The organism is Nitrosomonas ureae, assembly GCF_900108305.1.
Classification (GTDB): Bacteria; Pseudomonadota; Gammaproteobacteria; order Burkholderiales; family Nitrosomonadaceae; genus Nitrosomonas; species Nitrosomonas ureae_B.
In genome coordinates this window covers 1-57,671 of record NZ_FNUX01000005.1, presented here as the reverse complement: position 1 = coordinate 57,671, position 57,671 = coordinate 1, and the positions used below count along the sequence as shown (strand labels likewise).

Genomic DNA, 57,671 nt, shown 5'->3' with positions numbered 1-57,671 from the left:
CAATTTAACCGCTAGTTAACCAACCCAGCCGCTCTCGTTGACAAATCACTCTGTATCAATTACTTGTGGATTGCATTTCTATAAATAGTGCCCCTCTCGTTTCCTTGATATCGATCTGAATAAATAAAAAACCGGAAAACACGGGGAAAACCAACCTTTTCTTCGAGAATGATTAAAGCCGTGATGTGCTAATTTCTCACTTCAGAATTTGCCATCAAACAATTGCGTATTTACATTCCAGGGAGTCATCGCAATGCTCGTATCGGTCGGTTATATCATTATTATTATTTCTGTATTTGGCGGTTTTGCGCTAGCGGGCGGTCACTTGGCTTCTTTATGGCAACCTGTGGAAATTCTCATGATCGGTGGTGGCGCTATTGGCGCATTTGTGGTTGGCAATTCAAATAAAGCGCTTAAGGCCACGATGAAGGCTTTGCCTACCGTTTTCAAGGGGTCTAAATATACCAAGGCGCTTTACATGGATCTGATGACATTACTCTATGAGGTACTTGGAAAAATTCGTAAAGAAGGATTGATGTCTATTGAAGGAGATGTGGATGATCCGTCGAATAGTCCCATTTTTACCAAATATCCGGATATCCTGGCCGATCATCATATCACCGAATTTATCACCGATTATTTACGGTTAATGGTGGGCGGCAATCTTAATTCTCTGGAAATTGAGAGTCTCATGGATAGCGAATTGGAAACGCACCATCAGGAAGGGGAAGTGCCCGTTCATGTGATAGCAAAACTGGGCGATGGACTGCCTGCCTTTGGTATTGTTGCAGCCGTTATGGGCGTGGTACATACGATGGAATCCGTTCATCTTCCACCTGCGGAATTAGGCGTTCTGATCGCCGCGGCCCTTGTGGGTACATTCCTGGGAATTTTACTGGCATACGGATTTGTCAGCCCGCTCGCCGGTAAACTCGAACACAATCTCCACGAATCCAGCAAAATGTTTGAATGCATCAAGATTACGTTGTTAGCCAATTTAAACGGCTATTCACCTGTGCTAGCGGTTGAATTCGGCCGGAAAGTGTTATTTACCACCGAAAGACCTTCTTTCCTGGAGCTGGAAGAGCATGTTAAGCAAAGTAAATCCAGGTAATTCATAGTCCTCCCAACATAGTGCCCACAATTTAATTTGCGAGAATATTTATGGCTGATGATCTTTCACAGCGCCCAATAGTCATTAAACGAATTAAAAAGGTGACTGGTGGCCACCATGGCGGCGCCTGGAAAATCGCCTATGCGGATTTCGTAACCGCCATGATGGCTTTCTTTTTGCTGATGTGGCTATTAGGATCATCGACCCAGAGCCAATTGGAAGGTATCTCGGAATATTTTAAAACACCGTTAAAAATCGCTTTCATGGGTGGCTCGAGCATTGGAGAAAGCAATAGCTTAGTTAAGGGGGGCGGCACAGATCTTACCCGTCAGCACGGTCAAGTTAAGAATGGAGAAATTATTACTAACGACAAAGCCAATAAGCAGGCAATAAAAGTTATTAAAGAACGGATTGAGTTGGAAAAACTCGAAGGGTTAAAAAAGAAAATTGAAAAAGCCATTCAGGCCAATCCCCAATTGCAAAGATTTGCAAACCAATTACTGCTGGATATCACTACTGATGGATTAAGAATCCAAATTGTTGATGAGAAAAACCGGCCTATGTTCGCTCTTGGAAGTGCCGAGTTACAACCCTATACCCGAACCATTCTGCGTGAAATTGGCAACATGCTGAACGAAGTAACCAACAAAATCAGTCTTTCCGGCCATACGGATGCAAAACCTTTTCCGGCCGGTGATAAAGGTTACAGTAACTGGGAACTTTCCGCCGACCGGGCCAATGCTTCCCGCCGGGAATTGATTGTAGGCGGCATGGATGCTAATAAGATGCTGCAAGTTGTCGGATTGTCTTCGGCTGTATTATTTGATAAACAAGATCCTCTTAATCCAATTAATCGCCGGATCAGCATCGTGGTAATGAATGAGAAAGCGGAAAAAGCGATTACTATGGATAATCCCACTGTTGATATCGATATGCAGGAAGAACCCACGAAGGATTTATTGCAGAATCCAGGAGCAAATGCTTTATAAACCTGTAGCTTATTTACTATGATGAAATTCCGGCATCCGGTTATTATCGCCTTGCTTACTCAGATAACCACCTTGATAGGGGTTGGTTTCTTTATCGGGATCCAGTCGGTAATCGTTTTAAATATTTTTGCATGGGCTATCGTGCAGGGATTGCTGGCCGGGTTTGTGAGTTATTGCCTCAGAATGCCGCTGTGGTGGATTCCGATCCATTTTATTTTTATGCCGTTAGCGATTGCGGTATTAGCACTGAACATTTCACCCACCTGGTTCCTGATACTTTTTCTCTGTTTATTGCTCACCTACGGCAAAACTTATAAAACCCAGGTACCTTTGTATCTTTCAAGCAGAAGCGTGGAGCCGGCACTGGCAGCATTATTACCCCGGCAGGATCAGTTTTCCTTTATTGATCTTGGAAGCGGGTGCGGAGGATTAATCAGTAATCTGGCAAACACTCACAAGAACGGTTCTTTTTACGGCATCGAATATGCGCCCTTACCTTTTCTGATCAGTCAATTAAGAAGCATGTTTTCTGTTTCGGCCAGTAAAATCATATGGGGTGATTTCTGGAAGCATGATTTCTCAAACTATGATGTTGTATATGCCTATTTATCCCCGGTTCCAATGGCTTCGCTGTGGCAGAAGGTCACTCAGGAAATGCGTCCCGGAAGTTTTCTAATCAGCAACACTTTTATTATTCCTGATATTCCACCTGACAAATGTATCAAGCTTGATGATTTCTCGAATTCCACGCTATATCTCTGGAAAATTTAACGCCCCGGTTTTAATCGCCTATGTGCGACGCCACGCCGTTCCTTGCGAACTATCTTCAAGAATGATGCCCTGTTCCTGCAATCGTTTCCGGATTGCATCCGCATCGGAATAACGCCCTTCTTTACGTGCGTTTATACGCTCCTGAATCAATTGCTCAATTTCATCGTGCGCTGAGGGATTTAATTCACTGTTAGCCGCCTTATTTTGCAGATATTCTTGCGGGTTCTGTTGCAAAAGCCCTAGCAAGCCACCGAGCGCCTTAAGTAATCCAGCGTGTTCTCTTGACCCTGTTTTGTTGATATCGCTGGCAAGATCAAACAATATAGCAATTGCGTCCGGCGTATTAAAATCATCATCCATTGCCTGTTTAAATTTTTGTGCATGAGGATAATTCCAGTCGACCATCGCAACACCAATGGAATCAACCTCTTTTAAGGCAATATAAAGACGATCGAGCGCCAGTTTTGTGTCTTTCAGATGTTGATCTGAATAATTGAGTGGACTGCGATAGTGTGCACGCAAAATAAAAAAACGTACCACTTCAGGTTGATATAACTTCAATATCTCACGGACAGTAAAAAAATTGCCCAGAGATTTTGACATTTTTTCGTTGTCAACGCGAACAAAGCCATTGTGCATCCAGTAGTTGACGAATGGATGATCATGCGCTCCCTCACTTTGAGCAATTTCATTTTCATGATGCGGAAACTGCAGATCCTGACCTCCCCCATGAATATCAAAATGCTCCCCAAGAAATTGCTCGCACATGGCTGAACACTCAATGTGCCAGCCTGGTCGTCCTTGACCCCAAGGGGATTCCCAGAACGGTTCGCCAGATTTTGCTGATTTCCACAACACAAAATCCAATGGGTCTTTTTTGCTTGAATCAATATCTACGCGCTCACCTGCCCGTAGATCGTTCAAGGATTTACCGGAAAGCTTGCCATAACCAGGAAAGTTATGAACAGAGTAATAAACATCCCCATTATGAGCTTGATAGGCGAGATTCTTTTCAATCAGCGTGCCAATTATCCGAATCATGCTTTCAATATGGTGTGTCGCGCACGGTTCATGAGTTGGCGATGAAACGCCTAATGCCGCAGAATCTTCATTCATGGCCTGAATAAAACGCTGCGTTAGCGCTCCGATTGACTCATTATTTTCCTGCGCACGTTTAATGATTTTATCGTCAATATCAGTAATATTTCGCACATAGTTGACAGCAAAATCATTCGCTTCGAACCAGCGAACCACCGTATCGAATACGACCAGAACTCTCGCATGACCCAAATGACAATAATCATAAACGGTCATTCCGCACACATATAGCTTAACTTTCCCAGGCGTAATCGGAATAAAATCTTGTTTTTCACGGGCGATTGAGTTATATATTTTAAGCATAAAGCCAATGGATAAATTGTGGGATTGCTTGTCTTTTTGATAGAATCCAGAACCTTCCCGGATGCAACCGGAATGGTCGACGAGTATAACATAATGTGGATTTGAATCTCCGCGCAACTAATTAATGAGGACACACTAACCATGCATTTTCGCCAAATTTTGTTTTTTCTGTTTTTATTCTCATCTCCTCTGTATGCTAATGCAGAAAATATCAAAGTTGAAATGAAAACGAATGTTGGAAATATCGTCCTTGAGCTTTATCCTGATAAAGCACCCAAAACCGTTGAGAATTTTCTACAATATGTAGACGATGGTTTTTTCAGAAATACGATATTCCATCGGGTAATCGCGGGCTTTATGATTCAAGGCGGAGGATTCGATACTGCATTAAATCAGAAGCCGACACGGGCGCCCATTCGAAATGAGGCTGCTAACGATTTAAAGAATGAGCCCGGCACAATCGCAATGGCGCGAACATCGGATCCCCATTCTGCATCAGCCCAGTTTTTTATTAATGTTGCCGATAACAAATTTCTTAATTTCAAGGCCCCTAATCAGAATGGCTACGGCTATGCAGTATTTGGAAAAGTCATTTCCGGCATGGAGATCGTCAACAAAATTGCATCAATGCCAACCGGATCAAAAGGCCCTTTTCCAAGCGATGTACCAAAGAACAATGTTATTATCGAAGAGCTTATTAAGCTACCCGTTAATATTCAATAACAAGAATCACAAATGAGCAAAGGATCAATAATGGTTAGATTAAAAACCAATTTAGGTGAAATAAAAATTGAATTGGATAATGAAAAAGCACCTGAAACTGTACAAAATTTTTTGGAATATGTAACCAGTGGATTCTATGACAACACACTGTTTCATCGTGTTATAGACGATTTCATGATCCAGGGCGGTGGATTCGAGCCTGGAATGAAACAGAAAACACCCCGGGCGCCTATTCAAAATGAAGCCGCTAACGGCCTCAAAAATGATACTTACACCATCGCAATGGCACGTACCGCTGATGTGCATTCAGCAACAGCACAATTTTTTATCAATGTGACCAATAACGGATTTCTGAATTATAAAGATCCATCATCGCACGGCTTTGGATACTGCGTATTTGGTAAAGTGATTGAAGGCCAGGATGTAGTAGATAAGATAAAGAAAGTTAAAACTGGAAATTCTGCCGGACATCAGAATGTTCCTATTGATGATGTCATTATCCAGAAAGCTGAAGTCATTTAGTGACGTATGAATTATGTTCAATGATTTTGACTCATTGCCTTGCTAAACTCATCAGCTATAGCGCCAGGCCCCGAGCTAAATCAGCCTGAAGATCTTGCACTGATTCTAATCCTACCGCAATACGCAACAATCCATCCGATATCCCCGCTGCGTCCCGTGCTTCCTGACTGATTCGCGCATGGGTCGTGGTAGCAGGGTGAGTCAGCGTGCTCTTCGTATCGCCCAAATTGGCAGTAATTGATATTAAGCGCGTCGAATCAATAATGCGCCAGGCGGCTTCCCTGCCCCCTTTAACCTCAAAGGAAACAATACCTCCACCTGATTTTTGTTGTTGCTTTGCCAACTCATATTGCGGGTGAGACATTAAGCCGGGATAAAAAATACGCAACACATTTGGGTGTGATTCAAGCCATTGAGCCAGTTTCAGGGCATTTCTCGAATGCTCTTCTACACGAATCTTGAGTGTTTCCAGACCTTTAAGTATAACCCACGCATTGAATGCACTAAGGGTTGGCCCGGCCGTGCGTAGAAACCCATAAATACCACCCTCCATTAATACATCGCGCTTGCCTAGCACGGCGCCTCCTAATACCCTTCCCTGCCCATCCAAATATTTGGTAGCAGAGTGAATGACAATATCTGCACCAAGCTCAAGCGGTTTTTGCAAGACAGGAGTACAAAAGCAGTTATCGACAACCAACCAGATATTCGATTTCTTCGCAATCTCTGCTAATGCAGAGATATCAGATACTTCTGTTAATGGATTAGAGGGCGTTTCGAGAAAGAATAGCTTGGTATTCGTTTGTATCGCAGCTTGCCATGAATGCACGTCGGTCGCCGACACAAAAGTCGTTTCAATATTGAATTTCTTCAGTATGTTATTGAATAAATTCACTGTTGTACCAAATAAACTCCTGGATGCTATGATGTGATCGCCGGCAGATAACAATCCCATTACACATGCGAGTATCGCGGACATGCCGGAAGATGTTGCGATACACGTCTCGGCGTTTTCCAATGCAGCAAGCCGTTCTTCAAATGCTGTCACAGTAGGATTCGTAAACCGGGAATAGATATTGCCAGGCTCATCCCCGGAAAAACGGGCGGCGGCTTGCGCGGCACTATCAAATACAAAACTCGAGGTTAAATACATGGCCTCTGAATGCTCATTAAACTGGCTACGATGGATGCCAGTATGCAGTGCAAGCGTTTCGGGCTGTAAATGATCAGACATATAACGGGAACCTCAGGCAATGATTAATTTTCAGAATTTATGGCGATTTGGCACTGATGATTTTTTGGAGCGGCTTGTTGGATAACTTTATTTGTTTTCCCAAAACCCTATTCAGAGAAAACCAAACTCAAATCCAATTGAGTATTATATCTGGTGTGGTGCGATAATTGACTGGAATTTCTTTGAAACTCGAGAGAATTCAAATAATCCGGCGTCACATCGCCAGTAATATAGATTCCATCAAAACATGAAGTCTCAAACTTATCTACAGCGGGTGAAACAACCGAAACCGCACGATTGAGTGCGTCCAGGTCTTGGAAAATCAGATAATCAGCGTCAATTTCAGCACAAATCTCATCCGTATCGCGATCAGTTGCGATTAATTCTTGGCGCGTCGGCATATCGATACCATACACGTTGGGATATCTCACCGGAGGTGCTGCTGAAGCAAAATAAATCTTGTTTGCACCAGCCTCGCGCGCCATCTGTACAATCTCACGGCTGGTAGTGCCACGTACAATGGAATCGTCGACCAGCAAAACATTTTTACCGCGGAATTCTATACTCATTGCATTTAATTTTTGCCGCACCGATTTACGTCGCTGCTGCTGTCCCGGCATAATGAAAGTCCGGCCAACATATCTATTTTTAACAAAGCCTTCACGAAAATTTACCCCCAGACAATTAGCCAACTGCAAAGCACAAGGACGGCCCGAGTCCGGTATGGGAATAACTACATCAATATTTAAATGAGACATTGACTTCTTAATTTTCTCAGCCAAATACTCTCCCATATTTAATCGTGTTTCATAAACAGAAATCCCATCAATGACAGAATCCGGCCTGGCCAAATAGACATATTCAAAAATACAAGGGCTTAATGAAGAAGTTTTAGCGCAACATTGCTTATTATAAAAATTGCCGTTCTCATCGATAAAAATCGCTTCCCCAGGCTCTATATCACGTATCAGCTTAAATCCCAGTGTATCCAAAGCAACACTTTCGGAAGCAACAAGATATTCATCACCCATTTCATTTTCTGCAGTTCCAAATACCAGGGGGCGTATTCCATAAGGATCACGAAAAGCGAGTAATCCATACCCGGCAATCATAGCCACAACCGCGTATGCACCTTTACAGCGTCTATGCACACCGGCTACTGCCGAAAAAATGGCTGCAGGGTCCAATTGACAATTGCGCGTACTTTCCTGCAATTCATGTGCAAGAACATTCAAAAGCACTTCTGAATCGGAATTGGTATTCACATGCCTGAGATCAGTTCTGAACAATTCCTGATTAAGCTGTTCGGCATTTGTCAGATTCCCATTATGGCTGAGTACAATACCAAACGGAGAATTCACATAAAAGGGCTGAGCCTCTGCCGGAGAGCGTGCAGACCCGACAGTAGGATAACGTACATGGCCGATACCCATATTCCCGGTTAGCGCTCTCATGTTTCTAGTGCGGAATACATCCCTTACCAGACCAAGCCCTTTATGCATGTGAAAGGTGTTGCCTTGCGCTGTTACTATACCGCTCGCGTCTTGCCCGCGATGCTGCAGCATTAACAAGCCATCATAAAGTAATTGATTAGCCGGTGATTTTGCAACAATGCCGAGAATTCCACACATAGAAATTACTCCGTAAATTTTGCCTTAATCAGCTTGAAGAATGGATATAAATTTGCTTGATGAGTAAGCATTTGTAGATAAGCATAGCAAATTTTACTGATCCAGGATCATTTTAAGAACTTTCCCTTCGTTCATAATTGATATGCTTTGATAAGTCATTGGGTAACCAGGGTAATATCTGTAATGCAATCGCCTCCAGCGGCTTACTTAAAACAGCCTGCTGCCAAAAAACCTGGCTAGGAATTGTCGTTAATCCAGCAATCAGAACCAATAGCATTACAATAATTAAGGCTCGTAAAAAACCAAATATTGAACCTAATATTCGATCAATAAACCCCAATCCTATACCCTTGATAAGCGCAGCCAGTAACATAGTTATCAATGCCGTAACTAGTAATACAGCAAGAAAAGTCAAAACAAACGTGATGGATAATCTTAATGTTTCTCCAGTTATTTCAACAGGCAAAAATTGCTCAAAAAAGGATGTATAGGCACCAGCAACGATAAACGCAACCACCCACCCCGCAATAGCCAATGATTCTCGTACAAACCCACGAAAAATACTTAAAATTACAGATACAAAAAAAATACCGAGAACAACATAGTCAAAAACGGTCATTGATCAGAATTAATACAATTTGCTGAATAATCTTATTTAATAGAAGAAATCCCGCATTTTAAGGGAGTATTGTTCGGATTAATACCTACCGGGGAATTATTACTCCGTCCAATCCAATATTTTTTAATTTCTTTAATTCGCTGTCAGCCGCGCCTCGTGTCATAAAAGGTCCAATGCGCACGCGCGTCACTTCCTTATTATCAACCTTGAGTGTTTCGGTATAGGCATTAAAACCACTTGACACTAAATTCGCATGTTGTTGCCTGGCTTTTGATTGATCTGAAAATGCGCCTAACTGTACAACAAATCCTTTTGTTGAATCTGATGAGGTTTGGGAAGCTTTGGCTGTTTCAGCCGCACTAGTCGCTGCAGCAGGTGTATTTACAGCGCTACGCACTGAGTTTGCATTGTTTGCGCGCAATATTTCAGTAGATCGCTTATCAAGTTTTGGCTTAACACCGGGAATGGGTATACCTCCGGATTCGTAAGAGCGCGCTTCAATGATTTTCTCGATATCCTGAGTATGAATTTCGGGTTCATTCTGCAATTCAGTGGTTGCGCTCATATCACTAAAAGATTCCTGAGCCCTTTGTTCTGTACCTGGAACAATAGTACTTCTATCAACTCCCGGTAAATTAATAGCAATTTCATGTGGTTCATCGTCCGGTTTAGGCTCATCGAATATGGCTGGCAAAACAATGATGGAAACAAGAACCAGAATTATTGCTCCGACCAAACGCCTCCTGGCACGTTTCCGAAGCAGTAACTCTTCTTCAGTGATATTTTTAGTCATAAGCAAATCCAAATGATTACTTGCTTTGATGAGTGTTTAGGTATCGCAACACATCACCTACCGTATAGAAAGATCCAAAAACGCAAATTCTATCATTTTTACCTGCTTGTTCACAGGCAAAAACAAAAGCGGAAATAGTATCGGAAAATTTGCGGATACTATCATCTGCAACTTCAGCGTTATAGAGTTCATTAATCAAATAATCAGCAGCAGCGGCACGAGAAGAATTAACGGAAGATACGAGCCAGTAATCGATATCATTTTTTAATGCCTGGATAACACCGCCGATATCCTTATCTTGCAGCATAGCCATAATTGCAAAAGTTTGTCCGTTTGGCCTTGTTGCACGTAAGTTCTGTGACAGTACCATCGCAGCACTGGGATTATGCGCGACATCCAGAATGATGAATGGCTGTGTTGAAACCACTTGAAATCGTCCTGCGATAACCGCTTCGATTAAGCCCTGGCGTACATTACTCATGCTGACGGGCAGTACATCTTCCAATATATCTAAAGCCGCCAAACAAGTACTGGCATTTTGTAATTGTTTCTCTCCCCTTAAAGCTGGAAATGGAAGAGAATAGCGTTTATTTTTCGGCCCCCAAAAATCCCAATGCACATCTTGTTTTAAAAAACCGAATTGTTCATTAATCCGATATAGGATCGCATCGTTCTTTTCAGCTTGCTGGATAACCGATTGCGGTAAATCAATTTCCGCACAAATTGCCGGTTTGTTTTTTCTGAAAATCGCAGCTTTTTCAAAACCTATTTTTTCCCGTGTATCCCCAAGGTAATCAACATGATCAAGATCAATGCTGGTCAGAATTGAGCAATCAGCATCAAATATATTCACCGCATCAAGGCGCCCTCCTAACCCAACCTCTAGAACCGCCGCATTGACGCCCGCTTGGACAAAACAATACATCGCGGCCAATGTGCCAGCTTCAAAATAGGTTAATGAGATGTCTCGAATCTTGCAGGCTGAATATATCTGCATAAAGGCATTGCAAAGCCTCTGATCATCAATGTTTTTCTTACCGATACGTATTCGTTCATTATAGTGCAGCAAATGAGGGGAAGTATAACAACCAACTTCATACCCCGCACAATGGAGTATGGATTCAAGCATCGCGCAGACAGATCCTTTACCATTCGTTCCACCGACTATGATGATAGGAAACTGAGGATACAATGCAAGCTCTGATCGAATCAGATTGATTCGATCCAGTCCCAATTCAATCGTTTGGGGGTGAGATACCTCGAAATAACTTAACCAATCTGCAACTGAAATGGGAAGCTTATTCGGCACACTCATTGCTCTTGATTGGTTCAGATTTAAGATACCGGTACCGGAATACGCATCAATTGCGTGCAAATATTGACGATTCTATCGCGCATTTGTCTACGATCGACAATCATATCAATCGCGCCATGCTGCAATAAGAATTCGGCGCGCTGAAAACCTTCGGGAAGCGTCTGGCGTACAGTTTGCTCGATTACGCGCGGACCAGCAAAACCGATAAGCGCGCCCGGTTCCGCAATTACGATGTCTCCGATAAAAGCAAAGCTTGCGGATACTCCGCCCATGGTAGGATCTGTTAAAACAGAAATATACGGAAGCTTATTACGGCTCAATTGCGTCAACGCGGCCGTAGTTTTAGCCATTTGCATTAGAGAAAACAAACCCTCTTGCATGCGCGCGCCTCCGCTCGCACTGAAGCAGATAAACGGAATATGGTTATCAATACATGCTTTGACACCCAGAACAAATCGCTCACCTACAACAGACCCCATCGATCCGCCCATAAAACCAAACTCAAATACGGCAATAACAACGGGAATTTTCTTAATGGTTCCCTGCATGACTACCAGAGAGTCATCTTCATCAGTATTTTCCTTGGCTTGCGTCAGTCGATCAACATAACGCTTGCTATCCTTGAATTTTAATGCATCGGTTGCAATTACCCCAGCGCCAATCTCCAGCCGCCCTGCGGGATCCAGCAATTGATCGAGGCGATCTCTGGCAGAAATACGATTATGAAAATCACATTTTGGACAAACGTTCAGGTTCTTAGCCAGATCGGTGTAATATAAGACTGCTTCGCAAGTAACACATTTACTCCACAAACCTTCTGGCACTATTTTTTTTTCGCCGACTTCTTTGCGTTTAATTTTGGGTGGAATGATATTCTGAAACCAACTCATAAAAACTGTTTCCTGGAATGTATTGTTAACATTACTCTAATTCTCATCAATAGCATCACGTAGCGCTTTTATCTGATTCCCGACATTTCTTAATAAATCCGACTCAGAAGACTTCTCAATCTCCTCAATTATTCTACTACCTACAACCACAGCATCTGCCAATTCTGCAACCGCCTTGGCTGTCGCACCATCGCGTATGCCGAATCCAACGCCGATTGGCAACGAAATATACTGACGCAATTGTTTCAGCTTGGTGCCCACATCCTGCAGATCAAGGTGCGATGCGCCGGTAACTCCTTTCAGAGAAACATAATAAATATAGCCTTTCGCTATCTTTGCCACTTGCTTAATTCGTTGTTGATGCGTTGTGGGAGATAATAAAAAGATTGCATCAATTTGATGCTGCTCCAAACACTGTACCCATTCACCTGATTCTTCCGGAGGATAATCAACAATAAGCACACCATCAACTCCGCAGTCTTTCGCTTTGGCAGCAAATGAGACATGACCTAATGCTTCAACCGGATTCGCATATCCCATCAAAACAATCGGCGTATTTGTATTTGTTTTTCTGAATTCAATCACCAATTTCAACACATCGCTCAGGCTAACATGATGTTTTAGCGCCCGCTCTGAAGATCTTTGAATAGTAGGCCCATCCGCCATGGGATCGGAAAAAGGAACACCCAATTCAATAATATCAGCACCTGATTCAACCAGTTGATGCATCAATTGAACGGTATATTTTGGATGAGGATCACCCGCCGTAATAAAGGGAATCAAAGCTTTCCGGTTTTGTTCTTTTAATTTGGCAAATGTCTTAGCAATGCGATTGATACTTTTAGCATCGCTCTGCCCGCTAAAAAAATTTAGAAAATTTTTAATACTATCTAGGCTCATCCGCTTAATCCGTTCTCGACTCTTTTCAGAGAATTACTATAGAGCATCTCTAGAAATCCATATTTCGTCACAATACATCGTTGCTCACAAAAAATATCTCCTTACATATCAATTATATGCTGCGTTAATATTTTCGCTCTCGCCTCGTTCAGAGGAACTCTATAAACAATACAGTGGTAAATTTATTACAGTGTCAAACCGGACATTTGCGCAACTGTCGCCATATCCTTATCGCCACGGCCAGATAAATTAATCAGCAATAATTTATCTTTGGTCAGGGTAGGCGCATATTTGGCCGCATAAGCCAGCGCATGACTTGATTCCAATGCCGGCATAATACCTTCGTACCGGCACAGCGTATGAAATGCTTCCAGCGCTTCATCGTCGGTAACTGCTACGTATTCAGCACGCCCACAATCTTTAAGCCAGGCATGTTCCGGCCCTACGCCAGGATAATCGAGACCAGCAGAAATGGAATGTGTTTCAACAATCTGACCATTTTCATCTTGAATCAGATAAGTACGATTACCGTGCAATACGCCGGGGCTGCCCATCGATAAAGTCGCCGCATGTTGGTTAGTATCAATTCCTTTCCCTGCCGCTTCGACACCTATCAATCGAACATTGACGTCATCAATATAGGGATAAAATAAACCAATGGCATTTGATCCTCCACCGACGCATGCAATAAGCGCATCCGGCTGTCGCGTGAAATCTTCCTGCATTTGTATTTTAGCCTCATTCCCTATGACTGCTTGAAAATCCCTCACCATCATCGGATACGGGTGAGGCCCGGCAACTGTACCGATAATATAAAAAGTGCTTTCGACATTGGTAACCCAATCACGCATCGCTTCGTTCAGCGCATCTTTCAATGTTCGCGACCCCGACTCCACCGGCACCACGGTTGCCCCTAAGAGCTTCATACGATAAACATTGGTCGCCTGACGTTTAACATCTTCAGAACCCATATAAACGACGCATTCCATGCCATAACGCGCCGCAACCGTAGCACTGGCGACACCATGTTGACCGGCACCTGTTTCCGCGATAACGCGTTTTTTTCCCATACGCCGGGCTAATAAAGCTTGTCCGATCGTATTGTTTATTTTATGTGCGCCGGTATGATTCAGATCTTCCCGTTTTAACAGTATCTGTGCGCCACCTAAATGGTCCGACCATCTTTTAGCATGGTAGATGGGACTGGGGCGCCCTACATAATGTTTTAATTCTTCGGCAAATTCTGACTGAAAATCCGCATCGTTACGATAAAATTCATATTGCTTTCGCAAATCCTCCAGTGCCGAAATTAATGTTTCAGCAACAAAAATACCTCCATAGGGTCCAAAGTGACCGTTCTTGCTTGGAAGATCATAGGCGCTCACAATTGTTTTACTCCTCGCATGAAAGCAAAAATCTTTTTTTCATCTTTAATTCCTTTCGAGGTTTCCACGCCGCTTGAAACATCGACTGCCCACGGCTGAGTTTGTTGAATTGCCATAGACACATTGGCTGGATTTAAGCCACCAGACAAAATGAGTGGCAAAGACAAATACTTGGGTATCAAATCCCATTCAAACGCATGCCCAGTACCTCCCGGCATATCGGCCACATAAGCATCAAGCAATAAGCCTTTTGCGGTTCTATACCGTTCGGCGTATTGTAGCAAATCTGTGTCTTGTTTGACTCTAATTGCTTTAATATAAGGCTGGGAAAATTGATTACAAAATTCAGGTGATTCATCGCCATGAAATTGCAGCAGATTTAACTTGGCTACACGAGCAGTTTTCTCAACCCAGTCAATATCGGGGTCAACATAAACCCCTACATTACAAATGAAAGGCGGAACACTGGCAGTAATGATGCGTACAATATCAGGTTCAATATAGCGTGCGCTCTGAGGCCAAAAAACAAAACCGATAGCATCAACGCCTGCCCGGATTGCTGCCGCAGCGTCCTTACATCGAGTAATCCCACACACTTTTACACGTACTGACATACTGATTATAAACTTTGAATGCTTAATTATATAAGAACATGCTGGGAATAATGGGTATTCCGGATAATCCCGGCATACACCAGCTGGAATCATATTTCACACCGGCCAAATATAAGCCTGCCGCAGAAAAAGTTGGCGCGGCGTATGCACGATTGCAATCCTTCAGCAACTCAAGCATCCATTCGGAAGAATATTTACCTTTACCAATATAAACCAGGCAACCGATAATATTTCTTACCATGTGCTGCAAGAATGCATTGGCACGTAAATCAAAAATCAATAAATTTCCATGACGAACAATCTTCAATTGCGTAATTGTGCGTATAGGAGATTTTGCTTGACATGCGGCTGCCCGAAACGAAGAAAAATCATGCTCTCCAATCAGGATATTAGCCGCGCGCTGCATGATGTCCAATTGCAGCGGTTGATGAAACCATCCAACCTTTTTATGATTAATCCCTGGGCGCACTGGCTGATTAAGTAAAAAATATAAATAACGTCGCTCAAGCGCGCTATATCTTGCATGAAACCTGTCGGACACTTCCGATGCCCACAAAACCGCAATATCATCAGGCAGAAACGCGTTTACCCCGCGCACCCATGCATTGATAGGGCGTTGCACCAAAGTATCAAAATGCACCACCTGATAGAATGCATGGACACCTGCATCGGTTCTCCCCGCAGTAATTACGCGTATTTCTTCATGAGCTATTTTTGATAAGGCAGTTTCCAGTATATCCTGTATCGAGCAATTTTCCGGTTGACTTTGCCATCCACAATAGCGACTGCCATCATATTCTAAAACTAAAATTATTCGCACCAACAGAAACTGCCTTTCCAAATAAACCGCAACACACTAAGGAATGATCATCGCAGATCTTTTAATATTTTCCTTGCAGCTTTTTTTTGCTTTGTATCACCGTCTCGAATGACTTCTTCAAGCATTTCTTTAGCGCCTTCCCTGTCATCCATTTCCTGGTATGCTTTCGCCAAATCTAATTTGGTCTCAACTTCCTGCCATGCCTCGCTTGGGACGCTTGGGACGCTCAGATCTTCCTTTTCATCTTTATTATCACCTGCATTGGTATCCTCCAGATCTAAATTAATAGCAGCCAAATCAATCTCAGGCGTTATTGATGAAAAATTTGATTCTTCATCACTCTGCTCAGCATCAGGAGATCGATCAAATTCCAAAGGACTATCATCCAGTGCAACTTCTTCTGAATTGCGGCTACTCTCATCACTGAGCAAGGGAATCTCTATTTCATTCGGGTTTTGGTTATCTGCCAGATCAATTTCTGAACGAGAAAACTCAAAATCATCCTTATTTTCTTCCGTAGCCTTATTACTCGAGTCGATAGCACCAAGCGATTGCTCCGGTTCATCAAAATCAATCTCTACCGCATAATCAGAAACATTTTCAGCTTCTTTTATTTGCCTAGTATTCTCTAATTCGATTTTTCCGTCCGTTGCAGTTTCATCAGCCTCATCGCTCAAATCAAAATCAATTTGATTTGCAAGCTCAGCAGAATTCTTATCTTCTGTAACCGCAATCGGTCGACTAAGATCTTCATCGGAGTCTTCCTGTAAGTTCCTGTGAATAGCCTGCGAATGTTCCAGAATCGTCTCATCGTCGATCTGCGGTTCTGTAGTCGATTCAGTATCAAAATTGGATTGCAAGGTATGTTCGGCACTATCTTCGTAGGATGAATCGATATCTTTATCAAACTTTTCCGATTCTTCCGCTTGAGAATAGGAATCGACATGGTGAAAAGATTGATCATGATCCATATTTTCAGATAACGATTGACCTTCCTCAGTAACAGGCGCTGCCTTTGCAGCAGCCATTGAAGCTATTCGGGAACGCATTGCCGAAGAAAAATTTTCTTCATTATCTTCATCGTCTTGCGATTGATTCCGGCGTCTCTTAAGAATCAACAAAATAAGCAGCAACAACAGAATTAAAGCTGCACCGATATATTCCATATAATCATATGCCTGATCAAGCAGTGATCGGCTAGCTTCTTCATCGGCTATTGAAGGCGCGATTACCGGCGCTTCTGCGGCCGGTTGAATTACCGGGGCTTCTTCCGGTATAAAAGCAGAGTCCAATTCTACGTTCTCGGCAATCGAAACCTCTTCTGGTGGAAAGTGTGACTCCGGTTTATTAATTGTTGCTGGAATTGATTCTGCCTTAATCTGCGCCTGAGCTAATACCGAGTCTTTCAACTCTAGTAATTGTTTCAAGTTCTCAACACTTTTTTCCAGCATGGCTACACGTTCATTCGCTTCCTTCAGTGCAAGATTTCGCGCAATCGCATCTTCTTCCATCATACGAAGACGATCAACCAGTGAGGATTCGGCAATCTGACCGTCTTGATCAAGCAACTGTGCTCCACTGGATAGCTTCAGAACCTCTTTGGGCGCATCGGGAGCTGATGTTGATTTCTTATCAATACTGGTAATCTGGCCTTGGTCTGATTGACTGATCGCATGAGGCGCTGGGGATTCCTGATTAATGGCTGCCAACCGTCCCCGGTAATTACGCCAGTCTGCTATTTGCGTTTTTATTTCGGCTCTGGCTGTTGATGAATCGATTGCTGTTATCTCATTTTTCTCAGGCACTTTCAGAATAGCACCCGTCTTGAGCAAATTCATATTGTTGGCGATAAAGGCTTCGCGATTAGCGCGATAGAGCGCCACCAGCATTTGATTAAGATCGACACCAGCTGGTAATACCTGGGTCGCAATCGATGACAAGGTATCACCCCGGCTAACCGGGCCATAGGTGTTGTTAGATCGATTGGATGTATCGACAGCTGATGGAGCCGAACTTGTAATTGGATTATTATTTTCGATGCGCGGTGATTTTTCTGCATCATATCCTGACGCACCAACTAAAGGAGGAGGGTTTGTATTGGCCGCTATCAGATTCTGTGCCGGTGATTCAACAGGATCCAGTAGAACTGTGTACTCCCGCAAAATTCGTCCTGAAGACCAATTTAACTCCATCAACAACATTAAAAACGGATCATTAACTGCTTGCAGCGAAGTCAATTTTATATAGGGATTACCATTTGCCCTTGTTTCGACTGAAACTTTAAAAGCTGACAGGACAGATTCATAATTTATACCGGCTTGCGCGAATGCTTCACGAGTAGCCACACTAGCCTTAAGGGATGAGAGATCGTCATTACCCGTCGATACGATATCGATTTCCGCGCTGAAAGGCTGCCCTAGCGCAGAATTAAGCGTCAACTTACCGAGCCCGGCCGCTTGAGCAACAACCCATGGTAACATCAGAATAATTACGCACAAGCTTACTTTAAAAGATGTTTTATACACCGAAGTACCCTCTCTAGTTTTTTGGAAATAAATATCGAAAGGCCAGTATTGCAGCATAATCACACTCGCTGCAATTATGCTCCAGATTACGGGAATTCATTTCAAGCAATCCCATAATCAGTTATGACACCTTACAATACGTGCAAGGTACGAAATATATGTTCTTCAATGTCCTGGTTTTATTTACCACTATTCGTTAAGTAACGAAGGATTAAACTCGGAACGACAAAATCATTCGGCTATTTTTTAAGGATATCGATAAAAGATATTTAGTGTGCAATCAGTATGCGCAGCATTCTGCGTAATGGCTCTGCAGCACCCCAAAGTAATTGATCACCCACGGTGAAAACAGATAAGTATTCACCGCCCATTGTCAGTTTGCGCAATCGTCCTACCGGTATTGATAGCGTACCCGTTACTGCGGTTGGCGTTAGCTGTGAGGTTGTCGCCTCTCTCTCGTTGGGAACAACTTCTACCCAATCATTTGAATTTGCAATAATTTCTTCTATTTCATTTAAAGGTACATCTTGTTTTAGCTTGATAGTTAACGCTTGGCTATGGCATCTCATTGCACCAACACGCACACAAATGCCATCAACCGGAATTTGCCGCTCGCTCGTTCCAAGAATTTTATTGGTTTCGGCTTGCCCCTTCCATTCTTCCCGGCTTTGTCCATTAGCAACTTCCTTATCAATCCAGGGGATCAAACTGCCCGCCAGCGGAACACCAAAATTTTCAGTGGGAAATTTTTTATCACGTAATGTGCCGGCAACTTCGCGATCAATATCCAAAATACTGGAAGCAGGATTATCTAACAAGTCCTTTGCCACTCGATGTGCTTCACCCATTTGCTGCAGCAGTTCGCGCATATTCTTGGCCCCGGCACCTGATGCAGCCTGATAAGTCATGGCGCTCATCCAGTCCACCATGCCTTTCTCAAAAAGACCACCGACCGCCATTAGCATCAAGCTAACGGTACAATTACCGCCAATATAATTTTTTACCCCATCATGGAGCGCCTGCTCGATCACAGGCTTATTGACCGGATCCAATATGATCACGGCATCTTTTTCCATGCGCAATGCTGAAGCCGCATCAATCCAGTATCCTTGCCAACCTGATTGTCGCAACTGCTTAAAAACCCGCTGCGTATAATCCCCGCCTTGACAGGAAATGATAATATCCATCGCACTCAGTTGATTAATGTCAAAAGCATCTTTTAACGGCGGTGTTTCTTTGCCAATTTCAGGGCTTACACCCCCTTTCTGTGAGGTTGTAAAAAAAACGGGATCGATCAGAGAAAAATCTTCTTCTTCCCGCATTCTCTGCATTAACACAGATCCGACCATTCCACGCCAACCCACAAAACCAACTTGCTTCATTACTTATCTCTTTTTCTAAAATTGACAATCCGTTAATCAAATAAAAAAAACCGTATAAATATTAACTTACTTTATAAAAGGATACAAAATGATTAGTGTATTAATTACACCTTTATTTCTTAAATAATGCATTAACTTGTCATTAAATATAATTACAGCATTGCCAAAACCACGTCCCCCATGGCTTTTGTACCCACAGATTTCATACCGGCTTCATCAATATCTTTTGTCCTGTAGCCCGCCGCCAAAACTTTCTTAACCGCATTTTCTATGCGCTTCGCCATCTCTTCCTGATTGAATGTGTAGCGCAGCATCATCGCTACTGATAATATTGTTGCAAGCGGATTAGCGATATCCTTTCCGGCGATATCGGGCGCTGAACCATGAATGGGTTCATATAACCCTTTGTTATTTTCATCCAAGGAAGCAGAAGGTAACATACCAATGGATCCTGTTAACATGGAAGCTTCGTCAGACAATATATCGCCAAACATATTCCCCGTGACCATGACGTCAAATTGTTTGGGATTGCGAACCAGTTGCATGGCAGCATTATCAACCAGCATATGCGACAAAGTCACTTGCGGATATTCCTTAGCAATTTCGGCAACAACATCACGCCATAATTGCGTACATTCCAATACATTCATTTTATCTACCGAACACAATTTACCCTGACGTTTAACAGCGGTTTGAAATGCAACGTGTGCAATACGCCGTATTTCGCTTTCGCTGTAAATCATCGTATTAAACCCGACACGTTCACCATCGCGGATTTCAATCCCGCGCGGTTCACCAAAATATATATCGCCGGTCAATTCACGCACGATCATGATATCGAGACCCGCAACCACGTCATATTTCAAGCTGGAAGCATTGGCGAGTTCAGGGTAAAGCATCGCAGGGCGCAGATTAGCAAATAAATTAAGCTTTTTGCGAATCGCAAGCAAACCACGCTCAGGACGCTGCTGGCGCGGCAAATTATCATATTGCGGCCCCCCCACAGCACCCAGAAGAACTGCATCCGCCTGACTGGTTAAGCGATGGGTTGCGTCAGGATACGGTTCCCCGGTGGCGTCAACCGCACAGCCCCCGATCAATCCATACTCCAGCTCAATGCCCAAACCATCAGTTTTTAGTACATTTAATACACGAACGGCCTGAGCAACAATCTCCGGCCCGATACCATCGCCCGCTAACACAGCAATTTTCATTTCATTCCACTTTCAAACGGTCACTCACATAAACAGCCAAGGCTGTTCATTGCGTCGTTTCTGCTCAAATTGACCAATTTTTTCAGCGTGCTGCAGAGTCAGGCCAATATCATCCAAACCATTTAGCAGGCACTGTTTACGAAAAATATCAATTTCGAATGTAAACTCTTCTCTTTTGGGTGTAATCACGACTTGATTCTGGAGATCTACCGTCAACCGATATCCCTCTGTTGATTTTACTTCTTCAAATAAGTTGTCCAATACCACCGTGTCAAGAACAACCGGCAACAAACCAATCTTATAACAATTATTGAAGAAGATATCAGCAAAACCAGGCGCAATAATGACGCGAAAGCCATAATCCTGGAGCGCCCAGGGAGCATGTTCACGGCTTGATCCGCAACCAAAATTTGCACGCGCCAGCAATATCTGCACACCCTGGTAACGGGGTTGATTTAATACGAACGCCGGATTCGGCTTACGTTGCGATGAATCCATGCCTGGTTCACCATGATCCAGATAACGCCACTCATCAAATAAATTTTGACCAAAGCCCGAGCGTTTGATTGATTTAAGAAACTGCTTCGGAATGATGGCATCCGTATCAACATTAGCGCGATCCATTGGTGCCACCAGCGCAGTAATTGTTTGAAATTTTTCCATTAATTTATATCTTGGCTACCGGAGTATAGTTGTGATTTGCGAACAGCAGCAAAACTATTGCGCATCGTCAGTTATTAAGTTTACGTACATCGACAAAATGTCCTGCAATCGCAGCAGCAGCAGCCATCGCAGGGCTAACCAAATGCGTTCTTCCGCCAGGCCCCTGACGGCCTTCGAAATTTCGATTTGAAGTTGAAGCACAGCGCTCACCAGCGGTCAATCGATCGTCATTCATTGCCAAACACATGGAACAACCAGGCTCACGCCACTCAAACCCAGCCGAGAGAAAAATTTGATCCAATCCTTCCTGCTCAGCCTGTTTCTTGACCAGACCTGACCCCGGAACCACCAGCGCCAGCTTTATATTAGCCGCGATATGTTTTCCTTTGACAATCTGCGCCGCCGCGCGCAAATCTTCAATGCGTGAATTGGTGCAGGAGCCGATAAAAATCTTATCCAGGTTAATCTGCCGGATCGGCGTATTGGCACTGAGCCCCATGTAATTCAGCGCTTGTTGCATATCGTGACGTTTCACTTCATCAGAAACATGCGCGGGATCAGGCACGACTCCATCGATTGTTGTCACCATTTCCGGAGAAGTGCCCCAAGTCACCTGCGGCTCGATCTGTGCAGCGTCCAGTGCCACTGTGCGATCAAACACTGCATCGGCGTCGCTATGCAGTGTGCGCCAAAATGCAACAGCGCTATCCCATAGCTCGTTCCTGGGAGCAAACGGCCGTCCTTTGATGTAATCGATGGTCGTGTCATCTACAGCCACCATACCCGCCCGCGCGCCTGCTTCAATCGCCATATTGCACAGCGTCATTCGCCCTTCCATTGATAACGCGCGGATAGCGCTGCCTGTGAATTCGATGGCGTAACCTGTTCCACCCGCGGTGCCAATTTTACCAATAATCGCCAAAGCAATATCTTTAGCAGTAACCCCCAGTCCCAATTTACCTTCCACCGAAATACGCATGGCCTTGGATTTTTTCATCAACAAACATTGTGTTGCCAGCACATGCTCGACCTCTGATGTGCCAATACCAAATGCCAGGCATCCAAATGCGCCATGCGTACTGGTATGCGAGTCACCACAAACCACTGTCATACCCGGTAACGTCGCGCCTTGCTCAGGACCAATGACATGTACGATACCCTGACGCAGATCATTCATTTTGAATTCGGTAATTCCCAGTTCATCGCAATTTTGATCCAGTGTATCGACCTGTAAACGGGAAATAGGATCATGAATACCTTGGCTGCGGTCAGTGGTCGGAACATTGTGATCTGCAACGGCGAGTATGGAGTTAAGGCGCCAAGGCTTTCGCCCAGCCAGCTTGAGACTTTCAAACGCTTGCGGGCTGGTCACTTCATGCACTAAATGACGGTCAATATAGATTAATGCCATGCTACCCGGATCATCCGATTCGGTATGCACTATATGTTGATTCCACAGCTTGTCGTATAAAGTTTGCATCGGTAAAAATAAAATCGATCTTAATGTGCAATTATCCCATAAAGTTTACTGATTCAACAAACTAACCGCACTATCGCGCGTTAGTGATTGAATGACTTCATTTTCCATGCGATTAAAATCATTCCCGCCAGCGCTGCGGCGGCGCTCATAAAAAAGGTGTTGTCCGCGCCCAGCCAATCCCAGGTATAACCGCTGAACACCGCCCCCAAAGCTCCACCCATCCCATAGGCGATACTGGTATAAATCGCCTGACCTTTGGCTTGATGACGCCCCTGAAAGAATTGATGAATCACCATCATGGCTGCGACATGATGCGTCCCATAAGTCGCTGCATGTAAGATCTGCGCCATGACAATAATCAGCGGCCACTCGACGTATTGGCCTATCAATACAAAACGAAGTATGGCACAGGCAAAACTGAAAAGCAGAATATGCTTTAGCAGGAATCGTTGCATTAGCCATGGCATGACAAAAAAAATTCCAATTTCACAAATTACGCCAATTGCCCATAACCATCCGACAAACCCTTTATCATAGCCATGCTCAACCAGATAAATGGAGAAAAACGTGTAATAGGCACCATGCGCGAACAACATCAATAAACTGGACAATAAAAATGCCATCACCTCCGGGCGCAAGCATATCTGCCGTATCGAAAGCAATCCTGTGGCATAGTGCATAATCTCTTTTTCAGGAATATGATAAGAAAAAATCACAATACCCAGTTTAAGTCCTAAAAGAATCCAAAGCAGCCAGATAATCTCTACTGCTTCCAGTAAATAGCCCATTCCGATCACCGCCACAACGAACCCAACCGACCCCCAGGATCGGATCCGTCCATACTTGTCGGTATAATCTCCCAGATGCGACAAGGTAATAGCCTCCATCAATGGCAGTGAAGCGCTCCAAAAGAAACTCATCAACAACATGACGATGAAAATCCAGATAAACCCTGTGCCTGCAAAAAAACCGCAGAAACTCACAAAGCCGCTTATTGCCGCGATCTGCACCACCCAGACTCGCTTGCCGGTATGATCCGCCAACCATCCCCAGGCAGCTGGAGAAAAAATACGCGTAACCAACAGCAAGGACATCAGAATACCGATTTGCAATGCGCTAAACGACAATGACTGGAGATACAAACTCCAATACGGTGCAAAAGCTCCAATAAAAGCAAAATAGAAAAAATAAAAACCGGAGAGGCGCCAGTAGGGAAGTGAGGGCATACGCTAGATTAATTGATACAGTGATTAAACAAAAAACTGTCGATAAAAATGAAATACGGAACTCACTGAATCAAAAGATAACAGCAAATAATCTGCTGCAATCAAATTCGATTGATTCTACAGCAATGCAAGTCCGCGATGAATAGTAGCGAAATTCTTACGCTGCTTTTACTCGGCAAAGTGACTTATCCACAACGTAAATCCGGATTACGAATCGATCGGATAATTTATCCGTTCCAGACTGATCTGCAAGCAGATAGTTGACAATCCACAAGCCCTTCGATAGTCTCCCTGAACAGATCGGATTTTGTATTTTATGCGTACTCACCATGTCCTGAATAGATTAAGAGAATGTTGACAAGGTGCTGCAACTATTACCCCATACCTTCATCTATCAGCTAATCTTGATTTTTTTTGTGCAATACATAAATACATTTCTTCATCGATATCAAATATAACTACATATTAATCAAAAAGGAGAAAATGATGGAACTTAAAGGATCTAAAACTGAAGGTAATCTGAAAGCCGCTTTTGCCGGGGAATCTCAAGCCAATCGCCGCTACTTGTATTTCGCAGCTAAAGCGGATGTGGAAGGGCAAAACGACGTGGCTTCCGTATTTCGTTCTACTGCAGAAGGCGAAACAGGTCATGCCCACGGCCATCTGGAATACCTGGAGAATTGTGGCGATCCGGCCACCGGCATGCCCTTTGGCGCTTCCCGCGACAATCTGAAAACTGCCATCGCGGGTGAAACACATGAATACACCGACATGTATCCCGGTATGGCAAAAACAGCTCGCGACGAAGGATTCGATGAAATCGCCGACTGGTTTGAAACCCTAGCCAAGGCCGAACGCTCTCACGCCAATCGCTTCCAGCGCGCGTTGGACGGTTTGGCGGATTAATTCGCACGATTATATGGTTGCGTGTAGTTAGAAGCCCGTGGGTTTGTCCAGATTGGTTTTTTTGGTTAAACCCCGGCATTGCCTTATTCAAAATTTTTGATATGCCAAACTTATTATGACCACCCGCGAAGGCAGTCTCGAAGCACCCAAGCGCCATCCCATTGATTGGAAAAACCCTGATTTTTATAGCGAAGCCAGCTTGAACCAGGAACTGGAGCGGGTTTTCGATATTTGCCACGGATGCCGTCGTTGCGTCAATTTATGCACGGCCTTTCCACGTCTGTTTGATCTGATTGATGAAAGCACTACAGGTGAATTGGATGGCGTCGACCAAAACCAGTTCTGGGAAGTAGTTGACCGCTGTTATCTCTGCGATATGTGCTTTATGACCAAATGCCCCTATGTGCCGCCGCATGAATGGAATATCGATTTCCCGCATTTGATGCTGCGCGCGAAGTCGGTCAAATATAAGCGCCAAGGTGCAGGGTTTCGTGACAAATTGCTGTCAAGCACGGACCTGATGGGCACCTTAGCCACTATTCCTGTAGTAGTCCAAACCGTTAATGCAGTGAACAAAGCACCCGCCGCACGGAAGCTGATGGATAGCGTGTTGGGAATTCATGCCGACAGAAAATTACCGGAGTATGCAACCCGGAAATTTCGTCCAAATGCGGAACCCAATCCCAGCTTCCCTGTTATTGATGGTACGCGCACGCCCGGAAAAGTTGCCATTTATGCGACTTGCTACGTCAACTATAACGAACCCGGTATTGGGCATGATTTATTAAAAATACTGGCACATAACGAGATTCCCACCTGTCTGGTTGAAAAAGAGGCGTGTTGTGGTATGCCTAAACTGGAACTGGGTGATTTGGACACAGTGGAAAAACTTAAAAATAAAAATATTCCACCTTTGCTGAAATTAGCCCGGGAAGGATATGCCATTCTCTCCGCGGTACCCTCTTGCACCTTGATGTACAAACAGGAATTGCCCCTCTTATTTCCTGAGGATGAAGCAGTTCAGACCGTCGCCGCTGCGATGTTTGACCCATTTGAATACCTGGTATTAAGAAATCAGGATAAATTGCTCAAAACGGATTTCAAGAAACCCCTCGGCACTGTGGCTTATCATATTCCTTGCCATCAACGGGTACAAAACATTGGAAAAAAGACACGCGATATACTGCAGCTTATTCCGGAAACAACCATCAACACTGTCGAACGCTGCTCAGGGCATGATGGAACCTGGGGTGTGAAAAGCGAGCACTTTGCGGATTCCATGAAAATAGGCCGCCCCGTTTTCAAACAAATGGCTGCTTCCGATCCGGATTACATCAGTTCGGATTGCGCCATTGCTGCGCGGCATATCGAGCAAGGTATCGGTGCAAGCAAGGCACAAAAGCTCCACCCGCTTACTTTATTACGCATGGCTTACGATTCTGACTCCACACACCCATCGGTTGATAACCCTACGCCGGTTACCCAATCCACTCCTAATGAAAAATACATGACTAAAATTACCCGCGATGATCTGCTGACACTGGAAGCATATGCCAAAATCCGCAAGGATTTTCGAACTCAGGTGATGGCGCATAAAAAAATGCGCAAAATTCCGCTGGGAGAAAATATCACGCTTATTTTCGAAGATGCTTTAACCATTCGCTATCAGATCCAGGAAATGCTGTATGTCGAACGCATTTTTCAAGACGATGAAATCATGCACGAACTTGAAACATACGCGCCATTGATTCCAGATGGGCATAACTGGAAAGCCACGATGTTGATTGAATATCCGGATCCCGCAGTACGTGCCGCTAAATTAGCCGGTTTGATCGGTGTAGAAGATAAGGTGTGGGTCAAAATTGCTGAACATGCATCGGTATATGCCATCGCTGACGAAGATCTTGAACGGGAAAACAGCGAAAAAACCTCAGCGGTCCATTTTCTTCGCTTTGAGCTCACTCCCGAAATGATTCAATCGCTTCATCGCGGCGCGGCTTTGAGTATGGGCGTTGATCATTCCGCTTATCAGGCATCGATCAATACGGTCGACGGCAATATCCGCGCCTCATTGTTGAAAGATTTATCCGCTGCATGAAACGAATTTGTGTTTTACTTTGCCTCTTGCTGCTGGCCTGTGCCAAGCCACCTTTCAAGGATCAATTTGAAAGTGACAAACCGTGGGTCGAGCAATTGGCGCAACTCCCAACCTACCCTGATGCCGCAAACCTGATGGAATTCGATGCGGGTGTTGCCTCCAGTAATCAGTATTTGGTTGATCCGACTTCCATTAATATCGGTGAAGATGGCGTGATCCGCTTTACTTTAGTCGTCAAATCATCCACAGGCGCTCTCAATGTCAGCTACGAGGGCATCCGCTGCGCTACCAGCGAACGAAAACTGTATGCGCTCGGGAGAGATGATAAAACCTGGATACAACCCCGTGCATCGGAATGGCAACAGATTGAATTGGTGCAGCAATTTAACGCACAACGCGAACTGGCTAAAAATATCTTTTGTCCGCATCGGCAAATCGTAACCAGCACGGAAGATGCTATTCAAGCTTTAAAAGCCGGTATACATCGTACTATTTACCGCTAGTAAGCAGCTATACAATTTTACGGCTATGCTCGGCTCGAATTAAGACCTCTAGCAGTCCCTCTCGTTTGCACACAAAACAGAAAAAACATCAAATATAGAATCACGAATATAGATTACGAAACAAAAATATATGTGATTCATCAACAAAATTCTCAATTCGTGATCTATCACGCCCGCACGATCCTGGAATAGCAAGTCTCAACCAAAAGCTAACAAACCATTACTCGACACTTTCGGGTTTTACCAACCCGGCGATTAATCGTTCATCCCATTGCCAATTCATCTTATGTTGATTTACATCAAATTGGCTTGCGGTGACCATACGATAATGAAGTGCTGCAATACTGGGCGAATTCGAGAATACAAGGCAGTCTGACTGCTTTGCTCATTTCGTTTATGGAGCTTATTTTTAGGAGAAGAAATAATGAAGGCTTTTAAAGTTAATTTAATCAGCACTCTATTGAGTGGATTGATTTTTGTGAGTGTTAATCCGGTTCATGCAGTTACGCTATTCAGCGATGATTTTAGCGGCACGAGCCTGGGATCTGCATGGGAAATCCAAAGAGGCCATGCCACCATGGATGATGGATGGGTCAGAACGCAGGGTTCTACGCCCGGGAGCCGTGATGCTTTTATTATGACGCACGAAGGAGATTCCACCTGGTCAGATTATGAATTTACGACCCGTTTCAATCCACTGGGTGGGGGCGATGATTGGTACAACAGTCAAATAGCATTTCGTGTGCAAGACATGCATGGATTTGCGGAAGGAACGCACTATCGACTATGGATTAATACACCTTCCTGGCCTGATGAGGAGGGCCGCAATACCGTTAGTCTAATCAAAACAACTCCTGATAATAGTTATGACATTTTGGATTCTTACCGCGTGGCTCCGGGAGTTTTGAATGACAGCGACAATACTGTTCAGGTTCGAGCAGTAGGTGGAGACTTCGATGTCACAATCAATGGAATGTCAGGCGGGTATTTCCGTGATGACAACCCTATTCTAACTGGCGGAATAGCGCTGGGTTCAGTGTGGGAATCAACGACACGCTATGATTACGTCAACGTTACTGCTGTCCCGGAACCCGAAACCTATGCCATGTTATTAGCGGGTTTAGGGGTGATCGGATTCATGGCACATCGCAGAAAAGAAGCTGCAATTTGATTTAGACTTGGATTTAATCCTGAACGGGGGCTTAGGTTCCCGTTTTTATTCAGTGCTGTGAATTAACAATAACCCAGGGTTCTATAACGCGTTAGCCTGCACAATAACGATTGCGAGATCCCCTGCAGTCTATCCACTTCATAATTATTTCTCTAATCCCTATTGTCTTTAAGGTAATTAAAGCTCACACTCTCGGTGGGGTTTTGTAGCTTCAACATCCTATACCCCTTCCTCTGGATCTCGTCGAGGATTAACCCGAGAAATCACTAAAATAAGGAAAATCACATGAGTAAAAGCTTTAATCCGATACTATCAGGAGCAATCGGTCTGCTTCTCCTGAGTTTCAGCGGCTTAGTCAGTGCAGAAACGTCCGTTTTAAGTGAAGCGCGTGTGGTCGCGCAGTATAATTACATCATTCATATCTTGGCCATGCTGTTGATTGGTTTCGGTTTTCTAATGGTATTCGTGCGCCGTTATGGCTTTGGTGCGGTAACCGGCACCTATCTGGTTGTTGCGGTAGGACTTCCACTCTACATTCTGTTGCGCGCAAACGGTATTTTCGGACACCAGCTATCGCCGCATACGCTTGATTCGCTGTTATTCGCGGAATTGTCCGTTGCTACAACCCTGATCGCGATGGGTGCGGTATTGGGCCGTTTACGCGTATTTCAATATGCCCTGCTGGCACTGTTAGTTGTTCCGCTTTATCTGCTGAACGAATGGATCGTGCTCGATGATGCCATCGGCTATACCACGGGATTTAAAGACACCGCCGGTTCGATGGTCATTCATGCTTTCGGAGCCTATTTTGGATTAAGCGCGTCCATTGTTCTAACCACCGAGTATCAACGCAGCAAACTGATCGAGTCCGATCATACTTCGGACCGATTCGCCATGCTGGGTTCCATGGTGCTGTGGTTGTTCTGGCCAAGCTTTGCCACTGCGCTGGTGCCATTAGAGAACATGCCGCAAACCGTGGTCAACACCCTGTTGGCATTGTGCGGCGCGACCATCGCCACTTATTTCCTGAGTTCCAAACTGCATCACGGTAAAACCTCCATGGTGGATATGGCTAATGCCGCGTTGGCCGGCGGCGTGGCTATCGGTTCCGTATGCGATGTCGTGTCGCCTACCGGCGCTTTCGGCATCGGTCTGCTCGCCGGAATACTTTCTGTTTTGGGCTTTGTGTTTTTGCAGCCGTTACTGGAATCAAAATTTAAAATCGTGGATACCTGCGGTGTGCATAATTTGCACGGAATGCCCGGGTTATTAGGTGGCCTGAGTGCGTTCCTGGTAGTTCCCGGTATTGCAATCGGACAGTTTAATGGCATCATGATAACGCTTATCATCGCGATTGTTGGCGGCTTGATCGCAGGTGCCATCATCAAGGCAACCGGCACCACACGTGAGCCTTATGAAGATAGCGTAGAGTTTACGCACCTTGCAGGACCGGAAACAGAAAAACTTCCGGAGCGGCTGCAAACGCGTGTCGAAGCTCTGGAAATTCAAACTTCTACGGCTAATAAACCGCACGCTCCGATGGAATCTCCTGAGACCAAAGCATTAATTGCAAGATTGGAATTGCGGGTTATGACGTTAGAGAGCAACATTGCCGCGACGCAAAATCGTGAGACCGGAGAGAAACCGGAATCCATTGCATAATTTCTTTTACTGAGCGCTCCGGAATTTATTACGGGGCGCTCGCCAAGATGGAAAACTACTATTTCACCCATACGGTTTAAAAACTTCTGTGCCTGGATAGTATGTTTTTCCCCATTCCACTAGCGCTTGTAATACCTGTCTTAGATCCTTCCCCTTTTTTGTCAGCACATATTCGTATCGTACCGGGTTTTTCTGATACGTCTGCAGCGTTAAAAAACCGGCAGCTTCCAGTTTCTTAAGCCGATTCGCCAATATATTGGTAGCAATTTGCTCTGGCGATTCCAGGAATTCTTGGTAGCGTTTCTTACCCAACAACAAATCCCGAATAAGCAACAGAGTCCATTTGTCCCCTAAATGATCCAAGGCACAAGCTATCGGACAACAAGATCGTTCGTGGTTTTGTTCGTCATGATCAACCATCAGCCATTAACCTCTATGATATAAAAAAGTAAATCACACAATACCCTTACAGTCACTTGCCATTAACAAGCTTATGCGATAAAGTCACTTGCATTATACAAGTAAATACTCGATCAATCACATTTAAGGCTGTAGACATGCTAAAGCTTTATCAATTTGAACGTACCTGGAGCATCCCGAATTTAAGCCCTTTCTGCTGCAAAATAGAAACTTACTTGCGAATGGCAGGAATTGATTATGAAATTGTGCCTGTATTGCCACTAGGAGCCCCCAAAGGAAAACTGCCTTACATTGAGGACAGCGGCAGAACCATTGGAGATTCGCGTTTCATCATCACTTATTTAAAATCTTCTTATAAGGATCTGGATAAGGCATTGAACAATGTCGAACTGGCAATATCGGTTGCTATGCAGCGCTTACTCGAAGAGCATCTGTTCTGGGCCGCACTTTATTCACGCTGGCAATACACGGACGAAAACTGGCAAATCAACAAGCAGGCGATTTTCGGGGGATTACCGCCCGTTATCAAGGATATTGTCGCTCATCGCACACGCCGGAAAATCCAGCGACAAATTTACGGTCATGGTACCGGCAGACACCAGCCGAACGAAATATTCGCGCTAGGCAAGCAAGATATCGATGCGTTATCTGCAACACTAGATGACAAAAAATATTTCCTGGGCGATCAACCCACAACACTCGATGCATCCGCATTCGGACTCCTCATCAATATCATCGGTTGCCCCATCGAATCGCCGCTGAAAGAATACGGGTTAGAAAAAAAGAATTTGAGCAATTACGTCGATCGGATCAAGCACGAGTTTTATCCCAACTTATAAAGCACTTACTCTGAATTCGCAGTGGTAACAGGCCAGAATATAATTTAAGCTCAGCCGCATTCCGATTGATCCGTATCCGTTGCTGCAAAACCCTGCAAATTTACTCATTTATCCTTAATCAATCGATTTCTCAGTCATTCTTTCCAAACTAGCAAGTAATTAGTTTCTTCACGCCGGTCAATAATCACAACAGCTAAAAAAACTCATACTATTTAGCCTCTTATTGATTTACATCAAACCGAGACACATAAGAAATAATATATTGACCATAGAGGATAATTCAATTCTAATAATTAACTTAGATTAATTCAGAACGGGGACTTAGGTTCCTAAAATGGCGACAAACACAAGGAGAAGTTACGATGAATAAGATCATAATAAATAGATTTGCGTTAGGGCTTATGGTTTCTGGTGTTGTTGGCATGGCACAAGCCTCGCCAGTTCAATGGAAAACAAATGGACATTACTACGATGCAATACCTTTCCCTGAGGGAATAACGTGGGTCGAGGCAAAAATTATGGCAGAGAACTCTGTATATCTAGGAGTAAATGGTCATTTAGCAACCATTACATCGGCCGCAGAGAACTCCTTCATTATTAACGCTCTAGGAGGGCCATCTGAACTCGATACTTTCTTTCTTGGTGGATTTCAACCAGTAGGTAGCCCTGAACCGGGAGGTAATTGGCAATGGGTAACAGGAGAACCTTGGTCATACACAAATTGGGCATCAGTAGAACCTAATGATACATACGGTGGAGATGGAATAATACCGCAACCTGATATGGTTGGGGCAAATGAGGAGGTGCTTCAATTCTGGTCAGGCATAGGCAGATGGAACGATGTGGAGGAATTGTCGTATTGGGGAGGATTAATAGTTGAATACCCAACAGCACCGATACCCGAACCACAAACCTACGCAATGCTTTTGGCTGGTCTAGGGTTGCTGGGATTCATGGCACGTCGCAGAAAAGAATCAGCAATTTAAATCAGATTCAGATTTTAACTAAAACGGGGGCCTATGCTCTCGTTTTTATTTGCTAATTGAAATCATCTGTTTAAATTGCTTTAATAGCGTACACATCGGTTGCCCATCGAATCGCCGCTTAAAGAATACGGGTTAGAAAAAAAATTTGATCGATTACGCCGATCGGATCAAACACGAGTTTTATCCCAACTTATAAAGCACTCACTCTGAACTCGCAGTGGTAACAGGTCAGGATTAAATTGAAGCTCAGCCGCATTCCGATTGATCCGTATCCGCTGCTGCAAAGACTGCAAATCGCAGCTCAATCCGATTAAGATATCAATAGTATCATTGGCATATTTCCACCAGGACGGGCACAGTTATCGATCCGACAATGTGTACAAGGAGAAAAATCATGAAACTGTTGAGCTGGAACATCCAATGGGGACGTGGCATGGATGGACGAGTCGATCTTGCACGCATCATCCGGACGATCCGCCAGATAGGCGAATTCGATGTCATCTGCTTGCAGGAAGTCGCGGTCAATTTCCCCGGCCTGCCGGGCAGCCGGGGCGAGAATCAGGTTGCCGAACTTTCAGCACAATTGCCCGGCTACACTGCAATCTATGGTGCAGCCACCGATGTGCCGGACAGTTTTGGTGGACGCAGCCAGTTTGGCAACGCCATATTCACCCGCTTGCCCGTCGGGCAGATCTGGCGACATCTGTTGCCGTGGCAGGCGGAATTAACCACACCCAGCATGCAGCGTGTACTGGTGGAAGCGGTCGTAACAACAACGGAATTCGGTCTGTTGCGCGTGATGACGACACATCTCGAGTACTACTCGCATCATCAACGCCAAGTCCAGATAGATGCTATCCGCCACTTGCATCGTGAGGCGCATACCCTATCGCAACGAAAATTTCTGACCGAAGAGCGAGGCGGGACTTTCGAAGTCTTTCCCCGGCCAAGAGAAGCGATATTGTGCGGCGATCTCAACTTCCCGGCCACAGCGCCCGAACTCGCACAGATTCTCGCACCGTTCAATGATGACACCCCAAACTTTCACGATGCCTGGTCGGTATTGAATCCTGGCATACCCCATGCATCCACCGTTGGCATACACCCGGTAGATTTCGTCGACCGGGCGGAATGCTATGACTTTGTGTTGATTACCGATGGATTAGTAAAGTACCTGAGAATACATGGCATTGATGCTGAAACGGCAGCTTCGGATCATCAGCCGGTATGGGTGGAGCTTTGGTAACGTAATTCTTGCCTATTACGATTAAATAGCTCACAAATGCGCCGTAACGGGTTATAGCTGCATCAGGCTAATGGGAAATTGCCTACAGACTTGGGATTAAACTGATTTTTGTGTAAAACTTCCTCCCATCGTCAAATGAAGCTATGGATAAACCTGATTGGCCCCGGAAGGGCTGCCGGGATTGAATGCTGATGGATTGGGTGAATGTATGCTCGTAGGACGATCGACATTAAAACCGGACGGTTGAGAAGGATTAACACCGGGAGGATTAAAAGGACGCCCGGGAGCAGGCAATCCTGTTGAATCATTGGGGTCGCTACCCGAAGGATTATTTCCAATTCGGGAATCAATGGATCTCTGCACTGATTCATTCTCCAAAATGACACTGGATCTATCACTTTGAGCCAGGGCCAAGCCACTGGCTAACAGGCATATTCCGCTGATCATACACGTCCGTATAAAATTATTCTTTCGAAACATAGTAATTCTCCTTCATGACAAATAATGGTGATGTAATTACTCACATAATAGATAGTATGTACATTATCACGCTTTGAGCTAAACAACCACCAGCCAAAACCGGTGGTTTTAACCTTATGATGGACAATAAATTACTTGCGTGAGAATGCCATGCCGACAGTTAATCGTGTTACGATTTTTTACCTGACAATAGGGTTGTGTGCTGGCAGGGACATCAATACAGAAACATTGAATTATTTTTTTGATGTAATAATCACTTAGTTTACCGCTTCTTAACATTTTTCCAGACCAACAGATTGTGTCTGTTAGTCTAGTGGCTTTCAAAATAAAATAATGTCCGGCACATATGAATTTTGTGCCAGAACAACACAATAAAATCAGGAGATTGAATGAACACACCACGAATCAAAGAATTTCTTATTAATTTGCAACACAGTGTCGTCAGCGGGCTGGAACAGGTAGACGGTAAAATGTTCAAACAGGATCAGTGGGATCGTCCGGAAGGCGGTGGCGGTATGAGCAGTGTCATTGAAGAAGGAAATGTATTGGAACGTGGTGGCGTCAATTTTTCCCATGTCTATGGCGCCGGATTACCTGCATCAGCTACCGCCGCCCGTCCCGAATTAGCAGGCCGTTCGTTTGAAGCAATGGGCGTGTCGCTGGTGTTGCACCCGCGCAATCCTTATGCGCCAACCGTGCATATGAATGTACGCTACTTCGAAGCACGCAAGGAAGGCGCAGAGCCCGTTTGGTGGTTTGGCGGCGGTATGGATTTGACACCTTATTATGGGTATGAAGAAGATGCGATTCATTTTCATCAAACTTGCAAGCATGCATTGCAACCCTTTGGCGATGATTACTATCCACGTTTTAAGAAATGGTGCGATGAGTACTTTTACTTGAAACATCGCAAGGAACCACGCGGTATCGGCGGTATATTCTTCGACGATTTGAATCAACCTGACTTTGATTCCTGTTTTAAACTCATGCGCAATGTCAGTGAAAACTTCCTCAACGCCTATCGCCCGATACTGGAAAAGCGTAAAGATACGCCCTACGGCGAAAACGAACGGGATTTTCAGGCTTATCGCCGCGGGCGTTATGTGGAGTTTAATCTGGTGTGGGATCGTGGAACTTTATTTGGTTTGCAAACGGGTGGTCGTACTGAATCCATTCTGATGTCTTTGCCACCGATTGTGAAATGGCGCTATGACTGGCGGCCGATGGCAGGCAGCGCTGAGGAGAAATTATATACGGACTTTCTGATCGGCAAGGATTGGGTGTAATCAATCCATGCACGCAATACCACTGAATAACCAGATTCTGTCCGGTATTATAAGCCGGCGCATTGCCGGGTTTCTGGCTTGCAGTGCTGGAGCAGCAATCGGTGCGCCGGGTATTCCAAGTGCGGGCATGGTAACGAGATGGTGGTAATACCGCAATTTGCTGGGTTGCCGGTTGAAGCGATCGCGATATTGTTTGCCTGACCATATACTCGATACGCTGCGTGCTGCGTCTATGTTAAGGGAGATATGGCGGGAAGTCCGATGATGCGACATTGAATCAATAAAGATAAGCTTGTGCGACTGGTTTTAAGTTCCGCTGCTTGCTAAAGCAGATCATTATCACGGAAACGTTGCTGTATTTCCAGAACCTTGTCAGCATTACTGATCAATGCTTCAACGCAATCTCGATCCAGTTTGGAATTGGACATTTGCCGCAGTACCGTAAAAGCTTCTTCATTACTCCATGGTGCTTTATACGAGCGGCGCGAAGTCAATGCATCAAATACATCCGCAACGGCACTGATGCGCGCCTCTATCGGAATTTCCTCACCTTTTAAACTATTGGGATAGCCACTGCCATCCACCGCCTCATGATGATATTCAGCGATGTTCCGCAGGATGTCGGTATGACCGAATGCACTCAGACCAAAATCATTCAGCACGGAATCGATGATTTCGCGTCCTTTTACCGGATGCGTTTTCATGATATCAAATTCTGCTGCGTCTAATTTTCCGGGTTTGCGCAGGATATTATCGGGAATTCCAATCTTGCCCACATCGTGCATAGGCGAAAACAGAAATATATGTTCGATCTGCTCATCCGTAATGCCATAACGGGATGCGATTTCACGCGCAATCAAACGTGCATAGTGGGCCGTTCGGTCGATATGCGAGCCGGTTTCAAGATCACGATAATGCGTCATACTCCGAGCCGCGCGTACTGCGGCCAGCAAAGTGCGGATCGCAGTCAATTCACTGATGACCATCAATGCGATTAAATGACCGTAAATATCGATCTGACGCAGCGCTTGAGAGGTAAATGGATGTTTCTGCAGCGAATTAAAAAAAAGAAACCCTATAAAAACGCTACTTTGATAAAGCGGCATGGTATAGCTGGATTTATATCCCGTAGCGGCTACTCGCTTGGTATGCTCATGGGTGCCGTGAGAAAAAATATTGAGATCCTGTACCAGCCGCGGGCGGCGATGCTCAATAATAGTCAATAATGACGGCGCTGCGCTCAGCGGTGCCTCGTAGGTAGTCACCGGGCTTTCGTTGCCTTCGGTGCTATGCGTATAGGTCTTGAGCATCTCGGTTTTTTTATCATACAAAGCAATGGCCAGCCGATCAATAAAGGGAAAATCCTGGCGCATGGTTTGATGCAGGAAGCGTAACTTTTCTGTTAGCGGTAAATTTTCATGTAAGTTGGCCAGGATATCTTGATGTGTAAACAGATCTTCTTCCGATTGCATAACATTCCTTCCATCAGATGATGCGTAATAAAACCCAGTCTATTGCGCCGGACTTAATAATGATTGTAATGATTTTGAGACAAGCCAATAAGTTTGCATTTTAGACGATTTGTCATGGCTATGTAGCCTGGATCAAACATCTGGATTGCATAACCCGCAAAAAAGCCTCTGTTTCGATTGTGCAACCATGATGTGACAAATTGCCGCGCGGCAATTTGTCACATTCCCAAAAGCGATCAATCTTTCTACAATTCTTGGAGCGTGGTTATTTCGGATGGCATAGCTAACGAATATCACGAAAGATTTGCAAGCATTTTTTACATTACAATTACAGGAGGATGAGAAGCGTATAGGAATATTTTATACGCTTGCATAATGCCCTATGAAAATACCTGCAAGACTCGAGCCATTAATTGAAGAAGGTCTGATTGACAATGTAATCTGCCAGCTTATGAGCGGAAAAGAAGCCATGATTTATATGGTAAGCAGTGGAGGCGATATCCGTTGCGCAAAAGTTTACAAAGATAGTAATAAGCGTAATTTTCATCAGCGCTCCAGTTACATAGAGGGACGTAAGGTTAAAAACAGCCGGTGCGCCCGCGCGATGGAGACAGGCAGTCACTACGGCCGGAGCATACGTGAAGAAGCATGGCAAAGCACCGAGGTTGACATGTTATGTCAACTTGGAATGATCGGAATTCGCGTGCCAGAATTCTATAATTTCTTTGCCGGCGTCCTGCTGATGGAGTTGATTACGGATTCTGAAGGAAATGCGGCGTCACGACTAAGTGAATTAATGCTGACGCCCAAGCAGGCACGTACCTATCACAAAATCCTGATTGATCAGATTGTGCAAATGCTATGTGCCGGAATTGTGCATGGAGATCTTTCACCTTATAACGTATTGATTGATAATCAAGGACCAGTGATTATTGATCTGCCACAGGCTGTGAGTGCTACCGGAAATCACCAGGCGCGTATCATGATAAAACGCGATATCGATAACTTAACAACTTATTTCAGTCGATTTGCACCGGAATTGGCGCACTCGGATTATGCAGCTGAAATATGGTCTTATTATCAGCGTGGTCAGCTGCCGCAAGCGCGTTTAACCGGAAATGTTAAACAGCAGGAAAAACCGGTAAATATTAGTAATGTTCTCCAGGTCATTGATTCAGTGCTCAGAAAAGAAATTGCCTGGCAGCGCCATAAACAAACGAAATGGAATAATCATTTCTCACAATGTTGAATATTGTGCGCCGATAAAAGCGTGAAATAAAGATGTTGATTGACTGGTATACGATTGCTCGTGTTATAATCCCGCTCCTGACGCGGGGTGGAGCAGTCTGGCAGCTCGTCGGGCTCATAACCCGAAGGTCGTAGGTTCAAATCCTGCCCCCGCAACCAATAAAATCAAGCACTTAGAGCGTAATTGCCTAAGTGCTTTTTTATTTTATTTGCTGCATGTAAGGCTAGTGTAAAAAAATAAAATCAACATTAAACAATAAGAAGACCGCATAAAAGCAGACCTCTGGTGAATTTCTTTATTGCTAAATCTGATTTCTGGAAAACTACTGAAATTTCGGTATGCCAGAAATAAAAAAACCAGCACTCAAAGAGCACTGGCAACGGAATTTATTCAACCATCCGCTATGCATTAATGCACTGGTTGATGCGGCTAAATCAAGCTAAAGGAATCTTGCTTTGTATCATACAGAGTTATTAAGTATTGATTAGTTCTCTGCTATTTTCCCGTTATCTACTTTGCTGATTAATACTCCAAGCAAATCTCATTCATGCTTTGAAACCGCCATTTTCCTCAGTCGTGGCCAACGATCATGAATCCAGTGGTACTCCGGTGGCGTTTCCTCAGTAACCACATAGACCCTTTGTTCACCATCACGCTCAGCCAATAACGCCTGGATAGCCATGCCTGGTGCCAGAGTGATCCAATGGGATTGTTTATCGTGATCCTGTCAATCAACATGCAAAAATTACCACCTATCAACATCCAAAAGTTTCCAGTTAAGAAGTGTCACAACTCGCCGATCGTTGGACTCCAGGCCGCTCTCGGACGAGAAAATCAGTTTCAACTATTAACGCAGACATAACCTTATTTTTCCTATACTCTATATCTAACGTCATTAAGACTAATAGGGGGAAATCCATGGCTAACGTTCACGTTCGCAACACCTCGTCCGTTCGCAGCACAGCTTCCGTCAGCAATACCTCGTCCGTCCAAGGCAAGGTTTTCGACTCCATCTCCAAGCAGGGGATAGGGGGATTGCTGGTCACCGTATACCATGTCACCAAGGCCGTAGAGGGGGTGCGCGCTTCTGCTGCCACCTCGCTCAATGGCTCCCTGCGCCTGGGCAGCGTGGTCACCGACTCCGGCGGCGGCTTTGCCCTCTCCTATGAGCGGGATGAAATTCCCATGCTGGCCGCCGGCAAAACCCGTCCTCGGCCCAACCTGCTCATCACCATCTCCGCCCCCGACGATGAGAAAGGCGATTCCGCGGACAAGGTGATCTTCACCAGCAACCCGCCCCGTCTGGATGCCGGCCGGGTGGAAACCTTCAACATCGGCATTTCCCAGGCCTCCTTGGACAAGCACAGCCTGGAAAGCGGCCTTTCCGCTAAGGAATCCATCAAGGCTTATCAAAGGGAGAGAGCTCAGGAAAAGGAGCTTTCCGAAGGGATTGTCGCCTTCCACAAAAGCGAGGTGGAGAAGGACAAGAAGGAAAAGGAAAGCCTGCGCGCGGAGCTGCTGAAAACCCTGGCCACCGATCCGGCCAAGGTTTCGCTTGGAGGCGAGCTGGTCCTGGATAATGACAATATCAATGACAAGGTGGGCATAGTGGCCGACCGGGGCATTGCCAAGGCCAATGGCGGCATCAAGGGCGGCCAGGGCGTGCCCGTCAACCTGTACCTGACCCCCTCCGACCGGGAGATGCTGCAACCTTATTTCGACGATGCCGTGGACGGCGTGGCCACCATACCCGAAAGCGTGATCCGCTCCATTTTATTCCGCAGCCAGGGCGCGGACAATCCCGGCACCTTGCTCATCCATCAAAATCCCATCGCCAAGTATTGCTCAGAGCATACTTTCGAGGAAAAATGCGCCAAGGAACACACCGGCATCGAAGGGCATGGCAACGGGCATGACCCGGATGGCGGCTCGGAGGGGCCGGGCACGGACATCATGGCGCTGACCGATGAGGACATTTCCGGCTATTTGAGCAAGCTGCTGCAATCAGCGCCCATGCCCGACAACGTGCTCAGCCCGGAGTTCAACGGGCAAAGGCCCGACCGGGAAACCGTCGAGGCTTCCGTGGACAGCTTTTCCCTGCGCAAGGGCCCGGCCGATGTTCCGGCCCATTATGATTTCCATTCCCTGCAAATCGCCTTTGAGCATGTGTGGAAAATCCTGGTGGACGAGGACATCGTCAATGTGGGGCATACCTTGGAGAAGAAGTATGCGGCCAAAACCGGCCTCAAGCTATCGGAGGTGTTCCCGCGCAATTGGACGGATATATTGGCTGGGGCCAATGTGTATACCACCATCCCGCAAGAGGTGCCGGCCGAGGTGGCGGCTCAATTCGACATCAATTTGCAGGAATGGACGGACCTGAGTGCCCCCCATCAGACCAAGCTCAAGGACATCGCCAAGCAACTGGTGGTGGGCTTCCAGGAGAAGATCACCGTCAGCCTGCCCCTGGTCGGGAACATCAAGATTCCGGCCTCGCGCCCAGGCTCCTTACACAATGAAAGGAAGCGGCAGGAATTGCGGGAGCAGGGGGAAAGGCTCATCGACGCGGTGCGCCATGACGACTATTATACGTTGCACAAGACCTTGCGCGATTTGCATGCCCGCGTCAATTCGGTCTATGAATTCACCGTATTCGCCGCGGACAAGAATTATCATAGCGTCAATTTCGGGCTGATGAACACCTATCGCCAGCAATGGGCGCCCATCAATTACCAGGCCGGCAAATTGGTCAAGACCATCCCGCTTTCGCCCAAGGAGGAGCGGAAATACTCGCTCAAGGTCACGCGCAATTTGAAGCAGGCACGCAAGGAGGCGGTCAAGAACAACCAGGCCCTGACCAATGAGCAAACTTCCACCTCGCGGGTGGAGGCCGAAATCATGGAGAAGGCCCAGAACCAGACCAATTTCGGGCTCAGCACGGACGGGTCCTACAATATCGGCATTTCCAAGGGCAAGTCCACCACCACCTTCGGGGTGGAGGCCTTGCAGGAAAGCTCCGGCAGCCGCAAGGACTTCCGCGAGGCCGTGATCAAGGCCGTGCGGAGTACAAGGAGGAGCGCAGCGTCGACATCGACACCGAGGAAACCTCCGGTTCGGAGTACACGGAATCCGGCTCCATCGTGAACCCCAATGACGAGCTGTCGGTAACCTATCTGTTCTACGAGCTGCAAAGGCGCTACCGGGTCTCGGAGCAATTGTACCGGGTCATGCCCGTGGTGTTGGTGGCGCAGGAAGTGCCGGCTCCGCATCAAATCACCGAGGCCTGGGTCATCGCCCATGACTGGATCCTGAACCGCACCTTGCTGGACGATTCCTTCCGCCCGGCCCTGGGTTATCTGGCTAACAAAAGCGTCGGGGACGATTTCGCCTTGCGCGAGCTGCGGAAGAACCTGCGCCAGCAGCGCAATCTGGTGGACACCTTGCGGCTGGAACTGGCCATCGCCAGCAATGAGGCGGAGAATCGTTACCGCGCCCTAGAAAACTCCATCGAGCGGCGCATCGGGGAGGAATCGGCGGAAACCACTGACGGGTGGTTTGCGGACGTGGGGGACTTTTTCGGGGGCGGGGGACAGGACCCGGAAGCCGCCAAGGCCCGCGAATTGGCTGCCAAGGATGCCCATCAGCATGCGGTGGAAAAGGCCGAAAAGGCGGCCGCGGCGCTGCGCCAGGAAATGAGCACCTTGCACGTGTATACCAACGAGTACAACAACACCTTGCGCACCCACCTGGACAATGAAACCAGGGTCAAACGGCTGTTGGCCCATATCCGCGCCAACATCTTCCATTACATGCAAGCCATCTGGAGCATGGAGCCGCCCGATCAGCGCTTCCTGCGCCTGCACAAAGTGCAGGTGCCGGTTTTGGAATTGGCCACCGTGCCCAATCCGGAAGGCGGCTCTCCCCTGGCGGACCGGCATTACGAGGTGCAAGTGGAGGCGGTGGAGGATATTTTTGCCGGCTTCCGCGAGCCCGGCACCAGCAAGCACAAGGCTTTCATGTCCGGCACCTTGAAGCCCATTACCGCCAACAAGCCCCTGGTGGAAGTGGCCGATTTGGACAGCCCCTTGGGCTACAAGGGCAATTACATGATTTTTCCGCTCAAGGAGCATAATGCCTTGACCGAGTTCATGGCCGCGCCCTACGTGGACTCCGCCTTCGGCGCCATGGACCCGGACGATTTGAGCAATGTGAACCTCAACGATTATGGCAAGTACGTATGCTGCCTGCATGACCGGCTGCCGGCGGAGGAGTTCGAAGCCTTGAAGCCCTTGCTCAAGAAATGGCTGGAGTTGCTGCTTTCCGATCCGCTCCGCCACGGCGATGAAATCACCGTGCCCACCGACTCCCTGTTCATTGAAATCCTGCCCGGGGCCCATCCCCTGCTGGAGAATTTCAAGCTGCGCCATCGCGAGCTGGACGTGTACCTGGCGGCCGAAAACCTGCGCAAGGGGCGGCTGGAAAACCTGCGACTGGCCAAGCGTCTGTTGCAAAACAAGCTCGGGGACCCGGACATCGAAAAGAAGATCGTGATTGGCGGCAACGGCCATGCCCACGTGGACGTGGACAATTCCTGAGGCCGCGTTTGCATGCCGCCGCCCGATGACGAGGAACGGGGGATAACCCAGGAGCAAAGGGGGTTGCCCGAGGAGCCCGTGCTCGACATTTCCCTGGCGGAATACGAAAGGGCGTGGGGGACTTTCGGCAACGGGATAGACCACGGCTTTTTGAACTACTCCAACCCGGGCCCCGAGCAGGTCTGGGTCAGCAACCTGGGGCTGGCGGTGGGAAATTGCGACAAGGTCCCATTCCTCGGCATCCCCCCTGACCCCAACCCGGACCCCAAGGTCTCCAGAGTTCTGACCTTCGATCAGGTCGATGCCATGCACCGCGCTTACGCGCTCAGCAACATCCTCAGCGGCACACCCTGCCTGGTCAAGCTTGCGCGTGCGTTGCACCGCAACCTGTACGACGTGGCGCAATACGGTTCGCACAACTTCAAGACCATCAAGGATTCGACCCGGGACTACCTCAAGCTGGTGCGATACCTGGTCAGTATCTACGATCAGATCAAGTCGCGCACGGAAGAGCCCTATATCGTCTGGCTGGAAGGCGGTGAGCGCCCGGCCCTGCCCAAGGAAATCCTGCTCCAGCATCCCTTCCATGAATACAAGTTCTGGCTGGAAATCCTGAAGTCGGCGGAAGAGGGCCGGGTGATCATAGGCGCTCCCGCACCCATCCTCAACAACGAGCAAATCCTCCAGCAGGCCGAGGACTTGCAAAAGAAGATGGAAGGCACCTTGCTGGACTTGGAAGTGCGGGTCATGGACATGAAATTGTCCGAGAAGGGCCTGGACAATACACCGCAGGTGAAGAAGGCCATCAAGGCCCTGTCCACCTATTCCCTCAAGCATATCCGCGAACAAACCGGCGTTTCCGTCAGCCCCGATTTCGAGGACGTCAAGCTAATCAAGTCCACGGAGTTCATTCTGTACCATGGCGCCTATACCGTGGTCCTGAACAAGCAGGGCGAGCCCACCACGATGTGGGGGAGCCTGCCCTATCCCATCATGACGCCCTACCCCGGACACCTCATGTACCGGGGGCTTCAGGGACCGGGGCTCTTCATCAGCGTGCGCAAGTACGGCTTCGGGGATTTTCAGATCGACATCGACAACAAGAAGATCTACAAGATCCTTTCCGGCGGCATAGGCGGCATCATGGAGGTGCACGGATATTTCCAATCCAACACGCCGTACGTGTACCAAGTCAGGCTGCAGGAGTGGCTCGACAGGCGTGGCTATGCCTATGCCGCGGCCTTGACCGTCGATTCCGCCTTCTTTCAGCGGGAAGTCACCCTCGAGCTGGTCGATCGCGAGTACCCGGTCCTGGTGGAAACCGTAGCCCCTTACATGGTGCGCGAGGTCGGCAAGAAGGCCAAGCAAATCTACGAGAACTACGAGGAAGTGCTCAAGAAGCTGGGCGAGGCCATCGTCCGGGAGGCCATCGAGGAGATGGTCAAGAAGAAGGTGCGCGATTTCCTGATCAAGAAGATCGGGGCCAAGCTCATCCCCTTCATCAACGCCGTCGCCGCCGTGGCCGATCTACTGGAAGGCGACCATGAGTTCATCCGCAACGTCATCGCTGCCGCCCTGCTCTATATCCGCGGCGGCACCCAGGACGACCTCCACATTTCCGCCAAGACCATGGCCAAGATGCTGACCGACAAGTTCCACGAGGAGCTGATGAAGCTTGTCATCAACCGGGCTTCCGACGCGGGCCTCAAGTTGAAAAAGAGAGGCAAGGACGACGCCGATCAGGCCCGGGCCGAGCAACGGGAGGCCGATGACAAGCCGCTGGAGACCGAGCCCAAGGAGGATTCCGGTCTCAGCGATACGCTGAACTTCGAACCCAAGCCCGATCCGGACGCCAAGCCGGACGTTGATTCCGCCTCCAAGCCCGATACCGGGGATTCCGGCGATGGCGATCCCCGCAACCGCCTCCGTGACGGCACGGACCTGGACGCCACCCCGGAGGAAATACGACAGGCGGAAGCCCTGGCCGAAAAAATGAAGGCGGAGCGCTTCGAGAGAATCAGGCAGGCGGACACCCGCCGTAAGGCGGAGCAGGCCGCGAAGACCGGGGACGAGAACAAGGGGGTGGAGGACGGGAACAAGGGGGCTGGCGACGACAACAAGAGAGTCGCGCACGCGGACAAGGGCACCGGCGATGCCGCCAAGGGTACCGGCGCGGAGAACCAGGGCAAGGGCGAACGCAAGCCGGCGGCCGATGACGATCCCCGCAAAACGCGCGGCGACGGCACCGACGACGATGGCCTGTTCACCACGCGCAAGCGCAGGAAAAAGGATCGTCCACCTGAGCCCGATGAGCCGCCTTTACCCAGGAGCCAGGATGTTCCGGTCAAGGACCGCTATGCCTTTTACATGAAGCATCGCGACCAATATCCACCGGCCGTCAAGGACAGGCTGGAGAAGATGGGCAAGCCCACGGACAAAGGCCTCAAGGAAATAGACCGGCAAATCCGCGAGCATTTTGCCGCGCAGGTGGAAAACCACCTGGGCATACCAGTGAAATCGGCCCAGCGAATCCCCACCAGAGCGCCGGGCGGTTCGGGCGGCGAGTGGGAAAGGATCAACCGCAATCTGCGCACCGACAAGAACTACCGGCTGTCGGTGACCAGCGAGACCAGGGACAAGGAAGAGGTACAAATCGACGACTTCGATACGGACCGGGGCATTCCCATCGAATACAAGGCCTCCCTGGATATACCCAATAAGCACCCGGATGTGGCGATGGACGATATCAAAAAAAGGATGTCCAAGCATGGCCGATTCGCCCAGGAACGTGACTTGCCGGCCTATGAATGGGTGGCCCATTCCCAGGATTCGGCGGATAAAATGCACCAGGCGCTGAAGGAATTGAGGGAGGAGGCCGTGGCCATGAAGGATGACCCTGAGAAGGACAATGTCCTGGACCAGGTCGGGCGTATCACCATCGAAGAATCGTTTATCTTTGAATCCGGCACCCGGAAAAAGGACGAGGACGGCGATCCCAAGCCCCTGAATTTCGACCCCGATGACGAAAAATAATCCCGTCACCGTCGAGACCTATATCGAGCAAGCCCCCGAAGAGGTGTGAATCGCCCCGGTATATCCGGAGATAAAATGATTTGAGAGGAGGAAGAGATGAAAAATCAAATCAGTTATTCACCGGAAGTACGAGAACGAGCGGTAAGATTGGTATTCGAGCAGCAAAAGGAGCATGAATCGCAATGGTCGGCGATCAAATCAATCGCATCAAAGATTGGCTGTACTGAGGTATGCTGATTCTCATGGATTCCTCCTGCGTGCGTGTAGATGGGCGTGTACACTCGGCCATCCCCATGATTGAAAAAAATCGCTTAACTGGGCTGAAGTTTTTAAGACGAAGCTCAGCATAAAATAAGAAAACGCGTTTCTTAATGGGGAAAGAAACGCGCTGAAATGGCAACTTCTCTGAGGTAGAAGGAAGCACCAATTTCACTATACACTTATAATTGTGAATATTTTGTGATAGCTATGCAGAATGTAGAGGCACTATCAAGTTAGCTTCTGAGGGCATTGATCAATCATGAGCCATTCGTAATCCGGTTCGTCAATCAGAATTTCAAGCAGCTTCTCCCAGCTCCCCTTATCGCGCCAGCGGATAAATCGACGATGAGTATTGCTTCAATTACCATAGTCCGGTGGTAAATCACGCCAGGGCGCACCGGTGCGTATAATCCAGAAAACGGCATTGATAAATAACCTATTGCCTTTTGCCGTGCCGCCCCAAACGCCTGCGCGGCCAGGCGAATCGGGTTCGGGCAATGTCCATGCTTTATCTGAAATATCATGCCTGCGATGAGAATCGTGTCCTATGAGATCCTTTTTGTTTGCAACAAAATCTCATATTCTTATCTCATGATCACATTATCCAATGTGGGATAAAATGATCCATCGCGGTACTCATTGAGTTAGAAATAAAAATGCACATTGCAATCATCGGCGCCGGTTGTTCCGGACTCACCGCTATCAAGCATCTGGTGCAAGCAGGCCTGAAAGATATCGTCTGCTATGAGAAAAACGATCGGATTGGCGGCAACTGGATATATGCAGCGACGCCGAGCCATAGCAGCATTTGCAGCACAACGCATACGATCTCCAGCAAATCCATGTCGCAATTCAGTGATTTTCCGATGCCGGATGACTATCCGGATTACCCCAGCCACCAGCAGATACTGGCTTATTTTCAGGCGTATGCCCGGCATTTTCAGCTGGAAAAATATATCCGGTTCAATGTTGCCGTTCAGCAAGTCAGGAAAATAGAAAAGGAACGGTGGCATTTGTCTTTGAGTGATGGCACGGAAGCGGAATTTGATTGTCTCCTCATTGCCAATGGACATCTATCCATTCCGCGCCACCCGGACTGGAAAGACGATTTTTCCGGACAATACCTGCATGCCCATGACTATAAAAGCAATCAAGCATTAGAAAACAAGCGGGTACTCGTAATCGGCGCCGGAAACTCCGCTTGCGATTGTGCGGTTGAAACAAGCCGGAACGCCGCTTTGGTCGATATGAGTTTGCGTTCGCCGCAGTATATTATCCCCAAATTGATCATGGGCAAACCCACCGATACCTTTGCGGTTTCGTTGCAGTGGCTACCACAGCGCATACAAAACTGGCTGCAAAAAATTTCCCTGCGCATCCAGGTCGGGCGTTATCGTGATTATGGATTACCCGAGCCTGATTTTTCACCCACACAAGCACACCCGACCATCAACTCCGAAATCTTCGACAAAATCCGGCATGGCAAAATACACCCACGCTCAGCCATACAAGGGATATCAGGACAAACAGTGCATTTTATCGATGGTTCTTCCGCAGAATACGATGTCATCATCGCCGCCACCGGTTACAAAATCAGTTTTCCATTTTTTGATCGCGATTTTATTCATTGGGAAGATGCCAGCAATATTCCGCTTTTTTTGCGTATCTTTCATCCCGATCACCCCAGCTTGTTTTTCATTGGACTGATACAGCCGCAAGGCTGTATTTGGACGCTCGCAGAAGCGCAATCCCAACTCATCGGGCGGTTGTTGACGGGCAAAATCCGGTTACCCGACAATTGGCGTGAATCTGCCATTGCTGAAGGAAAAAACTGGGCACAGCAATTCATTGCCCGTCCCCGTCATGCACTGGAAGTGCATTACTATCCCTATCTGCAATCTCTGCGCCAGATAATCAAGAGCACAAACCAATCATCTGAATAGTGGTCATAAATGAATCCTGCGATTGCACGCTTTGCGTGCTTACAATATCGTGTATGGTGTAGCAATATCCGATTCAGATAATACGAAAAAGAACTATGAAACCTAAAAAACAACCTGCCGGTGACCGCGTGGGCTGGCGCTTCGACAATAGTTATGCGCGCTTGCCCGATTATTTTTATGCGCAACTGTCCCCTGTTCCGGTACGTGCGCCACAGACCGTCATCGTGAATCATGTCCTCGCAGCATCGTTAGGATTGGATATCGGCGTTCTGACTGCCGAAGAAGCTGCCTTGCTGTTTTCCGGGAATGTGTTGCCGCAAGGGGCGTTGCCGATCGCGCAAGCCTACGCCGGCCATCAGTTCGGCCATTTCACGATGCTGGGCGATGGGCGGGCGATTTTACTGGGTGAACATCTTACTCCGGCCGGCGAGCGATTCGACATTCAACTCAAAGGCTCCGGCCAGACGCCATTTTCACGCCGCGGTGATGGGCGGGCGGCTTTAGCGCCGATGCTGCGAGAATACATCATCAGTGAAGCGATGCATGCGCTGGGCATTCCATCGACGCGCAGTCTTGCCGTAGTCACCACCGGAGAACAGGTGATGCGGGAAACCCTGCTTCCCGGCGCGATTCTGACTCGCATAGCAGCCAGTCACCTTCGTGTGGGCACGTTTGAATATGCCGCCGGACAAGGGGATGCTGATGCAATTAAAATCCTGGCGGATTATGCAATCCAACGCCATTATCCCGCTCTGAATGATGCCGCAAATCCTTATCTGTCGCTGCTCAACCGGGTGATTGAACGGCAAGCCGCATTGATCGCCCAATGGGTGCTGGCGGGTTTCATACACGGCGTAATGAATACGGATAACATGAGCATCAGCGGCGAAACAATTGATTATGGCCCGTGCGCATTCATGGACGCCTATAATCCCAATACGGTATTCAGTTCGATCGATCAGAACGGCCGCTATCGCTATAGCAATCAACCGCTGATGGCGCAGTGGAATCTGGCGCGCCTGGCTGAGACCTTATTGCCGCTGATTGATCCAGTATCAGAAAAAGCCGTGACGCTGGCGGAAGAAGCCATCCATGCTTTCCCTGCAATATATCAGACCGAATGGATAACGGGGATGCGCAAGAAATTAGGATTGCTGACGGAACAAGCCGATGATCCCGACTTGATTACCGGTTTACTCACCTGGATGTATCAGCACCAAGCGGATTACACCAATACCTTCCGCGCACTGTCGGCAGAAACTTTGCCTTCGGATAGTCTGTTCCAGAGCGATGCGTTTGAAGCATGGCACGTCCGCTGGCAAGCCCGGTTGGCGCGCCAACCGGGAACTAAAGAACAATCGGTGCGTTTAATGCAGGCGAATAATCCTGCAATCATTCCACGCAACCACCGCGTCGAGGAAGCGCTCACCGCCGCTTCCGAACAAGGCGATTATACATTGATACAGCGATTGCTTGCGGCAGTGGCTCATCCATATGCCGATGTATCGGAATACTATGATTACCGCACTCCGTCAGCGCCGTCGGAACGTGTGTATCAAACATTCTGCGGAACATAATTAGAATGTTAATAAATAATCCTTGCAAGGAGAACAGATATGGCAATTACCCTTAATCACACCATTGTGCCCTGCTTTGATAAAGTCGCATCGGCGAAATTTTATAGCCGCGTATTTGGCTTTGAATACGTGGGCGTATTTTCACATTTTATTGTCGTGCGCGTTAACGACACATTAAGCCTCGATTTCGATAACCAGGAACAGTTTATGCCGCTTCACTATGCATTCAAAGTATCCGAACCAGAATTTGGCACCTTATTTACGCGGCTGCAGGCTGAGCACATTCCCTACGGCAGCGGCCCGGGCAATGCAGACGACATGACAATCAATCATAATTATGGCGGCCGTGGCGTTTATTTTCGCGATCCTAACGGACATCTTCTGGAAATGCTGACGGCGGATTACGTTATTCCATCACCGTGATTCTTGCGCAGGCAATTATTCAGTATCTCCCTAAGGCGCGATATCCATGTTGCCCGGTATAATGCTCACCATGGCACTATTTCTACCGGATAGCACAAACCCGATTCAAAGTGCTGCTGATCACTATCAGCACGTAAACACCTATCAGGCAACGATCAAATCCATACACAGCAAGCAACCCGGCAATCCGGATATCATTCGCTATTACTTCAAAAAGCCCGGCTATGTCCGCATAGAAATGATTGCACCGGTATTCAGAGGCGCAGTATTGATTTATAGCCCGAACTCCGGGAAAGTCAAACTATGGGTATTGGGACATGGCAAATTCCCTTCTTTAAGCTTAAGCCCGGAAAATAAAGTGATTCAAAATCCATCCGGTCAGCGGATCGATCGTTCGGATCTCGGTGCTTTATATCAAAACATCATGACGCTGCAGGATCATGGCAAAACCACTGTGATCGGCCAGGAGTCAATGGCCGGAGAAACTGCTTTACATCTTGATGTCGAGGCGGAACGCGGTTTCAGCGTAAATGACATAACCCGATTCCAGCTGTGGTTGAACATTGCCACCGGCTTTCCTCTTAAAGTGATAAGTTACAGAGCGGATGGCAGTTGGATTGAACAAGTGGAAATGTCGGATTATCGGATTAATCCGGTATTTCCTCCCGATTTCTTTGATCAATAGTAATATGACAACAGAGTTTAAATTTGTCACAGAATGGCGTATTGACGCATCTTTAGTAGAAGTATGCGATGCGATCTGTCATTGTCTGGACTGGCCAGCGTGGTGGAAAGGTGCCGAAACGGTGGAGAAGCTCGAAACCGGCGATGCCGATGGCATAGGCAGCGTGCATCGCTTTACCTGGAAAGGACGGATTCCCTATCGCTTTACATTTGACCTGCGCGTCACTGGCTGGATCCCCCTTACGCTGCTGGAAGGTCAAGCACAGGGTGACATTATTGGAACTGGCCAGTGGAATTTTTTCCGTGAAAATGAACTAACGGTGGTGCGTTATCACTGGCACGTCTACCCTAACCGGCGCTGGATAAACCTGATTGCTCCAATTGCATCGCCGCTATTTAAATGGAATCACCATCAAGTCATGCGGCAAGGGGCGGAAGGCATGGCGCGCCTATTAAATGCCCGAATAATAAGCTTTCGCGCTGCAACCGAAACAATCCGAAGATAACTTGAACGATCTACCGCAACTTGCTGACTCAACTATTCTTTGAAGATTCAGAATCTTCATCCTGTTTCTTCCATTTGTCGTAACACTCTAGACCGCAATAATATACGATGTAATCCGTCGCTTTGACACTCGTCGCCTCAGATATCGGTATCTCTTTGAAACACACTTCGCAAGACACTATCTCCGGCGCTACGATTTTTTCCTGTTCAATCATTTCATAACCTCCCGTCACTAAAAATTGATTTGCTTCATTAATCTTATCGCGCTACACGACACAATCACCCTGCATTTATCGCGGTGGCGGAGGTGGTGGATTTCCGGATGGCGGTGGCGGCGGCGTAAAATTTTCTGATGAGTTTGTAATCTTTGGGCTGACATTGCTGTTCACCGGCTGACTACCCGTAATTCTCCCCGAAACCGGCACACGATGACCTTTTGCATACATGCATTGAATATAGCTCATGTCGTATTGCCGTTGACTCATATACCCGGAAGTCTCAGCCGTGCCCGAACCAACGACACCACCCGCCAGAAGCCCCGTACCTGCGCCAATTGCAGCACCCTGCCCGCCACCTATAGCAGCGCCTGCAGCGGCACCAAGCCCCGCTCCAATCGCCGCGCTTTCTACACCACTGACTTGAGAAGCTTGTCGCGGCGTTTTACCGCCAATTTGCTCATAGGCATAAGCCCTGCACTCAAAATCATCCATACGAAACTGCTCAAAGCTCTTTCCAGTGCCTGGCAGCGTCATGACGCTCGGGCCAGTCGGCAGATTGACGCAGGCAGCTATTAAACCTGTCACCAATAAGATGGATAATCTTCTCAAAGTAAACATACTCGGCCTCTCACGTTATTGCCCGGGCGGTTGCGGCGCTACTTGCAGCCAGCCGCCAGGGCACTGCCTGACATAAGGATAATAACCATCCGGATCCTTACAATAATACCAGTAATTGGCGCGTGGTTGCGCTGGCTGGGCCGATTGTGCGGGCTGCTGCGCTTGCTGCTCGATATACACAGGCGGCGTAGCCGGAACAATCATCGTTGGAGGATAGGCATAAGCAGGCGGAAAGTAATAGGAAGGATAGCCATAGCCGTACCCGCCAAATCCATAGCGACCGAAGCCATAGCCGCCATACCCATAACCGCCATAATATCCTGGCCCGTAATAGCCCAGGCCAATACTTAAATGACTATGTCGATGCCCATGCGCCCAAACAGAACTGCTTACCACGATTGAAAGCAGCGCAATTGTCAGAAACATTCGCTTAACATCTCGCATAAAAAGATCCATTGAATATTTGTAGTATCAGACCAAAAATTAGACTAACACATTACCTGAGAATTCCATTGATTTGGGAACGACATCTTCCGGTTATAAAAATATTAATAATCAAAAACTTATACCGGTATTCTTTGAGCATGCGCTGCGGAATCATTCATCCGAATCACATTCCCGGACAATGCGTGCAAGATCAAGCAAGTTGCATGCGCCGGTTTTTTGCATGATCTTGGATTTATGAATTTCAACTGTGCGATGACTGATACCCAGGCAAGATGCGATTTCTTTGTTAGTATGCCCTTGAACCGCCAGAGTCATCACTTCCCGCTCGCGTCCGGTGAGCTTCATCAAGCACGACATCATTTCTTTATTACGCGCAATGTCGCTTATCCTTTTCCCAGCCTCAGCAAAAGCAGCGCGCACGCACACCAGCAGTTTTTCCCGTATCACCGGCTTGGTCAGAAAATCCACTGCTCCTCCCTTGATCGCTCGTACACTCATCGGAATATCGCCATGTCCGGTAAGAAAAATCACGGGCAAAGCAATCTTGCGCCAGGTAAGTTCCTCTTGCAGCCGCAGGCCATCCATCCCCGGCATTCTCACATCGATGATGATGCAACCAAAGAAATCAGGATGATAAGCGCTCAGAAAAGCGCTCGCGTGCTCGAAAGCTTGTACATGAATATCTGCCTGTTCAATCATCAGCATAAGCGAATCCCGGACGGCTGCATCGTCATCCACGATAAATACAGTTGGTTCATGCATGATCATGGGGAAAAAGGCAAAGTAAAATGAAATTTAGCACCTGATTGTGTATCAGGATCCAGCCAGAGATGACCGCCATTGGTTTCAATCAATGCACGGCTGATAGCGAGCCCCATGCCAATACCGGCTGGCTTGGTAGTAAAAAAAGGCTCAAATATGCGTTTTGCCACAACGGCGCCAAGTCCTGGACCGTTATCCTGAACAATCACTAAAGCTCTATTCGTTCCATTCATATTTTCGACTTGAGTGGTAACTGTTATGGTAGGCAAATCTACAGCACGCATAGCTTCATCAGCATTCCTGAATAGATTTACCAAAACTTTCTGCACTTGTATACGATTGCACTGCACAGCCGGAAGATTCTGCTGCAAATGCAGTGCGAGATAAAATTTCCCGTAACCGTCGTTACTTACGATAGTTAATGTATCTCGTATCAGATCGTTTAGATTCAATCGCTCGGTTACCAATTCGCCTTTCTGTAGAAAAGCCAACAGCTCATGCAAGCTACGGCCGGCGCGTTGCGCTTGTTCCACGCAGCCCTCAAGTGCTCTTTTCAAACTGTCCGAGGTAAAACCATCGTTATGTATCGCATGAAGAGCCACTTCACTATACGCCGAAATTGCCGCCAGCGGCTGATTAAGCTCATGAGCTATCGCTGAGGCCGTTCGCGCTGCGATTTGCTGCTTAAGAATATTCTCAGTCTCGTCACGCTGCACCTGAAGCTTTTTCTGGATATTTTTTTGCTCCGTGACATCACGGGTGACGCCTATCAAGCGATTCGCACAACCCGCTTCGAAATAAACTCTTCCCCTTGCGGATATCCAACGCTCACTACTGTTAATGGGATCAACAATACGGTATTCCGCTTTGAATTCGCCGTTACCGGCGGGATTCATGGCATACTCAATAACGGTTTGCCTCGCCGCGCGGTCTTCCGGATGTATCCTCGCGACAAACTCATCGTAACTTACAGTCGTTTCAGAGGGCTCACCCCAAAGCTTGCGCATCTGCTTATCCCAGTAAATGATATTGCGTTTGATATCGTAGTCAAAAATACCCAGGCCTGCGGCTTGCTTGGCCAAACGCAGGCGCTCCTCGCTGACTCGCAGCGCTTCCTCGACATCAAGACGTCGATTAACGTCGTTGAACGTAATGAGCACGTAAAGTTGCTGCTGCACTCTGATGGGACTCAGACTGATATCCAGCAACATTTCTTTGCCATCGCGGCTTAACACCATGAGTTCATTCCCGGCACCCATGGAGCGCTGCGCCGGCTTGTTCAAGAAAAGCTCTTGATGATATCGATATTGTTTCCGGTACCGGGGCACGATAAGTATTTCAATCGCCAGCCCGCTCAATTCATCTGCCGAATAACCGAACAGCTGTTGCGCAGCTGGATTGGCCAGCACAATATGCCCGGATCCTTCAGCCAGCACCATGGCATCTGCTGCGGCTTCAAACATCGTTACGAAACTGAGGTTTCTGGGTACGGTGATCAAAATATCTTCCTGTTGGTAAATTCGCCGATGAGATGCTGCAAATCTTACGACAAAAAACAATTATTTTGTACATATTGTTTATATATAAGGGTTTGCACCTACGTGTCGGCACGAATATTAGCGCCCGATATTCTTCTGTACGATTTGGGCAGGGTAAAAAATAAACCCGACTTCACACATAAGTTGCATTGATCAAAAGATAAGAATTATGACCCAGGAAAACAGAGCAATCACTCCGTCCTTATGAACGGATTATGGTTCCTGATGTGATTTTTTCACTACGCCAGGTTAAAACCTTTAACAGTTTGGAGAACTGAAATGAATAAAAATATATTAGCTTACGAACTTATTCTGCTAGCTCTACTCATGCTACCGGGCACAATAATCGCCGCCGATACACCCAAGAATCCGCCGGCAAAAGAGAAGATTCCAATTGAACTTCAGCGCGAACAATCCCAGCAACATACACCCAAAAGAATGGAGCGCATCAAGTTTGCCGAGGAACTCCCGGACGAGCTTAAGAAAGTGCGGCTTATCCATACCGGAATAAGAGGAGGAGTGTAATCATGTCAATATCCAGTCTTCTCGTACCGGCGATACTTTTCTTCGCACTCGGTATGTTTGCCTGCCTCATCAAATCGGATCTTAAGTTCCCGCCTGACATGCATCGGATGATCGTTATCTACTTACTGATTGGTATCGGGCTGCATGGCGGCAAGGAACTTGCCGCAGCGGACATGGGAGATGCTCTCTCCGCTGTATGGGCAGCACTAGCGTTTGGTTTTGGACTGCCCATCATTGCTTACATCGTTCTGCGCGGGCTCGGAAAAATCGATCCCCTGAATGCCGCAGCCATTTCCGCGCACTATGGATCGGTAAGTGCAGGTACTTATATGACGGCGGTTGCGTTCCTGGCAGGTATTGGCGTAACGTATGAAGCCTATCCCATCATCATGCTGGCAATCATGGAATCACCTGCCATCATGATTGGCCTGGTGCTTGCCGGTTATTCCCGAAGAGTCACAGGTGGAGAGTCCAAAGCTGACAAAGGAATGATGAAACATCTGCTGATCGATGCCTTCACCAACGGCAGTATTCTGTTGTTATTCGGCTCCATGGCGATCGGTTCGGTTGTTTCAGAACCCAGCTACCACAAAATCGAACCTTTCTTCGAGCTCATCTTTATGGGTGCGTTATGTATATTCCTGTGTGATATGGGAATGGAAGCGGGAAAAAGACTGTCCGAGTTCAAATCCGTAGGCGTTTTCCTGGTCGGCTTCGGCATCGCCATGCCTTTGTTCGGTGCAGCATGCGGTCTATTCGTGGGGCACTTCCTTTTGGGTTACTCGATCGGTGGCATTACATTGGTAGCAGTATTGGCTGCCAGTTGCTCCTACATCGCGGTTCCACCGGCGATGCGCCTTGCGATCCCTGAAGCGAATCCGTCGTTTTATCTGACTTTGTCACTCGGAGTTACTTTCCCGTTTAACGTAGTGGTAGGTATTCCCATGTATTACTCGGCCGCTCAGTACTTGCATGCAACCTATTATCCGTGGTGATTGGAACTACAGCTGCAATAAGAGTTATTTGGCATTTGCAAGATTATGCCGTGGTGGGGATATCAGGGCGGCGAGCGCTAGAAAAAGACCGACTGCCGCCTACCCTCTTGAAATAGCAGAAATTAAAGTAAGTGACTTATTCGCTTGAATACAACTTATTGCTTTGAGGTTCCTCGGGAGATTATCCAGCAATTAACGAAGCGCTAAGCGCTTAACTCCCGATGCTGATATTAATATTTTATGGAGAAAAATCATGTTTTCTACACCAGAATCCTTTGTATCAATGAAACGGATCGAGATTGTCATTCATGAAGAAAGGCTGAATGATTTGATCCAGTTGTTTCATGAAGCCGAGGTATATGGCTACACCATCATTAAAAAAGCAGGTGGTTTTGGTTCAACAGGCGAGCGGGATCAAGACGACTTTATCCTGGAACAATACAATGCGGTATTAGTCCTTGTCTGTGATAAGAATCAGGCAGACAAGCTCCTCACGGTGCTTCAACCCAAGATAAAAGATTTCGGTGGCATGTGTCTGATTTCCGATTGCCAACGAGTTTCTGTACCGTAAATCATAATTATCTGATTGATTCTTCGGCAAGCCTGGAGTAAACAAAAATTTCATTCATTACGTTTGCGATGAGCTTGCCGAACCAGAATACAATATTATCCAACGTTGCAGTTGAATCTGATTACGCGAAAACCGATGGCCAAAAATTGGTAGCGTCGTAATGCTTAGAATACCACTGACTTTAGTAGCATGCGCTGAGGAATCAATCGATGGTTAAGGTGTTGATTGCAGATGATCACGCATTATTTCGTGATGGACTCAAACGGATTTTTAGTGAAGCGGATGACATTGAAGTTGTTGCGGAGGCGATTAATGGCAAAGATACCATCAAAAAGGCGAAGGAATACGATTGGGATATTGTTTTATTGGATATTAACTTTCCTGACATGAATGGATTGGAGGTTTTGAAACGAATTTCATCTGCAAATTCACCTTCATATGTATTGG

The 57,671-nt window shown here is 46.9% G+C and carries 56 protein-coding genes, 1 tRNA gene and 3 pseudogenes (1 of these 60 running past the window's edge); 31 read left to right on the top strand and 29 right to left on the bottom strand.

Going from position 1 to position 57,671, the window contains the following annotated elements; genetic code table 11:
- From C4S39_RS04535 to C4S39_RS04520, 4 genes are all read left to right on the top strand, one after another.
- A protein-coding gene (locus C4S39_RS04535; protein WP_103965858.1) for an ABCB family ABC transporter ATP-binding protein/permease crosses the window boundary here: on the top strand, positions 1–19 show its 3' end. 1,793 nt of this gene lie to the left of the window's left edge; 19 of the gene's 1,812 nt are visible here — the last part of the coding sequence; its start codon lies beyond the left edge, outside the window; it ends in the stop codon at positions 17–19.
- Between the two features lie 234 nt (positions 20–253).
- Positions 254–1,114 carry a flagellar motor stator protein MotA gene (gene motA / locus C4S39_RS04530; protein WP_103965857.1) on the top strand — a complete coding sequence of 287 codons (861 nt, stop codon included), beginning with the start codon at positions 254–256 and terminating at the stop codon, positions 1,112–1,114.
- A 50-nt stretch (positions 1,115–1,164) separates the two neighbouring features.
- Positions 1,165–2,103: a flagellar motor protein MotB gene (gene motB, locus C4S39_RS04525; protein WP_103965856.1), complete on the top strand. Its 939-nt coding sequence runs from the start codon at positions 1,165–1,167 to the stop codon at positions 2,101–2,103.
- Between the two features lie 18 nt (positions 2,104–2,121).
- Positions 2,122–2,874 (top strand): hypothetical protein, encoded by a 753-nt coding sequence (locus C4S39_RS04520; protein WP_258039283.1) that lies wholly within the window; start codon positions 2,122–2,124, stop codon positions 2,872–2,874.
- Positions 2,875–2,892: 18 nt separating this feature from the next.
- Here C4S39_RS04520 and cysS read toward each other — a convergent pair whose 3' ends face one another.
- Complete coding sequence (gene cysS / locus C4S39_RS04515) at positions 2,893–4,275, bottom strand: cysteine--tRNA ligase (protein ID WP_103965938.1); 1,383 nt, start codon at positions 4,273–4,275, stop codon at positions 2,893–2,895.
- Between the two features lie 141 nt (positions 4,276–4,416).
- On the opposite strand from cysS, the gene C4S39_RS04510 reads away from it, so the two are divergent.
- On the top strand, positions 4,417–4,998 hold the full coding sequence (locus C4S39_RS04510; protein WP_103965855.1) for a peptidylprolyl isomerase: 582 nt from the start codon (positions 4,417–4,419) through the stop codon (positions 4,996–4,998).
- Positions 4,999–5,028: 30 nt separating this feature from the next.
- On the top strand, positions 5,029–5,520 hold the full coding sequence (locus tag C4S39_RS04505; protein WP_103965854.1) for a peptidylprolyl isomerase: 492 nt from the start codon (positions 5,029–5,031) through the stop codon (positions 5,518–5,520).
- Positions 5,521–5,575: 55 nt separating this feature from the next.
- Here the strand turns inward: C4S39_RS04505 and C4S39_RS04500 are convergent, their stop codons facing one another.
- From C4S39_RS04500 to C4S39_RS04425, 16 genes are all read right to left on the bottom strand, one after another.
- Positions 5,576–6,754, bottom strand: a complete 1,179-nt coding sequence (locus C4S39_RS04500; RefSeq protein WP_103965853.1) for an O-succinylhomoserine sulfhydrylase — start codon at positions 6,752–6,754, stop codon at positions 5,576–5,578.
- A gap of 107 nt (positions 6,755–6,861) precedes the next feature.
- A complete protein-coding gene (gene purF, locus C4S39_RS04495; protein ID WP_103965852.1) occupies positions 6,862–8,385 on the bottom strand; it encodes an amidophosphoribosyltransferase in 1,524 nt (507 codons plus the stop codon).
- Positions 8,386–8,497: 112 nt separating this feature from the next.
- Positions 8,498–9,004, bottom strand: coding sequence for a CvpA family protein (locus C4S39_RS04490; protein ID WP_103965851.1), 507 nt, complete (start codon positions 9,002–9,004; stop codon positions 8,498–8,500).
- A gap of 85 nt (positions 9,005–9,089) precedes the next feature.
- The gene (locus C4S39_RS04485; RefSeq protein ID WP_103965850.1) at positions 9,090–9,797 is read right to left on the bottom strand and encodes an SPOR domain-containing protein; all 708 of its coding nucleotides are present in this window, start codon (positions 9,795–9,797) and stop codon (positions 9,090–9,092) included.
- A 16-nt stretch (positions 9,798–9,813) separates the two neighbouring features.
- The gene (gene folC / locus C4S39_RS04480; protein ID WP_103965849.1) at positions 9,814–11,112 is read right to left on the bottom strand and encodes a bifunctional tetrahydrofolate synthase/dihydrofolate synthase; all 1,299 of its coding nucleotides are present in this window, start codon (positions 11,110–11,112) and stop codon (positions 9,814–9,816) included.
- 20 nt (positions 11,113–11,132) lie between these two features.
- Positions 11,133–12,002 (bottom strand): acetyl-CoA carboxylase, carboxyltransferase subunit beta, encoded by an 870-nt coding sequence (accD, locus tag C4S39_RS04475; RefSeq protein WP_103965848.1) that lies wholly within the window; start codon positions 12,000–12,002, stop codon positions 11,133–11,135.
- Positions 12,003–12,038: 36 nt separating this feature from the next.
- A complete protein-coding gene (trpA, locus tag C4S39_RS04470) occupies positions 12,039–12,839 on the bottom strand; it encodes a tryptophan synthase subunit alpha (protein ID WP_181023754.1) in 801 nt (266 codons plus the stop codon).
- 248 nt (positions 12,840–13,087) lie between these two features.
- Positions 13,088–14,287, bottom strand: coding sequence for a tryptophan synthase subunit beta (gene trpB, locus C4S39_RS04465; protein WP_103965846.1), 1,200 nt, complete (start codon positions 14,285–14,287; stop codon positions 13,088–13,090).
- Complete coding sequence (locus C4S39_RS04460) at positions 14,284–14,901, bottom strand: phosphoribosylanthranilate isomerase (protein ID WP_103965845.1); 618 nt, start codon at positions 14,899–14,901, stop codon at positions 14,284–14,286. Before C4S39_RS04460 ends, trpB begins: the two co-directional genes overlap by 4 nt.
- A gap of 22 nt (positions 14,902–14,923) precedes the next feature.
- The gene (gene truA, locus C4S39_RS04455; RefSeq protein WP_103965937.1) at positions 14,924–15,721 is read right to left on the bottom strand and encodes a tRNA pseudouridine(38-40) synthase TruA; all 798 of its coding nucleotides are present in this window, start codon (positions 15,719–15,721) and stop codon (positions 14,924–14,926) included.
- A 47-nt stretch (positions 15,722–15,768) separates the two neighbouring features.
- A complete protein-coding gene (locus C4S39_RS04450; protein ID WP_258039282.1) occupies positions 15,769–18,201 on the bottom strand; it encodes a FimV/HubP family polar landmark protein in 2,433 nt (810 codons plus the stop codon).
- Positions 18,202–18,515: 314 nt separating this feature from the next.
- Positions 18,516–19,628 carry an aspartate-semialdehyde dehydrogenase gene (asd, locus tag C4S39_RS04445; protein WP_103965843.1) on the bottom strand — a complete coding sequence of 371 codons (1,113 nt, stop codon included), beginning with the start codon at positions 19,626–19,628 and terminating at the stop codon, positions 18,516–18,518.
- Positions 19,629–19,780: 152 nt separating this feature from the next.
- The gene (gene leuB, locus C4S39_RS04440; RefSeq protein ID WP_103965842.1) at positions 19,781–20,842 is read right to left on the bottom strand and encodes a 3-isopropylmalate dehydrogenase; all 1,062 of its coding nucleotides are present in this window, start codon (positions 20,840–20,842) and stop codon (positions 19,781–19,783) included.
- A 24-nt stretch (positions 20,843–20,866) separates the two neighbouring features.
- Complete coding sequence (leuD, locus tag C4S39_RS04435; protein WP_103965841.1) at positions 20,867–21,505, bottom strand: 3-isopropylmalate dehydratase small subunit; 639 nt, start codon at positions 21,503–21,505, stop codon at positions 20,867–20,869.
- Positions 21,506–21,572: 67 nt separating this feature from the next.
- Positions 21,573–22,985, bottom strand: a complete 1,413-nt coding sequence (gene leuC, locus C4S39_RS04430; protein ID WP_103965840.1) for a 3-isopropylmalate dehydratase large subunit — start codon at positions 22,983–22,985, stop codon at positions 21,573–21,575.
- An 80-nt stretch (positions 22,986–23,065) separates the two neighbouring features.
- The gene (locus C4S39_RS04425; RefSeq protein WP_103965839.1) at positions 23,066–24,211 is read right to left on the bottom strand and encodes an MFS transporter; all 1,146 of its coding nucleotides are present in this window, start codon (positions 24,209–24,211) and stop codon (positions 23,066–23,068) included.
- Positions 24,212–24,349: 138 nt separating this feature from the next.
- On the opposite strand from C4S39_RS04425, the gene C4S39_RS15720 reads away from it, so the two are divergent.
- The 6 genes from C4S39_RS15720 (at position 24,350) to C4S39_RS04400 (ending at position 30,551) form a co-directional block, all read left to right on the top strand.
- Positions 24,350–24,475: a hypothetical protein gene (locus C4S39_RS15720; RefSeq protein WP_258039281.1), complete on the top strand. Its 126-nt coding sequence runs from the start codon at positions 24,350–24,352 to the stop codon at positions 24,473–24,475.
- Positions 24,476–24,697: 222 nt separating this feature from the next.
- Positions 24,698–25,117, top strand: a complete 420-nt coding sequence (locus tag C4S39_RS04420) for a rubrerythrin family protein (RefSeq protein WP_103965838.1) — start codon at positions 24,698–24,700, stop codon at positions 25,115–25,117.
- Between the two features lie 115 nt (positions 25,118–25,232).
- A complete protein-coding gene (locus C4S39_RS15970) occupies positions 25,233–27,215 on the top strand; it encodes a DUF3501 family protein (RefSeq protein WP_103965837.1) in 1,983 nt (660 codons plus the stop codon).
- Positions 27,212–27,718, top strand: a complete 507-nt coding sequence (locus C4S39_RS04410; protein ID WP_103965836.1) for a CNP1-like family protein — start codon at positions 27,212–27,214, stop codon at positions 27,716–27,718. Before C4S39_RS15970 ends, C4S39_RS04410 begins: the two co-directional genes overlap by 4 nt.
- 424 nt (positions 27,719–28,142) lie before the next feature.
- Entirely contained in the window at positions 28,143–28,889 is a 747-nt protein-coding gene (locus tag C4S39_RS15705) for an FxDxF family PEP-CTERM protein (protein WP_258039280.1), read from the top strand.
- Between the two features lie 285 nt (positions 28,890–29,174).
- On the top strand, positions 29,175–30,551 hold the full coding sequence (locus C4S39_RS04400) for an ammonium transporter (protein ID WP_103965835.1): 1,377 nt from the start codon (positions 29,175–29,177) through the stop codon (positions 30,549–30,551).
- Positions 30,552–30,614: 63 nt separating this feature from the next.
- On the opposite strand, the gene C4S39_RS04395 is transcribed toward C4S39_RS04400, so the two are convergent.
- Positions 30,615–30,971, bottom strand: a complete 357-nt coding sequence (locus C4S39_RS04395; RefSeq protein WP_103965834.1) for a winged helix-turn-helix transcriptional regulator — start codon at positions 30,969–30,971, stop codon at positions 30,615–30,617.
- A 137-nt stretch (positions 30,972–31,108) separates the two neighbouring features.
- Between C4S39_RS04395 and C4S39_RS04390 the strand changes: the two genes are divergently transcribed.
- From C4S39_RS04390 to C4S39_RS04380, 3 genes are all read left to right on the top strand, one after another.
- Complete coding sequence (locus tag C4S39_RS04390; protein WP_103965833.1) at positions 31,109–31,810, top strand: glutathione S-transferase family protein; 702 nt, start codon at positions 31,109–31,111, stop codon at positions 31,808–31,810.
- 362 nt (positions 31,811–32,172) lie between these two features.
- Positions 32,173–32,796 carry a PEP-CTERM sorting domain-containing protein gene (locus tag C4S39_RS15700; RefSeq protein ID WP_258039279.1) on the top strand — a complete coding sequence of 208 codons (624 nt, stop codon included), beginning with the start codon at positions 32,173–32,175 and terminating at the stop codon, positions 32,794–32,796.
- Positions 32,797–33,190: 394 nt separating this feature from the next.
- Positions 33,191–34,042: an endonuclease/exonuclease/phosphatase family protein gene (locus C4S39_RS04380; protein ID WP_103965832.1), complete on the top strand. Its 852-nt coding sequence runs from the start codon at positions 33,191–33,193 to the stop codon at positions 34,040–34,042.
- Positions 34,043–34,183: 141 nt separating this feature from the next.
- Here C4S39_RS04380 and C4S39_RS04375 read toward each other — a convergent pair whose 3' ends face one another.
- Both C4S39_RS04375 and C4S39_RS15695 read right to left on the bottom strand, forming a co-directional pair.
- Complete coding sequence (locus C4S39_RS04375; RefSeq protein WP_103965831.1) at positions 34,184–34,522, bottom strand: hypothetical protein; 339 nt, start codon at positions 34,520–34,522, stop codon at positions 34,184–34,186.
- A gap of 126 nt (positions 34,523–34,648) precedes the next feature.
- Positions 34,649–34,801: pseudogene (locus C4S39_RS15695) on the bottom strand (IS1595 family transposase); the annotation flags it as partial.
- A gap of 110 nt (positions 34,802–34,911) precedes the next feature.
- Here C4S39_RS15695 and hemF point away from each other — a divergent pair.
- On the top strand, positions 34,912–35,808 hold the full coding sequence (gene hemF / locus C4S39_RS04370; protein WP_103965830.1) for an oxygen-dependent coproporphyrinogen oxidase: 897 nt from the start codon (positions 34,912–34,914) through the stop codon (positions 35,806–35,808).
- On the opposite strand, the gene C4S39_RS15115 is transcribed toward hemF, so the two are convergent.
- Entirely contained in the window at positions 35,809–36,081 is a 273-nt protein-coding gene (locus C4S39_RS15115) for a hypothetical protein (protein ID WP_146059744.1), read from the bottom strand.
- A gap of 50 nt (positions 36,082–36,131) precedes the next feature.
- The gene (locus C4S39_RS04365; RefSeq protein WP_103965829.1) at positions 36,132–37,280 is read right to left on the bottom strand and encodes an HD-GYP domain-containing protein; all 1,149 of its coding nucleotides are present in this window, start codon (positions 37,278–37,280) and stop codon (positions 36,132–36,134) included.
- Positions 37,281–37,662: 382 nt separating this feature from the next.
- Between C4S39_RS04365 and C4S39_RS04360 the strand changes: the two genes are divergently transcribed.
- Positions 37,663–38,529 (top strand): PA4780 family RIO1-like protein kinase, encoded by an 867-nt coding sequence (locus tag C4S39_RS04360; protein WP_103965828.1) that lies wholly within the window; start codon positions 37,663–37,665, stop codon positions 38,527–38,529.
- Positions 38,530–38,610: 81 nt separating this feature from the next.
- A tRNA-Met gene (locus C4S39_RS04355) sits at positions 38,611–38,687 on the top strand.
- Between the two features lie 383 nt (positions 38,688–39,070).
- Here the strand turns inward: C4S39_RS04355 and C4S39_RS15250 are convergent.
- Positions 39,071–39,211: a hypothetical protein gene (locus C4S39_RS15250; RefSeq protein WP_181023750.1), complete on the bottom strand. Its 141-nt coding sequence runs from the start codon at positions 39,209–39,211 to the stop codon at positions 39,071–39,073.
- A gap of 236 nt (positions 39,212–39,447) precedes the next feature.
- Between C4S39_RS15250 and C4S39_RS04350 the strand changes: the two genes are divergently transcribed.
- The 4 genes and pseudogenes from C4S39_RS04350 to C4S39_RS04335 form a co-directional block, all read left to right on the top strand.
- Entirely contained in the window at positions 39,448–41,673 is a 2,226-nt protein-coding gene (locus C4S39_RS04350; RefSeq protein WP_103965827.1) for a hypothetical protein, read from the top strand.
- Positions 41,670–43,124, top strand: a complete 1,455-nt coding sequence (locus C4S39_RS04345) for a hypothetical protein (protein WP_103965826.1) — start codon at positions 41,670–41,672, stop codon at positions 43,122–43,124. The genes C4S39_RS04350 and C4S39_RS04345 overlap by 4 nt, the downstream gene beginning before the upstream one ends.
- Positions 43,125–43,136: 12 nt before the next feature.
- Positions 43,137–46,157, top strand: coding sequence for a hypothetical protein (locus tag C4S39_RS04340; protein ID WP_103965825.1), 3,021 nt, complete (start codon positions 43,137–43,139; stop codon positions 46,155–46,157).
- A gap of 96 nt (positions 46,158–46,253) precedes the next feature.
- Positions 46,254–46,382 (top strand): annotated as a pseudogene (locus C4S39_RS04335) (IS3 family transposase); the annotation flags it as partial.
- Positions 46,383–46,670: 288 nt separating this feature from the next.
- Here C4S39_RS04335 and C4S39_RS04330 read toward each other — a convergent pair.
- Positions 46,671–46,967, bottom strand: a pseudogene (locus C4S39_RS04330) (transposase); the annotation flags it as partial.
- Between the two features lie 107 nt (positions 46,968–47,074).
- Between C4S39_RS04330 and C4S39_RS04325 the strand changes: the two are divergent.
- The 5 genes from C4S39_RS04325 to C4S39_RS04305 all read left to right on the top strand — a co-directional run bounded on the left by C4S39_RS04325 (position 47,075) and on the right by C4S39_RS04305 (position 51,551).
- Positions 47,075–48,361, top strand: a complete 1,287-nt coding sequence (locus tag C4S39_RS04325; RefSeq protein ID WP_103965824.1) for a flavin-containing monooxygenase — start codon at positions 47,075–47,077, stop codon at positions 48,359–48,361.
- Between the two features lie 95 nt (positions 48,362–48,456).
- Entirely contained in the window at positions 48,457–49,938 is a 1,482-nt protein-coding gene (locus tag C4S39_RS04320; protein ID WP_103965823.1) for a protein adenylyltransferase SelO, read from the top strand.
- Between the two features lie 39 nt (positions 49,939–49,977).
- The gene (locus tag C4S39_RS04315) at positions 49,978–50,361 is read left to right on the top strand and encodes a VOC family protein (RefSeq protein WP_103965822.1); all 384 of its coding nucleotides are present in this window, start codon (positions 49,978–49,980) and stop codon (positions 50,359–50,361) included.
- Between the two features lie 46 nt (positions 50,362–50,407).
- Complete coding sequence (locus C4S39_RS04310; RefSeq protein ID WP_103965821.1) at positions 50,408–51,046, top strand: LolA family protein; 639 nt, start codon at positions 50,408–50,410, stop codon at positions 51,044–51,046.
- A gap of 4 nt (positions 51,047–51,050) precedes the next feature.
- Positions 51,051–51,551: an SRPBCC family protein gene (locus tag C4S39_RS04305; RefSeq protein ID WP_103965820.1), complete on the top strand. Its 501-nt coding sequence runs from the start codon at positions 51,051–51,053 to the stop codon at positions 51,549–51,551.
- Between the two features lie 28 nt (positions 51,552–51,579).
- On the opposite strand, the gene C4S39_RS04300 is transcribed toward C4S39_RS04305, so the two are convergent.
- The 5 genes from C4S39_RS04300 to C4S39_RS04280 form a co-directional block, all read right to left on the bottom strand.
- On the bottom strand, positions 51,580–51,765 hold the full coding sequence (locus C4S39_RS04300) for a DUF3330 domain-containing protein (protein ID WP_103965819.1): 186 nt from the start codon (positions 51,763–51,765) through the stop codon (positions 51,580–51,582).
- A 75-nt stretch (positions 51,766–51,840) separates the two neighbouring features.
- The gene (locus tag C4S39_RS04295; RefSeq protein ID WP_103965818.1) at positions 51,841–52,386 is read right to left on the bottom strand and encodes a YMGG-like glycine zipper-containing protein; all 546 of its coding nucleotides are present in this window, start codon (positions 52,384–52,386) and stop codon (positions 51,841–51,843) included.
- 15 nt (positions 52,387–52,401) lie between these two features.
- On the bottom strand, positions 52,402–52,830 hold the full coding sequence (locus C4S39_RS04290) for a hypothetical protein (RefSeq protein ID WP_103965817.1): 429 nt from the start codon (positions 52,828–52,830) through the stop codon (positions 52,402–52,404).
- 153 nt (positions 52,831–52,983) lie between these two features.
- Complete coding sequence (locus C4S39_RS04285) at positions 52,984–53,595, bottom strand: response regulator transcription factor (protein WP_258039278.1); 612 nt, start codon at positions 53,593–53,595, stop codon at positions 52,984–52,986.
- Positions 53,596–53,597: 2 nt separating this feature from the next.
- Positions 53,598–55,094, bottom strand: a complete 1,497-nt coding sequence (locus C4S39_RS04280; protein ID WP_308457302.1) for a PAS domain-containing sensor histidine kinase — start codon at positions 55,092–55,094, stop codon at positions 53,598–53,600.
- A 318-nt stretch (positions 55,095–55,412) separates the two neighbouring features.
- Here C4S39_RS04280 and C4S39_RS04275 point away from each other — a divergent pair, with 318 nt between their 5' ends.
- The 4 genes from C4S39_RS04275 to C4S39_RS04260 form a co-directional block, all read left to right on the top strand.
- Positions 55,413–55,658, top strand: coding sequence for a hypothetical protein (locus C4S39_RS04275; RefSeq protein ID WP_103965815.1), 246 nt, complete (start codon positions 55,413–55,415; stop codon positions 55,656–55,658).
- Between the two features lie 2 nt (positions 55,659–55,660).
- The gene (locus tag C4S39_RS04270; RefSeq protein WP_103965814.1) at positions 55,661–56,653 is read left to right on the top strand and encodes a sodium-dependent bicarbonate transport family permease; all 993 of its coding nucleotides are present in this window, start codon (positions 55,661–55,663) and stop codon (positions 56,651–56,653) included.
- A 253-nt stretch (positions 56,654–56,906) separates the two neighbouring features.
- A complete protein-coding gene (locus C4S39_RS04265; RefSeq protein WP_103965813.1) occupies positions 56,907–57,224 on the top strand; it encodes a P-II family nitrogen regulator in 318 nt (105 codons plus the stop codon).
- A 209-nt stretch (positions 57,225–57,433) separates the two neighbouring features.
- The coding region (locus C4S39_RS04260) for a response regulator (protein ID WP_146059743.1) at positions 57,434–57,671 on the top strand (238 nt) is incomplete at its 3' end.

What these genes read in the sequence shown, in the direction of transcription:
- purF (WP_103965852.1), bottom strand. Translation starts at nt 8,385, where the DNA reads ATGTGTGGAATTCTCGGCATTGTTGCAAAATCACCGGCTAATCAATTA.
- leuB (WP_103965842.1), bottom strand. Translation starts at nt 20,842, where the DNA reads ATGAAAATTGCTGTGTTAGCGGGCGATGGTATCGGGCCGGAGATTGTT.
- motB (WP_103965856.1), top strand. Translation starts at nt 1,165, where the DNA reads ATGGCTGATGATCTTTCACAGCGCCCAATAGTCATTAAACGAATTAAA.
- asd (WP_103965843.1), bottom strand. Translation starts at nt 19,628, where the DNA reads ATGAAGCAAGTTGGTTTTGTGGGTTGGCGTGGAATGGTCGGATCTGTG.
- motA (WP_103965857.1), top strand. Translation starts at nt 254, where the DNA reads ATGCTCGTATCGGTCGGTTATATCATTATTATTATTTCTGTATTTGGC.
- C4S39_RS04265 (WP_103965813.1), top strand. Translation starts at nt 56,907, where the DNA reads ATGTTTTCTACACCAGAATCCTTTGTATCAATGAAACGGATCGAGATT.
- C4S39_RS15250 (WP_181023750.1), bottom strand. Translation starts at nt 39,211, where the DNA reads ATGGCTATCCAGGCGTTATTGGCTGAGCGTGATGGTGAACAAAGGGTC.
- C4S39_RS15970 (WP_103965837.1), top strand. Translation starts at nt 25,233, where the DNA reads ATGACCACCCGCGAAGGCAGTCTCGAAGCACCCAAGCGCCATCCCATT.
- C4S39_RS04270 (WP_103965814.1), top strand. Translation starts at nt 55,661, where the DNA reads ATGTCAATATCCAGTCTTCTCGTACCGGCGATACTTTTCTTCGCACTC.
- C4S39_RS15705 (WP_258039280.1), top strand. Translation starts at nt 28,143, where the DNA reads ATGAAGGCTTTTAAAGTTAATTTAATCAGCACTCTATTGAGTGGATTG.
- C4S39_RS04360 (WP_103965828.1), top strand. Translation starts at nt 37,663, where the DNA reads ATGAAAATACCTGCAAGACTCGAGCCATTAATTGAAGAAGGTCTGATT.
- C4S39_RS15720 (WP_258039281.1), top strand. Translation starts at nt 24,350, where the DNA reads ATGAATAGTAGCGAAATTCTTACGCTGCTTTTACTCGGCAAAGTGACT.
- leuC (WP_103965840.1), bottom strand. Translation starts at nt 22,985, where the DNA reads ATGCAAACTTTATACGACAAGCTGTGGAATCAACATATAGTGCATACC.
- accD (WP_103965848.1), bottom strand. Translation starts at nt 12,002, where the DNA reads ATGAGTTGGTTTCAGAATATCATTCCACCCAAAATTAAACGCAAAGAA.
- folC (WP_103965849.1), bottom strand. Translation starts at nt 11,112, where the DNA reads ATGAGTGTGCCGAATAAGCTTCCCATTTCAGTTGCAGATTGGTTAAGT.
- C4S39_RS04285 (WP_258039278.1), bottom strand. Translation starts at nt 53,595, where the DNA reads ATGCATGAACCAACTGTATTTATCGTGGATGACGATGCAGCCGTCCGG.
- C4S39_RS04380 (WP_103965832.1), top strand. Translation starts at nt 33,191, where the DNA reads ATGAAACTGTTGAGCTGGAACATCCAATGGGGACGTGGCATGGATGGA.
- C4S39_RS04425 (WP_103965839.1), bottom strand. Translation starts at nt 24,211, where the DNA reads ATGCCCTCACTTCCCTACTGGCGCCTCTCCGGTTTTTATTTTTTCTAT.
- C4S39_RS04490 (WP_103965851.1), bottom strand. Translation starts at nt 9,004, where the DNA reads ATGACCGTTTTTGACTATGTTGTTCTCGGTATTTTTTTTGTATCTGTA.
- C4S39_RS04400 (WP_103965835.1), top strand. Translation starts at nt 29,175, where the DNA reads ATGAGTAAAAGCTTTAATCCGATACTATCAGGAGCAATCGGTCTGCTT.
- C4S39_RS04460 (WP_103965845.1), bottom strand. Translation starts at nt 14,901, where the DNA reads ATGTCAGTACGTGTAAAAGTGTGTGGGATTACTCGATGTAAGGACGCT.
- C4S39_RS04410 (WP_103965836.1), top strand. Translation starts at nt 27,212, where the DNA reads ATGAAACGAATTTGTGTTTTACTTTGCCTCTTGCTGCTGGCCTGTGCC.
- C4S39_RS04505 (WP_103965854.1), top strand. Translation starts at nt 5,029, where the DNA reads ATGGTTAGATTAAAAACCAATTTAGGTGAAATAAAAATTGAATTGGAT.
- C4S39_RS04485 (WP_103965850.1), bottom strand. Translation starts at nt 9,797, where the DNA reads ATGACTAAAAATATCACTGAAGAAGAGTTACTGCTTCGGAAACGTGCC.
- C4S39_RS04325 (WP_103965824.1), top strand. Translation starts at nt 47,075, where the DNA reads ATGCACATTGCAATCATCGGCGCCGGTTGTTCCGGACTCACCGCTATC.
- C4S39_RS04375 (WP_103965831.1), bottom strand. Translation starts at nt 34,522, where the DNA reads ATGTTTCGAAAGAATAATTTTATACGGACGTGTATGATCAGCGGAATA.
- C4S39_RS04390 (WP_103965833.1), top strand. Translation starts at nt 31,109, where the DNA reads ATGCTAAAGCTTTATCAATTTGAACGTACCTGGAGCATCCCGAATTTA.
- C4S39_RS04300 (WP_103965819.1), bottom strand. Translation starts at nt 51,765, where the DNA reads ATGATTGAACAGGAAAAAATCGTAGCGCCGGAGATAGTGTCTTGCGAA.
- C4S39_RS04310 (WP_103965821.1), top strand. Translation starts at nt 50,408, where the DNA reads ATGTTGCCCGGTATAATGCTCACCATGGCACTATTTCTACCGGATAGC.
- C4S39_RS15115 (WP_146059744.1), bottom strand. Translation starts at nt 36,081, where the DNA reads ATGTCGCATCATCGGACTTCCCGCCATATCTCCCTTAACATAGACGCA.
- C4S39_RS04500 (WP_103965853.1), bottom strand. Translation starts at nt 6,754, where the DNA reads ATGTCTGATCATTTACAGCCCGAAACGCTTGCACTGCATACTGGCATC.
- C4S39_RS04305 (WP_103965820.1), top strand. Translation starts at nt 51,051, where the DNA reads ATGACAACAGAGTTTAAATTTGTCACAGAATGGCGTATTGACGCATCT.
- C4S39_RS15700 (WP_258039279.1), top strand. Translation starts at nt 32,173, where the DNA reads ATGAATAAGATCATAATAAATAGATTTGCGTTAGGGCTTATGGTTTCT.
- C4S39_RS04350 (WP_103965827.1), top strand. Translation starts at nt 39,448, where the DNA reads ATGGCTAACGTTCACGTTCGCAACACCTCGTCCGTTCGCAGCACAGCT.
- C4S39_RS04275 (WP_103965815.1), top strand. Translation starts at nt 55,413, where the DNA reads ATGAATAAAAATATATTAGCTTACGAACTTATTCTGCTAGCTCTACTC.
- C4S39_RS04420 (WP_103965838.1), top strand. Translation starts at nt 24,698, where the DNA reads ATGGAACTTAAAGGATCTAAAACTGAAGGTAATCTGAAAGCCGCTTTT.
- C4S39_RS04510 (WP_103965855.1), top strand. Translation starts at nt 4,417, where the DNA reads ATGCATTTTCGCCAAATTTTGTTTTTTCTGTTTTTATTCTCATCTCCT.
- C4S39_RS04320 (WP_103965823.1), top strand. Translation starts at nt 48,457, where the DNA reads ATGAAACCTAAAAAACAACCTGCCGGTGACCGCGTGGGCTGGCGCTTC.
- C4S39_RS04315 (WP_103965822.1), top strand. Translation starts at nt 49,978, where the DNA reads ATGGCAATTACCCTTAATCACACCATTGTGCCCTGCTTTGATAAAGTC.
- leuD (WP_103965841.1), bottom strand. Translation starts at nt 21,505, where the DNA reads ATGGAAAAATTTCAAACAATTACTGCGCTGGTGGCACCAATGGATCGC.
- C4S39_RS04365 (WP_103965829.1), bottom strand. Translation starts at nt 37,280, where the DNA reads ATGCAATCGGAAGAAGATCTGTTTACACATCAAGATATCCTGGCCAAC.
- C4S39_RS04450 (WP_258039282.1), bottom strand. Translation starts at nt 18,201, where the DNA reads ATGTTACCATGGGTTGTTGCTCAAGCGGCCGGGCTCGGTAAGTTGACG.
- cysS (WP_103965938.1), bottom strand. Translation starts at nt 4,275, where the DNA reads ATGCTTAAAATATATAACTCAATCGCCCGTGAAAAACAAGATTTTATT.
- C4S39_RS04520 (WP_258039283.1), top strand. Translation starts at nt 2,122, where the DNA reads ATGATGAAATTCCGGCATCCGGTTATTATCGCCTTGCTTACTCAGATA.
- C4S39_RS04340 (WP_103965825.1), top strand. Translation starts at nt 43,137, where the DNA reads ATGCCGCCGCCCGATGACGAGGAACGGGGGATAACCCAGGAGCAAAGG.
- C4S39_RS04295 (WP_103965818.1), bottom strand. Translation starts at nt 52,386, where the DNA reads ATGTTTACTTTGAGAAGATTATCCATCTTATTGGTGACAGGTTTAATA.
- C4S39_RS04290 (WP_103965817.1), bottom strand. Translation starts at nt 52,830, where the DNA reads ATGCGAGATGTTAAGCGAATGTTTCTGACAATTGCGCTGCTTTCAATC.
- hemF (WP_103965830.1), top strand. Translation starts at nt 34,912, where the DNA reads ATGAACACACCACGAATCAAAGAATTTCTTATTAATTTGCAACACAGT.
- C4S39_RS04395 (WP_103965834.1), bottom strand. Translation starts at nt 30,971, where the DNA reads ATGGTTGATCATGACGAACAAAACCACGAACGATCTTGTTGTCCGATA.